This is a genomic window from Massilia eburnea (assembly GCF_009720745.1).
GTDB lineage: Bacteria > Pseudomonadota > Gammaproteobacteria > Burkholderiales > Burkholderiaceae_D > Rugamonas > Rugamonas eburnea.
Map to the genome: position 1 here is coordinate 56485 of NZ_WNKX01000012.1, position 56384 is coordinate 112868.

General features: G+C 61.9%; 57 protein-coding genes (2 of these 57 only partly in view). 20 read left to right on the forward strand and 37 right to left on the reverse strand.

Annotated features, from left to right (window positions below; all coding sequences use genetic code 11):
- Both GM658_RS16465 and GM658_RS16470 read left to right on the forward strand, forming a co-directional pair.
- Positions 1-350, forward strand: partial view of a hypothetical protein gene (locus GM658_RS16465; protein WP_155455142.1) — the final stretch only. It extends 391 nt beyond the left edge of the window; 350 of the gene's 741 nt are visible here — the last part of the coding sequence; the start codon falls outside the window, past its left edge; the stop codon is at positions 348-350.
- Positions 351-440: 90 nt separating this feature from the next.
- The gene (locus GM658_RS16470) at positions 441-689 is read left to right on the forward strand and encodes a hypothetical protein (protein ID WP_155455143.1); all 249 of its coding nucleotides are present in this window, start codon (positions 441-443) and stop codon (positions 687-689) included.
- Here the strand turns inward: GM658_RS16470 and GM658_RS16475 are convergent.
- From GM658_RS16475 to GM658_RS16490, 4 genes are all read right to left on the reverse strand, one after another.
- Complete coding sequence (locus GM658_RS16475) at positions 681-1214, reverse strand: hypothetical protein (protein ID WP_170298843.1); 534 nt, start codon at positions 1212-1214, stop codon at positions 681-683. The genes GM658_RS16470 and GM658_RS16475 overlap by 9 nt on opposite strands.
- 5 nt (positions 1215-1219) lie before the next feature.
- Entirely contained in the window at positions 1220-1858 is a 639-nt protein-coding gene (gene coq7 / locus GM658_RS16480) for a 2-polyprenyl-3-methyl-6-methoxy-1,4-benzoquinone monooxygenase (RefSeq protein WP_155455145.1), read from the reverse strand.
- A gap of 63 nt (positions 1859-1921) precedes the next feature.
- A complete protein-coding gene (locus tag GM658_RS16485) occupies positions 1922-2272 on the reverse strand; it encodes a hypothetical protein (RefSeq protein ID WP_170298844.1) in 351 nt (116 codons plus the stop codon).
- 29 nt (positions 2273-2301) lie between these two features.
- Positions 2302-2748 (reverse strand): hypothetical protein, encoded by a 447-nt coding sequence (locus GM658_RS16490; RefSeq protein ID WP_155455147.1) that lies wholly within the window; start codon positions 2746-2748, stop codon positions 2302-2304.
- Between the two features lie 224 nt (positions 2749-2972).
- Between GM658_RS16490 and GM658_RS16495 the strand changes: the two genes are divergently transcribed.
- From GM658_RS16495 to GM658_RS16505, 3 genes are all read left to right on the forward strand, one after another.
- Positions 2973-3866 (forward strand): ABC transporter ATP-binding protein, encoded by an 894-nt coding sequence (locus GM658_RS16495; protein WP_155455148.1) that lies wholly within the window; start codon positions 2973-2975, stop codon positions 3864-3866.
- Positions 3867-3877: 11 nt separating this feature from the next.
- Complete coding sequence (locus GM658_RS16500; RefSeq protein ID WP_155455149.1) at positions 3878-7453, forward strand: ABC transporter permease/M1 family aminopeptidase; 3576 nt, start codon at positions 3878-3880, stop codon at positions 7451-7453.
- Between the two features lie 70 nt (positions 7454-7523).
- Positions 7524-7937, forward strand: a complete 414-nt coding sequence (locus GM658_RS16505) for a DUF3597 domain-containing protein (protein WP_155455150.1) — start codon at positions 7524-7526, stop codon at positions 7935-7937.
- A 9-nt stretch (positions 7938-7946) separates the two neighbouring features.
- Here the strand turns inward: GM658_RS16505 and GM658_RS16510 are convergent, their stop codons facing one another.
- Positions 7947-8876 (reverse strand): LysR family transcriptional regulator, encoded by a 930-nt coding sequence (locus tag GM658_RS16510; RefSeq protein ID WP_155455151.1) that lies wholly within the window; start codon positions 8874-8876, stop codon positions 7947-7949.
- Positions 8877-8949: 73 nt separating this feature from the next.
- On the opposite strand from GM658_RS16510, the gene GM658_RS16515 reads away from it, so the two are divergent.
- The 3 genes from GM658_RS16515 to GM658_RS16525 are packed head-to-tail and all read left to right on the forward strand — an operon-like array spanning position 8950 to position 11185.
- On the forward strand, positions 8950-9975 hold the full coding sequence (locus tag GM658_RS16515) for an NADP-dependent oxidoreductase (protein ID WP_155455152.1): 1026 nt from the start codon (positions 8950-8952) through the stop codon (positions 9973-9975).
- Entirely contained in the window at positions 9972-10655 is a 684-nt protein-coding gene (locus GM658_RS16520) for a hypothetical protein (RefSeq protein WP_211841882.1), read from the forward strand. Before GM658_RS16515 ends, GM658_RS16520 begins: the two co-directional genes overlap by 4 nt.
- Positions 10652-11185, forward strand: coding sequence for a hypothetical protein (locus tag GM658_RS16525; protein ID WP_155455153.1), 534 nt, complete (start codon positions 10652-10654; stop codon positions 11183-11185). Before GM658_RS16520 ends, GM658_RS16525 begins: the two co-directional genes overlap by 4 nt.
- On the opposite strand, the gene GM658_RS16530 is transcribed toward GM658_RS16525, so the two are convergent.
- Genes GM658_RS16530 through GM658_RS16540 form a run of 3 tightly spaced genes read right to left on the reverse strand, consistent with a single transcriptional unit; the run spans position 11182 to position 14286 of the window.
- A complete protein-coding gene (locus GM658_RS16530; RefSeq protein ID WP_155455154.1) occupies positions 11182-12297 on the reverse strand; it encodes a succinylglutamate desuccinylase/aspartoacylase family protein in 1116 nt (371 codons plus the stop codon). The two genes, GM658_RS16525 and GM658_RS16530, sit on opposite strands and share 4 nt — an antisense overlap.
- A gap of 10 nt (positions 12298-12307) precedes the next feature.
- Positions 12308-13693, reverse strand: coding sequence for a YfcC family protein (locus tag GM658_RS16535; protein ID WP_155455155.1), 1386 nt, complete (start codon positions 13691-13693; stop codon positions 12308-12310).
- A 23-nt stretch (positions 13694-13716) separates the two neighbouring features.
- Positions 13717-14286, reverse strand: a complete 570-nt coding sequence (locus GM658_RS16540; RefSeq protein ID WP_155455156.1) for a hypothetical protein — start codon at positions 14284-14286, stop codon at positions 13717-13719.
- Positions 14287-14890: 604 nt separating this feature from the next.
- On the opposite strand from GM658_RS16540, the gene GM658_RS16545 reads away from it, so the two are divergent.
- Positions 14891-15487, forward strand: a complete 597-nt coding sequence (locus GM658_RS16545; RefSeq protein WP_155455157.1) for a hypothetical protein — start codon at positions 14891-14893, stop codon at positions 15485-15487.
- Positions 15488-15690: 203 nt separating this feature from the next.
- Here GM658_RS16545 and GM658_RS16550 read toward each other — a convergent pair whose 3' ends face one another.
- The 6 genes from GM658_RS16550 to GM658_RS16575 form a co-directional block, all read right to left on the reverse strand.
- Positions 15691-15876 (reverse strand): DUF1737 domain-containing protein, encoded by a 186-nt coding sequence (locus GM658_RS16550; RefSeq protein WP_155455158.1) that lies wholly within the window; start codon positions 15874-15876, stop codon positions 15691-15693.
- A gap of 134 nt (positions 15877-16010) precedes the next feature.
- Positions 16011-16556: a hypothetical protein gene (locus GM658_RS16555; RefSeq protein ID WP_155455159.1), complete on the reverse strand. Its 546-nt coding sequence runs from the start codon at positions 16554-16556 to the stop codon at positions 16011-16013.
- Positions 16557-16606: 50 nt separating this feature from the next.
- Positions 16607-19291: a DNA topoisomerase III gene (locus tag GM658_RS16560; RefSeq protein ID WP_155455160.1), complete on the reverse strand. Its 2685-nt coding sequence runs from the start codon at positions 19289-19291 to the stop codon at positions 16607-16609.
- Between the two features lie 147 nt (positions 19292-19438).
- Positions 19439-19903 (reverse strand): Smg family protein, encoded by a 465-nt coding sequence (locus tag GM658_RS16565; protein WP_155455161.1) that lies wholly within the window; start codon positions 19901-19903, stop codon positions 19439-19441.
- Positions 19904-19952: 49 nt separating this feature from the next.
- Positions 19953-21188 carry a DNA-processing protein DprA gene (gene dprA / locus GM658_RS16570; RefSeq protein WP_155455162.1) on the reverse strand — a complete coding sequence of 412 codons (1236 nt, stop codon included), beginning with the start codon at positions 21186-21188 and terminating at the stop codon, positions 19953-19955.
- 5 nt (positions 21189-21193) lie between these two features.
- Positions 21194-22291, reverse strand: coding sequence for a LysM peptidoglycan-binding domain-containing protein (locus tag GM658_RS16575; RefSeq protein ID WP_155455163.1), 1098 nt, complete (start codon positions 22289-22291; stop codon positions 21194-21196).
- Between the two features lie 176 nt (positions 22292-22467).
- Here GM658_RS16575 and def point away from each other — a divergent pair, with 176 nt between their 5' ends.
- From def to GM658_RS16590, 3 genes are read left to right on the forward strand one after another with little or no spacing between them, the layout of a single operon-like run.
- Complete coding sequence (gene def, locus GM658_RS16580; RefSeq protein WP_170298845.1) at positions 22468-23007, forward strand: peptide deformylase; 540 nt, start codon at positions 22468-22470, stop codon at positions 23005-23007.
- A 19-nt stretch (positions 23008-23026) separates the two neighbouring features.
- Positions 23027-23983 carry a methionyl-tRNA formyltransferase gene (gene fmt, locus GM658_RS16585; RefSeq protein WP_155455165.1) on the forward strand — a complete coding sequence of 319 codons (957 nt, stop codon included), beginning with the start codon at positions 23027-23029 and terminating at the stop codon, positions 23981-23983.
- On the forward strand, positions 23984-24880 hold the full coding sequence (locus GM658_RS16590; protein ID WP_155455166.1) for a LysR family transcriptional regulator: 897 nt from the start codon (positions 23984-23986) through the stop codon (positions 24878-24880).
- Here GM658_RS16590 and GM658_RS16595 read toward each other — a convergent pair.
- The gene (locus GM658_RS16595) at positions 24862-25263 is read right to left on the reverse strand and encodes a tautomerase family protein (RefSeq protein ID WP_155455167.1); all 402 of its coding nucleotides are present in this window, start codon (positions 25261-25263) and stop codon (positions 24862-24864) included. The two genes, GM658_RS16590 and GM658_RS16595, sit on opposite strands and share 19 nt — an antisense overlap.
- Positions 25264-25575: 312 nt before the next feature.
- On the opposite strand from GM658_RS16595, the gene metH reads away from it, so the two are divergent.
- Complete coding sequence (metH, locus tag GM658_RS16600; protein WP_155455168.1) at positions 25576-29343, forward strand: methionine synthase; 3768 nt, start codon at positions 25576-25578, stop codon at positions 29341-29343.
- 97 nt (positions 29344-29440) lie between these two features.
- Here the strand turns inward: metH and GM658_RS16605 are convergent, their stop codons facing one another.
- The 16 genes from GM658_RS16605 to rsmB all read right to left on the reverse strand — a co-directional run bounded on the left by GM658_RS16605 (position 29441) and on the right by rsmB (position 43479).
- Positions 29441-30727, reverse strand: a complete 1287-nt coding sequence (locus GM658_RS16605) for an ABC transporter permease (protein ID WP_155455169.1) — start codon at positions 30725-30727, stop codon at positions 29441-29443.
- Positions 30728-30736: 9 nt separating this feature from the next.
- On the reverse strand, positions 30737-31675 hold the full coding sequence (locus GM658_RS16610; protein ID WP_170298846.1) for an ABC transporter ATP-binding protein: 939 nt from the start codon (positions 31673-31675) through the stop codon (positions 30737-30739).
- A gap of 60 nt (positions 31676-31735) precedes the next feature.
- The gene (locus tag GM658_RS16615; RefSeq protein WP_155455170.1) at positions 31736-33019 is read right to left on the reverse strand and encodes an EAL and HDOD domain-containing protein; all 1284 of its coding nucleotides are present in this window, start codon (positions 33017-33019) and stop codon (positions 31736-31738) included.
- A 54-nt stretch (positions 33020-33073) separates the two neighbouring features.
- Positions 33074-33859: a class II glutamine amidotransferase gene (locus GM658_RS16620; protein WP_155455171.1), complete on the reverse strand. Its 786-nt coding sequence runs from the start codon at positions 33857-33859 to the stop codon at positions 33074-33076.
- Positions 33860-33888: 29 nt separating this feature from the next.
- Positions 33889-34284, reverse strand: a complete 396-nt coding sequence (locus GM658_RS16625; RefSeq protein WP_155455172.1) for an MAPEG family protein — start codon at positions 34282-34284, stop codon at positions 33889-33891.
- Positions 34269-34658, reverse strand: a complete 390-nt coding sequence (locus GM658_RS16630; RefSeq protein WP_155455173.1) for a VOC family protein — start codon at positions 34656-34658, stop codon at positions 34269-34271. The genes GM658_RS16625 and GM658_RS16630 overlap by 16 nt, the downstream gene beginning before the upstream one ends.
- A complete protein-coding gene (locus tag GM658_RS16635) occupies positions 34655-35812 on the reverse strand; it encodes a M23 family metallopeptidase (RefSeq protein ID WP_155455174.1) in 1158 nt (385 codons plus the stop codon). The genes GM658_RS16630 and GM658_RS16635 overlap by 4 nt, the downstream gene beginning before the upstream one ends.
- A 106-nt stretch (positions 35813-35918) precedes the next feature.
- Positions 35919-36305 carry a VOC family protein gene (locus tag GM658_RS16640; protein ID WP_155455175.1) on the reverse strand — a complete coding sequence of 129 codons (387 nt, stop codon included), beginning with the start codon at positions 36303-36305 and terminating at the stop codon, positions 35919-35921.
- Positions 36306-36335: 30 nt separating this feature from the next.
- Positions 36336-36800 carry a hypothetical protein gene (locus GM658_RS16645; protein WP_155455176.1) on the reverse strand — a complete coding sequence of 155 codons (465 nt, stop codon included), beginning with the start codon at positions 36798-36800 and terminating at the stop codon, positions 36336-36338.
- 25 nt (positions 36801-36825) lie between these two features.
- Entirely contained in the window at positions 36826-37530 is a 705-nt protein-coding gene (locus tag GM658_RS16650; protein ID WP_155455177.1) for a hypothetical protein, read from the reverse strand.
- Between the two features lie 223 nt (positions 37531-37753).
- Positions 37754-38011 carry a BTH_I0359 family protein gene (locus tag GM658_RS16655; protein ID WP_155455178.1) on the reverse strand — a complete coding sequence of 86 codons (258 nt, stop codon included), beginning with the start codon at positions 38009-38011 and terminating at the stop codon, positions 37754-37756.
- Between the two features lie 55 nt (positions 38012-38066).
- Positions 38067-38435 (reverse strand): GTPase, encoded by a 369-nt coding sequence (locus tag GM658_RS16660; RefSeq protein ID WP_155455179.1) that lies wholly within the window; start codon positions 38433-38435, stop codon positions 38067-38069.
- Positions 38432-39145, reverse strand: a complete 714-nt coding sequence (locus GM658_RS16665) for a response regulator (protein WP_155455180.1) — start codon at positions 39143-39145, stop codon at positions 38432-38434. Before GM658_RS16665 ends, GM658_RS16660 begins: the two co-directional genes overlap by 4 nt.
- A gap of 100 nt (positions 39146-39245) precedes the next feature.
- On the reverse strand, positions 39246-41531 hold the full coding sequence (locus GM658_RS16670) for a sensor histidine kinase (protein ID WP_170298847.1): 2286 nt from the start codon (positions 41529-41531) through the stop codon (positions 39246-39248).
- The gene (locus tag GM658_RS16675; protein WP_229416943.1) at positions 41532-42065 is read right to left on the reverse strand and encodes a DUF4390 domain-containing protein; all 534 of its coding nucleotides are present in this window, start codon (positions 42063-42065) and stop codon (positions 41532-41534) included.
- 64 nt (positions 42066-42129) lie between these two features.
- Positions 42130-43479 carry a 16S rRNA (cytosine(967)-C(5))-methyltransferase RsmB gene (gene rsmB / locus GM658_RS16680; protein WP_371865135.1) on the reverse strand — a complete coding sequence of 450 codons (1350 nt, stop codon included), beginning with the start codon at positions 43477-43479 and terminating at the stop codon, positions 42130-42132.
- 658 nt (positions 43480-44137) lie between these two features.
- On the opposite strand from rsmB, the gene argS reads away from it, so the two are divergent.
- The 7 genes from argS to GM658_RS16715 are packed head-to-tail and all read left to right on the forward strand — an operon-like array spanning position 44138 to position 50309.
- Positions 44138-45847: an arginine--tRNA ligase gene (gene argS, locus GM658_RS16685; protein WP_155455183.1), complete on the forward strand. Its 1710-nt coding sequence runs from the start codon at positions 44138-44140 to the stop codon at positions 45845-45847.
- 7 nt (positions 45848-45854) lie between these two features.
- The gene (locus tag GM658_RS16690) at positions 45855-46556 is read left to right on the forward strand and encodes an SPOR domain-containing protein (RefSeq protein ID WP_155455184.1); all 702 of its coding nucleotides are present in this window, start codon (positions 45855-45857) and stop codon (positions 46554-46556) included.
- Between the two features lie 12 nt (positions 46557-46568).
- Positions 46569-47228, forward strand: a complete 660-nt coding sequence (locus tag GM658_RS16695; RefSeq protein WP_155455185.1) for a thiol:disulfide interchange protein DsbA/DsbL — start codon at positions 46569-46571, stop codon at positions 47226-47228.
- A 4-nt stretch (positions 47229-47232) separates the two neighbouring features.
- On the forward strand, positions 47233-48006 hold the full coding sequence (locus GM658_RS16700) for an SDR family oxidoreductase (RefSeq protein WP_155455186.1): 774 nt from the start codon (positions 47233-47235) through the stop codon (positions 48004-48006).
- Complete coding sequence (locus tag GM658_RS16705) at positions 48003-48818, forward strand: biotin--[acetyl-CoA-carboxylase] ligase (protein WP_155455187.1); 816 nt, start codon at positions 48003-48005, stop codon at positions 48816-48818. The genes GM658_RS16700 and GM658_RS16705 overlap by 4 nt, the downstream gene beginning before the upstream one ends.
- On the forward strand, positions 48815-49600 hold the full coding sequence (locus tag GM658_RS16710; protein WP_155455188.1) for a type III pantothenate kinase: 786 nt from the start codon (positions 48815-48817) through the stop codon (positions 49598-49600). The genes GM658_RS16705 and GM658_RS16710 overlap by 4 nt, the downstream gene beginning before the upstream one ends.
- A gap of 16 nt (positions 49601-49616) precedes the next feature.
- Positions 49617-50309: an SPOR domain-containing protein gene (locus tag GM658_RS16715; protein ID WP_170298848.1), complete on the forward strand. Its 693-nt coding sequence runs from the start codon at positions 49617-49619 to the stop codon at positions 50307-50309.
- Here the strand turns inward: GM658_RS16715 and GM658_RS16720 are convergent.
- The 6 genes in view from GM658_RS16720 to GM658_RS16745 are tightly spaced (at most 47 nt apart) and all read right to left on the reverse strand, a layout consistent with a single transcriptional unit that may run on beyond the window.
- A complete protein-coding gene (locus tag GM658_RS16720; RefSeq protein ID WP_155455189.1) occupies positions 50296-51279 on the reverse strand; it encodes a septal ring lytic transglycosylase RlpA family protein in 984 nt (327 codons plus the stop codon). The genes GM658_RS16715 and GM658_RS16720 overlap by 14 nt on opposite strands.
- Positions 51276-52391: a rod shape-determining protein RodA gene (gene rodA / locus GM658_RS16725; protein ID WP_155455190.1), complete on the reverse strand. Its 1116-nt coding sequence runs from the start codon at positions 52389-52391 to the stop codon at positions 51276-51278. The genes GM658_RS16720 and rodA overlap by 4 nt, the downstream gene beginning before the upstream one ends.
- Positions 52392-52400: 9 nt before the next feature.
- Complete coding sequence (mrdA, locus tag GM658_RS16730) at positions 52401-54464, reverse strand: penicillin-binding protein 2 (protein WP_155455191.1); 2064 nt, start codon at positions 54462-54464, stop codon at positions 52401-52403.
- 2 nt (positions 54465-54466) lie between these two features.
- Positions 54467-54979 carry a rod shape-determining protein MreD gene (gene mreD / locus GM658_RS16735; protein WP_155455192.1) on the reverse strand — a complete coding sequence of 171 codons (513 nt, stop codon included), beginning with the start codon at positions 54977-54979 and terminating at the stop codon, positions 54467-54469.
- Positions 54976-56013 carry a rod shape-determining protein MreC gene (gene mreC / locus GM658_RS16740; RefSeq protein WP_155455193.1) on the reverse strand — a complete coding sequence of 346 codons (1038 nt, stop codon included), beginning with the start codon at positions 56011-56013 and terminating at the stop codon, positions 54976-54978. The genes mreD and mreC overlap by 4 nt, the downstream gene beginning before the upstream one ends.
- A 47-nt stretch (positions 56014-56060) precedes the next feature.
- A protein-coding gene (locus GM658_RS16745) for a rod shape-determining protein (protein ID WP_028102363.1) crosses the window boundary here: on the reverse strand, positions 56061-56384 show its end. Its footprint extends 720 nt past the window's final position; only the last 324 of its 1044 coding nucleotides appear in the window; its start codon lies off the right edge, out of view — the gene reads right to left on this strand; the stop codon is at positions 56061-56063.

Genomic DNA, 56384 nt, shown 5'->3' on the forward strand with positions numbered 1-56384 from the left:
TCCTTCTGTTTTACGCGAGCGCCCTGCTTGCGCTGGCTGTTGTCTGGTTCAAGCGCCACGCTTTGCAGTTGAGCCCGCGCCAAGTCGGCGCTTTGGCATTCGAGTCACTCACCTGCCCACCGTTCGCACTGAACCTTATCCGCCATATCAGCTGGAACGTGCGCCCCACCGAAGACCTGGTGTCCGCCAGCCGCCGCCTGCTGCGTAAGGATAACTGGAGCGTTACCCTGCCGGCCGTCATCAAGCGCATTGACAACGCACTCGCCTACGAAGACGAAGGCACCCCGCGCGCTCAAACCCTGACCGAATTCCAGGCATCTCTCACCCGCGAATTAAATTCGCTCGCTTGAGCGGAACTTTCCGCATCCATTCCTGTCCAACTTCAAAGCTTCCCGCCGCAAACTGCGGCAGAGTCTAACCACTGCCGAGCGTGGGGAGTGATGGACTACGAACCGAGCATCGTAAAGCTAGAGGCAATGGTGGATACTTTAAAGGAAGAGCTGGCTCTTCTTCGTGGCACAGTCGCCGCACTTGATCGCAAAGTCGACGAAGGATTCCGAGAAATGCGCGCCGAACAACTTCAGCTGCGTCGAGACTTTGAAAAGCTAATTGATTGGGTCGCCGGGTTGACCGTAACGAACGTGCTGACCATCGTCGGGTTGACGCTGAAGATTGCTGGCTTATTTTGATCTTGCAGTCTCGACGAGCTTCACCCAGTCGCGCTTGGGCGGGAAGCCAACGCTGTTGACGAAGTTGTCGAGGCTCTTGATCATTGCATCCGGCTCGGCCTCGCCGATTGCGGACTGCCATTGAATGTCGCCGCATTGAAAGCAGATCTCAACCTGGTTCACACGTTTGCCAGCGATATAGAATTCCAGCCGGTGGTGCGCTTCAAATGTGCAGGCAGATGCAATGCCCGAAGACTTCGGGTCTGTCGACGCGACAGTGCCGATCAGCTGCTGCTTTTGCTGGGTATTTAGCTCTAGGCTCCGGTACACAATCTCCGGCAAGGCGCTGAGTTCCGCATCGTGTTGGGACCAATACCCGACGTCTGAATACAAGTCGTCGTACCAATGGGAATGCTCGACCAGCACTACCCGGTAGGCGCGCGCTACCAAGCTCGCAAAGGCGGTTTGATAAGGCCCGGGTGACGGCTTGCATCCCGCTGCCAGCATGAGCAGGCAGCCAAGGGCAAGCTTCTTCCAGGACAGCACTGGCGTCAAATGTAGTAAGTGCTCGAGGTCATGACCTTCGACATGGCCTTCATCGCCAGCTGGATCGGCAGCGGCGTTTTCTCCGCGCCCATGTCTTCAGCCGCTTTGCCGTGCGCGATTTCGTCGACGCGCATCTGTTCGACGATGGCGCGGGACTTGGCATCTTGCGGCGGCAAGCGGTCCAGGTGGCTGGCCAGGTGGGCTTCAACCTGGCGTTCGGTCTCCACCACGAAACCCAGGCTTTGCTTATCGCCCGCCAGTGCGGCGGCCGTGCCCAGCGCATAAGCACCGGCATAGAACAAAGGATTCAAGAAGCTCGGTTGCGAGCCCAGTTCCGACAGGCGCTGCGCACACCAGGCCAGGTGGTCCTCTTCTTCGCGGCTGGCCTTATCGAAAGCCGCACGCGCCTGATCGCTCTTGGCAAAGCGCGCCTGCGAGTTGTACAACGCCTGCGCCATCACTTCCCCCACATGGTTCACGCGCATCAAGCCAGCACTGTGGCGATATTCCTGCTCCGTCATCTCCGCATCCGCCGCATGCGCCGCCGGATTCGGGCGCGACGCCGAATGCACGCCAGCCAGCACGCGCAGCGCCTTGTCGGCGCCAGTGATGAAACGGTCGAGGGGATTGTGGAAACGGTTCATGACGGTTCGTCCAGCTTGTTCGGAAAACCACATTATAGGCCCGCTGCCGCAGCCCCTGCATCCTCAATGCATAGTGATCGGGGTTATTCCGGTCAGCAGTAAGGCAATCTCGCCAACGAACATAAGACCAATGCCAATGGCCAGCTGGACCAATGCCAGGAAAAGGCCTGCCGGGAATCCGATTGCACCGCCACGCTCTTCGCGGACCAGCATCCCCAGCAGCACTGCACACAGGAATGTTACCGCGCTAAGCGTCACCCAGCCCGCTCCACCGGACAGGAAAGCTAACGCCGTCAGCAGCGCAAACATGCCAGCGCATACATAGGAATCAAATCTGAAAAACTTCCAACTGGGGTGCAAGCCCGCGAGTCCCCGCATCACACCGGCCATGATGGCGATCCCGAATGGGATCATGAACAAGTTAGCAACGGCTTGTTTATCCTTCAGGCGCCTTCACGCAGGATGCGTTGTTTCTCCAGCCAGTCAGCCACCGGCCCGCGCACATCGATCTTGGAGATATCTTTCGCCACACCCAGGTTCAGTCCAAGCAGGAAGGGAATCGAGTCGACCGGCACTTCGGGCAGGTAATCCGCCATGGCCCGCATGAAGCGCGGCGATTCCAGCGTTTCCACCACCTTGGCCCCGCTCATGAACTGCAGAATGCTGGTCATGCTGTGCCCCGAGCCGATACTGCGATAGACGAAACGGTTGAACGCCTTGTCCAGCACCTTGAAATCCAGCTGCTCCTTGGTCATCAGGCAGGCCAGGTAATACAGCCCGATCGCGGTGCGGAAAAAGCCGGTGGACTCTTTGACGTCCAGCCCGCAACGGGTTACGGTCAGGATCTTTTCCTGCACTTCTGCGCCGAGTTTTGGATGATGTACTTGCATGGCAGGGACTATATAGCAGTTTTGTCCAGATTTGTTCCTTGCGCCGGGGTATCAACCTTGTTACCCTTGAAACTTTAGTGCTAAACCAACACAGGCGGCGCACTTTCCGTTCCCCGGAAAGCGCATCCTGGGGCGCAAAATGCGCGGGCTATCGCATTCGAGCAAGCGATATGTCGCACATTCAATACAATGCCATCATGTGAAAAAGGGTTAGCGGAGCCGTTATGGAATTGCGCATCAAGAATTTATCGAAGACCTATGCCAACGGGGTAGTCGCGCTCGACAATGTGTCGCTGACCATTCCCGCCGGCATGTTCGGCTTGCTGGGCCCGAACGGCGCCGGCAAGTCGACCCTGATGCGCACCCTGGCCACCTTGCAGGAGTGCGATTCGGGCTCGGTCTTCTTCGGCGACCTCGACGTGCTCGATGACAAGGATGAAATCCGTCGCCTGCTGGGCTATCTGCCGCAGGACTTTGGTGTCTATCCGAAGGTGACCGCTTACGAAATGCTGGACCACTTCGCGGTACTGAAAGGCCTGTCCAACCGCGCCCGCCGCCGCGAGGTGGTGGACGGCCTGCTGCAGCAAACCAACCTGTTCGACGTACGCAATCAACGCCTTGGCGGCTTTTCCGGCGGCATGCGCCAGCGTTTCGGCATCGCGCAAGCCCTGCTGGGCGATCCGAAACTGATCATCGTCGACGAGCCAACGGCTGGCCTGGACCCGCAGGAACGCGTGCGCTTCCACAACCTGCTGTCGGACATCGGCGAAGACCGCACCGTGATCCTGTCCACCCACATCGTGTCCGACGTGGCCGACCTGTGCGCCAATATGGCTATCATCAACAAGGGCAAGCTGATGGTGGCGGGCGCCACCCAGCAATTGATCGATGACGTGAGCTGCAAGATCTGGGCGCGCTTCATCGACAAGAAGGAACTGGCCTACTTCCAGCAGCGCCACGCCGTGATTTCGACCCGCCTGATGTCCGGCCGCACCCTGATCCACGTCTACAACGACGATGACCCGGGCGACGGTTTCGAGGAAGCCCTGGGCGACCTGGAGGACCTCTATTTTGCGACCATCCTCGGCCGCCACGACGTCAGCAACGCCTGCGACTGACCGGGGCCGCCATGTTTGCCATCGCCCTCTTTGAAGCGAAGCAGCGCCTGAAGCTGTTCTCGACCTGGGTCTATTTCGGCATGTTCATGCTGCTGGCCATGCTGTGGATGGCGGCCGCCGGCGGCGTATTCAAGGAAGCCTTCGTCACCTTCGGTGGGCGCGTGTTCATCAACGCGCCGCGCTCGATCATGCTGACGTCCTCCTTCCTCGGCTCGATGGCCGTGATCATCATCGCCGCCATGATGGGGCGCTCGGTGCAGCAGGACTTTGAGTACGAAACGCAACATTTCTTCTTTTCCGCCCCGATCCGCAAGTACCAGTACATGCTGGGCCGCTTCCTCGGCGCCTGGATGGTGCTGTGCGTGGTGTTCTTCTCGATCCCGCTGGGGATATGGCTTGGCACCCAATTGCCGGGCATCGATCCGGAACGCCTTGGCCCCTTCAACCTGATTCATTACCTGCTGCCTTATGCAGTGTCGCTGCTGCCGAACCTGTTCATTTTCGGCGCCATCTTCTTCGTACTGGCGGCGCTGACGCGGCGCATGTTGCCGGTGTATGTCTCCAGCGTAGTCATGCTGGTCGGCTATATCGTGGCGCCCGGACTGGCGCGCGATCTCGATTACAAGACGCTGGCCGCCCTGATCGACCCGTTCGGCACTACCGCCGTGATCCGCCTCACCGAGTACTGGCCGATCGCCGAACGCAATGTGCGCCTGGTGCTGCCGGAAGGCGTCTTCCTGCTGAACCGCGCGATCTGGTCCTCCTTCGCCCTGGTGGCGCTGCTGCTTGGCTATTGGCGCTTCCACTTCGTCAGCACGGTCGATAGCGGCGCCGCGGCACGCAATGACAGCGACATGCCGGCCAGCCTGACCCAGGCCGCCATCTCCACCAACGAAAAGCCCGACTTCAAGGCACGCAGCCTTGGCTTGCTGTTGCTGCGTTTTAGCTACCTGAACCTGCGGGAAACCACCAAGAACATCTACTTCTTCGTGATCGTGCTGGCCGGTGTGCTGACCATCTATGCCGGCGCGCTCGACATGGGTTCGATATTCGGCACCGGCACCTACCCGGTCACTTACCAGGTGCTGGAACTGGTGACCAACACCTTTGCGCTGTTCATGATGGTGGTGACCACTTTCTATGCCGGCGAAATGGTATGGCGTGAACGCGAGCACCGCATGTCGCAGATGCTGGACGCGCTGCCTGTGCCAAGCTGGCTGCCGATCCTGTCCAAGCTGTTCGGCCTGATCGGCGTGCAGGTGCTGCTGCTGTTGATCGTCATGCTGGTCGGTATGTCTATCCAGCTGTTCCACGGCTACTTCAACCTGCAGCCTGGCCTGTACTTCCAATGGCTGTTCACCGTGCAGCTGCCCGCCTGCATCCTGATCGCCGTGCTGTCGATCACCACGCAGGTGCTGGTGAATAACAAATACGTCGCCTATTTCGTGATGATCGTCTACTACGTGGCGACCATCACCTTCTCTTCGCTGGGCCTCGACCACCCGATGGTGCTGTACGGGGTCACGCCGGAACTGCCCTATTCCGACATGAACGGCTTCGGCCACTTCATGGTGCGCGAGCGCTGGTTTGAGCTGTACTGGGCCGGCGCCGCCGTGATGCTGATGGTGCTGACCGTCGTGTTCTGGCCGCGCGGCACCAACGACGAATGGCGCCAGCGTGTCAGCCTGGCGCGCCACGCGCTGACGCTGCCGGTGCTGGCCAGCTTCGCCCTTGGCCTGGCTATCTTCCTCGGCGCCGGCGGCGTGCTGTATTACAACCTGCACGTCAATCACTTCAAGACCCACTTCGGCCGTGACGCGCTGCGTGCAGACTACGAACGCAAATACAGGCAAGTGCTGGACGTCGCGCAACCGCGCATCACGGACGTGCGCCTGGGCCTGGACATGTATCCCGACCAGCGCACGCTGAAGGTAAAAGGCTGGTACCAGCTCGAAAACAAGACGCAGCAAGCCATCAACACCATTTACGTGCAGCAGGATCCTGAAGCCGACCTGCAGCCCTTGCAGTTCGGCCGCAAGGCATTCCGCGTGCTGAACGACACGGAGCTGGGCTTCTACAGCTACCGCCTGGAACGGCCGCTGCAACCGGGCGAAATGATCACGCTGGACTTTACCCTGAGCTATGAACCGAAAGGCTTCTTCAACCTGGGCAAGACCACGCCGGTAATGAACAATGGCACCTTCTTCAACAACACGGTGCTGCCGCATATTGGCTACCAGCGCCATGCCGAACTGACCGATCCGCGCGATCGGAAGAAGCACGGCCTGCCGGCGCGTGAGCCGGCACTGCCGCGCGACGATCCGAAAGGCCTGGCCAGCAATTACCTGGGCGCGGATGCGGACTGGGTCACCTTTGAAGCGACCCTGGGCACCGCAGGCGACCAGACCGCCGTGGCGCCGGGCACGCTGGTGAAGGAATGGCGCAAGAACGGCCGCCGCTACTTCCACTACAAGATGGACCAGCGCATCCTGAACTTCTATGCCTTCCAGTCGGCGCGCTACGCGGTCAAGCATGACTGGTGGCAGGACGTGGGCATCGAAATCTACTACCAGCCCGGCCACGAGTACAACCTGGACCGCATGGTCAAAGGCGTCAAGGATTCGCTCGACTACTACACGCGCAACTTCAGTCCTTACCAGCACAAGATCGTGCGCATCGTGGAGTTCCCGCGCTACGAGCAGTTTGCGCAGTCGTTCCCCAACACCATTCCGTACTCGGAGGGCGTCGGCTTTATCGCCAAGGTGGATGACAAGAACCCGAAAGATATCGATTACCCGACCTACATCACCGCACACGAAGTGGCGCACCAGTGGTGGGCGCACCAGCTGGTAGGCGGCAATACGCGCGGCGCCACGGTGCTGAGCGAAACCCTGGCCGAGTACTCGGCGCTGATGGTGATGAAGAAGAGCTTCGGCCCGCAGCGCATGCGCCGCTTCCTGCGCTACGACTTGATGAAATACCTGTTCGGCCGCGCCACCGAAAACCGCAAGGAACTGCCGCTGGCGGACAACGAAGACCAGGGCTATATCCATTACAACAAGGGCAGCCTGGCCATGTACCAGCTGGCCGATATCGTTGGCGAAGCCAAGGTCAACGAACTGCTGGCTTCCCTGCTGCGCAAGTATGCCTACCACGGCGATCCGTATCCGAGCGTGTCGGTGCTGGTGGACGGCCTGCGCCGCATCGTGCCGCCCGATCAGGCCTACCTGGTGGATGACCTGTTCAACTCCATCATCCTGTTCGACAACCGCGTCGTCGAAGCCACCGCCAAAAAGCGTGCTGACGGCAAATACGATGTGACCCTGATCGTACACGCAGCCAAAATGCGCTCCGACGAACTGGGCGCGGAAAAGGAAGTGCCGCTGCATGACCTGATCGACATCGGCGTCGATGACAAGGACGGCAATGCACTGCTGCGTGAACGCAAGCTGATCGACCGCAACGAGTCGACCTTCAAGCTGGTGGTGCCCGGCCGTCCCGCCAAAGCCGGCATTGACCCGGACAACAAATTGATCGACCGCAAGCCGGATGACAATATGGGCAGCGTGGAGATCACGTCGCGCTAAAGGTTAGGCAACGCACTTTACGCGCCGCCCATGCTTGTTAAGCTTTCACGCAATCGAAAGCGAGGCAATCATGGGCATCCTGAGCAATATTTTCCACAAGATTTTCCCGTCGTCGCACCAAGAGGCCGCCCCATCCCCGGCCTCTGGTGCGCCTGCAACCGCGCCTGCCGCCGCTCCCGCCGCGCCAGCGCCTGCACCAGCACCAGCCGCCGCGCCGGCCGGCAAGCCGGAAGTCGATGTCGAGGCCATCCTCAACGAAAAGGCCGCCAAGGCCGGCCAGCCATTGAACTGGCGCACCTCAATCGTTGACTTGCTGAAGCTGCTCGACCTCGACTCCAGCCTGGCCGCGCGCAAGGAACTGGCGCATGAACTGCACTACACCGGCGACACCAGCGACTCCGCCACGATGAACATCTGGCTGCACAAGCAGGTCATGTTCAAGCTGGAAGAGAACGGCGGCAAAGTGCCTGCGGAGTTGAAATAGCGCCAGCCGCTAGGCCAGTGCTCCGGCCAGCTGGTGCAGCCACCCGGCGGCATGCGCTTTGTTCCACACCAGTGCCACTTGCTCGACGCATTGGTAAGCGCAGTCGCTGACGTGGATACGCACCAGCTCTTCATCCTCCAGCGCGAAGTCCGGCAAATAGGCCAGCGCCGCGCCGGATTTGACGAAGCCAAGCAGAAGGTGGATATCATCGGTCCAATAACGGATCTTGCGCGGCAACCGGTCGTCGCGCCAGCCATCGGAACGCGCGCCACGCTGCACGCCGCAGAACATGGAACGCGGTGGGCAGGCAAAATCGTGCGCCAGCACCTGCTCTGTGGTCGCCTGCAGTAGCGCACCGGCCGCCTTGCGCCGGCTGCCCGCCGCAGCAGCCAATTGCTCCACCAGCGGATGCCGCTTACCGCCCACCAGGTGCTGCACAACACTTCCCAGCGGCGTGATGGCCCACTCCTCCGACAAGTCCTCGCCACGTCCCTCGATCGCCTCTTGCGTCACGATCGCTGCGTTCAGGTCGCCGCGCAGCAGCGCCGCCAATGCCTCATCTTCAAACATGGCTTGCATGCGCAAGCTGGCATGGGACCAGTCCTGCAAAGCTTCTCCCACCGCCCGCCCGTGGCGCCACAAGAGCACGGCCGGCCCGCCGATACGGCACTCGATGGATGCGCGTCCACCCAGCAAATCCGCCTTCGCCTGGTCCGCCAGCGCCAGCAAATTCTGCGCGCGCGCCAGCAGGAAAGTGCCGGACTGGTTCAGCACCAGTGCCTTGGCGCTGCGGTCGAACAGCGGCATGCCCACGTTTTCCTCAAGCCGTTTCAGGGCCTTGGAGACTGCGGAAGGCGTAAGATGAGTCTCCAGCGCAGCCGCCGCCAGGGACGGACTGCGCGCCACGCTGACAAAGATGCGCAGATCGGTAAGGTTCATTGTTTCCAATTACGACACAAACAGTGAAATTAAGTTGCTTTACGGGACACAAAACCAAGCATACCATGCCGCCATGACGACCATCACCCAACGCCAATGGATCTACCGCCAGCAGCCGGTAGGCGCCATCACGCCCGAACATTACGAACTTGTCGAACGCACGCTCGACACCGCCCTTGCCGAAGGCGAGGTACTGCTTGAATCGCGCTGGTTCAGCGTGGACCCGTACATGCGCATCGGCCAATCCAGCAAGCCGACCTATGACCCGGACCCGCATCCGCTGAACACCGTGCAGGAAGGCGGCGTCGTAGCGCAAATACTGGCCTCCCGCTCGCCGAACTTCGCGCCTGGCGACTGGGTCCAAAGCTACACCGGCTGGCAGACACACGCCAAGGCGCACTCCAGCACCTTGAAAAAGCTCGATCCGCAAGCCGCACCGGTCACCACGGCGCTCGGCGTGCTCGGGATGCCTGGCCGCACCGCATGGTTCGGCCTGACCGAATCCGGCAAGCCGCATGCGGGCGAAGTGGTGGTGGTTTCCGGCGCCGCCGGCGCCGTCGGCTCGCTGGTCGTGCAGTTCGCCAAACGCCACGGTGCACGCGTGCTTGGCATCGCCGGCGGCCCCGCCAAATGCGCCTGGCTGAAAGAGAAACTGGGCGCCGATTGGGCCCTCGACTACAAGGCCTTCACCAGCGCCGACGCGCTCAGCGCCGAAATCAAGGCCCTGACCGGCGGCGTTGACGTCTATTTCGATAACGTCGGCGGCATGGTCACCGACGCCATCATCCCTATCATCAACCGCCGCGCGCGCATCGTCATCTGCGGCCAGATCAGCCAATACAGCGGCGGCCTGGAAACGGCGGAAATGGGCCCGCGCCTGCTGCAGCATATGTTGTATCAACGCGCCACCATCCAGGGCATGCTGGCGCGCGATTACCTGCACCGCATGGATGAAATGATCCGCATCGTCGGACCTTGGGTAAAATCGGGAGACATCGTGTTTGAGGAAACCGTGGTCGAGGGATTCGAGCAGCTACCCGCTGCACTGAATTCGCTCTTCACCGGCGAACACCGAGGCAAACTCCTGGTGAAGGCATGAAACCAATACGTCACATCATCGCCGCCGCATCGCTTGCGCTTTGCACGCTTCCGCTCCATGCAGCCGACGCCACCTACGGCAGCCATGGCATGGCCTTGTTCGGCGGGCAGGAAGGCCTGTACGCCTCGCACCTGCCGATGTTCCATGCGCCGCATGATTACCAGGTGATCCTGCAGATCCGCATCGCCGACCCGGCCACCGATGCCGCGCTGCGCAAGCGGCTCGATGGCAAGGATAAGTTGTGGACCATCGACCCTGAAAAATTCGAGCTGAGCGCCCTCGCCCCGAAAGCCAAGGCTCCCCGTAAGGAGTTCACGGCGGACCTGGTGCAAGGGCACTTCGAGCGCGGCGGCACTTCCCAGTACAAGGCCGCCAAAGTGGTGATCGACAAGGTACTGCTGTTCCGCCAGCTGGACGACAAGCCGCGCGACGCCAGGATCTCGCGCTATATGCAAATCGGCAGCGGCGCCCAGCGCTTCCTCGTCAAGCAAATCGACACCCGGCCCGACTTCGACCACATCGTGGCCTACCATGCCGCAGCAGGCGCCCCGACCGCGCCGGTCCAGGTGCGCAAGTGGGGCGTCAAGGCCGCCGGCAACGACGCGCTGGCGCAGGCGCTGAAAGCCAATCAATCGGCAATCGGCGGCACAATCTACTTTGAAACCGACGACCTGAAATGAGCGTACCGCAAGCATATGAAGGCCTGTGGCGCCGCAAGGGTATCTGGCGCGCCGACGGCAGCAGCGACCTGGTGACACCGGTCTGGTGGTTCCAGGCTGCCGATTTCCACATCGATTTACGCATCCCCATCGACCGCAGAGCCATGACCGGCTTCGCAGGCACCACCGTCGTTGAAGGTGAACGCTGCGAATGGCGCCCCGAGATCGCCTACCCGTTCGTCAGCCCCGAACTGGACGCAGGCTTCATGCGCTTCGACAGCGCAGAAGCGCTGCACGAAGCCGGCGTGGACGGCAGCTACAAGGAAGACTGGTGGCGCGAAGCGGAAGGCCCTGTCGCGAGCAGCCGCACGGTACTCGACGACGACCGCATTCAGTACGAAATTACCTGCGGCGACTTCCTGGCACGCGCCGTGGGCAAGCCGCTCAAGGCTGCCGATATTACGGTTTTCCGGCGCGTACCGAATGGCTTGTGGCGAGTGGTCGCCGCCACCACGGCGGCGCGCGAAAACGTGATTGTGGAGACGCCTTAAAGGCTCAGCAAACTACCGCTGCGGAATGGCTTGGCGCCGGCAATCTTTGCCACGTTCATGCCGCGGATGATGTAGCGGTGCGACAGGCGCGTGAACAACACCCCTTCCACTTCCGACTTCAGGTGCGTGGTGTCGCCGCTGACCGGGTCGACCAGGTCGGCAACCACCTCGCCAATGCGCACCGCATCGCCAACTTCCTTCAGGTAGACCAGCAGGCCAGCATGCGGCGCATCCAGGCGCTGCACGCCTTCCAGCGGCGTTGGCGTGCAGCCTTGCACAGGCACGTCCACGTGCCCAGCATCAAGCATGCCGCGCACGTGCAGGTAGCCGATGATGGCTTCTGCATCGCGCGCCGCCAGTTCGTAGCTGACCGACGTTTCGCCGCGCAATTCAACCGTCGCCGCCATGCAGGCGGACGGGATCGGATAAGCGGGACCGAAATGGTCCGCCAAGTCCCACCACAGACGGCTGCAGGCTTCATCGAACGGCTCGCCGCCGGCGCCGGTGGTATGCAGCACCGCACAGGCATCCATCAGGTTGGCCAGCGGCTGGGCGATCTCGCACAATGAGGTGCCGACGTACAGGTGCAGCTCGCCCTCGTTCTCGCAGTGCAGGTCGAGCACCACGTCGGCATCGATGGCCATTGCCAGCAGGTTTTGCTTGAGCGTGGTCGCATCCGAAGCTGGCCGCCACTGCGCCACCAGTTCGCGCAGGTGCCGGCGGATCGTGCGCACATTCTCTTCCGCATCGCTGCCCAACTGGCCGTCAAGGCGGGACTTCAGCTGATCGAAATAATGCGGGTAGCCGCGGTTGAAATTGATGCCGTTACTCAGGTCAAAGCGGCCGAATGGACGCTCATTGATGACCTGCGCCAGCCCGATCGGATTAGCCGCCGGTACCAGGATCACTTCCCCGCTCACCTTGCCCCCCGCGTCCAGCGCTTGCAGGCGCTTGCGCAATTCCTGCGCCACCAGCATGGCCGGCACCTCATCGGCATGCAGCGCGGCCTGGATATAGGCCTTCGGTCCACCCGGCTTGCCGAAATGGTAGCTGGTCAGTTCGTAGTGTGCCGTGCCGTGCGGCGCGGAGAGCGGGTGCTTGACGGTTTCCATACCTGCCATCCTACCAGTTCATGAGGCAAGGCGGCACTAGCAAGGCGAGCGCCAGGACGAGATAAATCAGCTGCAGCGGCACCATCCAGCGCGCCCAGGTCAGCCACGGGATGCGCGCCAGCGCCAGCACGCCTACCGTAATGCCCGAAGTCGGGATCATCGGCGTGGTGAATTCGCCGAACTGGAAGGCCAGGATCGCGGTCTGGCGCGACACTCCCACCAGGTCGGCCAGCGGCGCCATGATCGGCATGGTCAGCGCTGCCTGCCCGCTGCCCGAGTGGATGAAGAAGTTGATCACCGACTGGATCAGGAACATCTTCTGCGCCGAAAATACCGGCGAGGACGACGCCACCAGCGGCATCAGTCCGTGCAGCATGGTGTCGATGATGTGCGCGTCGCGCGCCAGCACCATCGTGCCGCGCGCCAGCGCGATCACCAGTCCCGTGCCGACCAGGTCCTTCGAGCCCTGCACAAAAGCCGCCACGGCCTCGTCGGAATTCAGACGTCCGATCAGCGCCACCACGATGGTCATGGCCAGGAACAGCGCGCCAATTTCTTCGATGAACCAGCCGAACTTCACCACGCCGAACACCATGCCGCCCAGCGTAGCGACAAAGATCCACAGTACCAGGCGGTGCCGCATGGTCATGCCTTCGAAACCGTTGAAATCGACCACGCCTTCTGCGCGCTTCTCGAGGTCCAGCAAATACGTCGGACTCTTCTCCGGATGGCGCTTGATGCGCGCCGCCCACCACATCAGGAACGCAATGGTGACGCCGGTCGCGATGAACCACACGATCACGCGATAGCCGATACCCGAGAACATCGGCACGCCGGCAATGCCCTGCGCAATGCCGACGTTGAACGGATTCAGGAACGCCGCACAGAAGCCCACTTGCGAGCCGAGGAAGGGAATCGACACGCCGGTGATCGTGTCATAACCAAGCGCCAGCGCCAGCGGCACGAAAATCAGGATGAACGGTATCGCCTCCTCATTCATCCCGAAGGTCGCGCCGCCGATCGAGAACAAGGTCACGAACACCGGTATCAGCGCTACCCGCACCACGCGCGAACGCGAATGCGCCTTGGCGATGGATTTGATCATCGCATCGATGGCCTGCGTCTTGTGCAGTACGTTGAACGTACCGCCCGTCAGCATCACGAAGCCGATGATCAGCCCCGCCTCCGCAAAGCCCTTGATCGGCGCCATCAGCAACTGCGCGATGCCCTGCGGCTTGCTCTCAATGTAGTGAAAGGTGTCCGGATCGACCAGCTGCTTGCCGTTGACCAGGTGCGTCTCGTATTTCCCGCCCGGGACCAGCCAGGTCGCCAGCGCAATCAGCGCCAGGATGATGAACAGCAGGACGAAGGTATTGGGGAGTTTGAGTTTTCTCATCCACACATCTTATGCGGCCCGGATCAGATGCGCAATCGCGGGAACGGTGGCGCAGCGCCCCAATGTTTGCGCAGCCATTTGGCGGCATACACGATAACGGCGCCCAGTCCGAGGCCGAACAATGCCAGCAGGGCGTTCGCTTTGGCCAGCAAGTCGGGGATGCGCTGCCACCAGGGCGCCAACTCCACTTCGACATATTCCTCGATGCTGGGGAAGGCATCCTGGTCAGCGCCGCGGTCGATCGACGCTTCCAGCAGCAGCATCAGCTTGCCGCCACCTGGGTCCCGCTGCGGCGTAACGGACCAGTTCCAGCGCGCCCGTCCTTCCGCAGCGAGCGACTTTCCACGAGCGCCCTCGGGCTCGATCTTGAAACCCTCGCCTCGCAGCGACGCCGTCATATGCTGGCCGACCCAGACCTTCTCCTCGCCCACCACGTCCTTCGGATCCAAAGCGGTATCTGCACCTTGTTTGACGCGGGTGCCAATCTGGTCCTGCTCCAATTTCAGCTTTTCCGACAAGGCTGCGCGCAAGCGCTCGGCGGTGCCGGACAAGTCGATCCACAACTCGACTTGCGAAGCCTCGTTCAGCTTCATCTTGCGGGGGATATGGTAGGCGGCACTGCCCGTCTGGGCGATTTCCTGAGCTGCCCCGGCGGAGGTCGGTTCGGATCGCGACGCCGGTGCCGACGGCTTGTCCCGCCTCGCAGCTCTTGCAATCTTCGGGCTTGGTATTCGCTCTGCCGCCGTTCCGACAGCGGCAGGCTTGGGCTCCGCCCTGGCCGCCCCTATAGCACTCATTGCGCCGGAACTCTCCACAGCCAAAGCCGCTAGCGCGCCTGCCCATCGGCTTTCTGTGCGCGCCTCGCCACTCGTTGCTGCGGCTGGGCGCGACGATTTCGCAAAGCCGCCGACGAACGAGCCAAAGTGCAGGTGACTGATACTGGAGGCGTTCGCCATCGCCGCAAGGGAAGGCCGGGCCGGATGCAGCGGGAGTAGCTCATCAGGCCGCGCACGCAATAATTCATGCAGTTCCAGGCGCTCCACGATGAAGTTGTCCGGCGATGCGGAATGATTTTCCGGAGTAGTAGCGCAAGAGCAGAGCAAGGCCGCCAACGGCAGCCAAAACTGCGCGCGATTCCGAACAGCCATGGAGCACCTCCCGGACGGCACTCTGTTGCATTGCGCTAGTTAGCGTGTAATGCGCCAACCCAATTTGATACGCTATCGCCGTCGCGATACGATGTCAAATCAGTATTCAGCTGAGCCCGTTGCCGTCGTGGCGCCGGCATCAATGGCCGAATCGTGGATCACCACTGGAAAAAATGGGCATTTCCTGGCTTTTCCGCTTGAGAGTACCGTCGGCAAAAACATTGTGTCCAAACTCACAACCGCCTTCATCGCCCGACTGATTCAACGTCACATCCCGGGAAGTGAACCGGAAAGCGATCTCGCACAGGCCGCCATCGGTATGTGCTCGAAACATGCCAGCGTTCTCTCTCAGCTCAAACTCCCCTTCAATCCAGCCGCTATTGTAGGACGGGGCGCCTCTTGCTATCTCAAGCTGAAAATGGACTTGCTGAGCGCTCTGGACGGTCATCAGCCACGCTCCCGATTCTGCCGGGCCGCGATGCTCCCAGCTCCCCGTCACGCCCGCCGCCCTTGCGGCAATGCTTCCTCGTTTTACAGCGTCTATCCGGTGAGCATATGCATCAATGAGACATTGCACATTTCCGCACTTGTCCCTCACTTCTTTCAACCAAATTTTCTGCTGCGCGATCACTCACGCCTTGGTTGACTCATTCTGCAGCGCGTCGTGAAATGCCTGGTTCAATTCTTCGTCCAGGCGAGAGAGCCCAGGTTCAGCACAAATAGACTTCTCTACCGGCGTGACGGCCTTTCCACAATCGAAGCTTGCCGGGTAAGTGAATGTCGAAACTGCGGCCAAGGCCATTGCCAATAGGGAGCGCATGTCCGGGCATTCCACAATATCGCGGCTCGCTATTGGATCACAGGCCAAATTACCGCCTGGGCCACGATTACCGTTTCACCGTTAAACGTCACAGACGGAGATCCGTGAAGTACATATCCCAGCGCCAGCGCTTCGCTGACGCGATGGCAAAATCTTGCGTCGTCTGGACCTGTCAAGACGCGGTAGATCGGCAAACCTTCTGGAGGTGTTTTCATCGTTTTCTTTCAATACATATCCGGACGAACAAGCCTGTTCCACTAAACACATCAATGAGCAGCGAGCCAGTTCCAAGAAAAACCAGCATCGCATCAGTGTGTTTCCCCCGAAAAAATCCTGCGGTAGAACTTCGTCACCGCAAATCAAGTTCCTCGACAAGGTCAAAGAAATTTTTTGTATCCGCGGCCCCTGCGCAGAGGATTCTGGCATCAGGGTATTGCTCCCTGTGTTTTCCGGACCGCTCCATGCCAAAGCTCTTTGGGTCACCCACCGTCACGCCTTGATGCAGTTCTCCTTCTGCGCTGGCGACGGACTCGACGCTGTAGCCAATCCCTCCGCTCACGAACACCACTGCATCAATATGGGCAAGCCCGCCTTGTGCACGAATTTTCTCGGTCTTGAAGACGTCGATGGAATTTGCCTTCGAGCGCGGGAAAGTCAACTCAACCGAGGCTGGCGTGCCGAACCGGTATTGAAGCCAGGGATCGCTGGCGCCAACGCGCTCTCCGCGTTGATCTGTTTCGAACACCTTGCCGCACAAAGAGATGACTTTGCCGGCCTTGGTGGTGCACGCAAAATAAGTCGTTTCGTTCTTCGAACAAAGCGATCCAGCAGCATATGCAAATTGATTCAGGCAGAGAAGTAGGCTTCCCGCAACGATTACCGACTTAGTCTTCACAGAGTTCAAGTCCACACAAATGAAAACGGGACCGCGTGGGTCCCGTTGGCTTACTCTGCTGCCGCGGTTTTCTTGGCGGCGGGTTTTTTCGCTGCCGGCTTTTTGGCCGCAGCTTTTTTGGCGCTCGGCTTGGCAGCCTCGCCCTTTTTCGCGGCGGCTTTCTTGGCTGCTGGCTTGACGGCGGCTGCTGCCGGTTCCGCCGCGCCCTCCGCGCCATCCGACTTGGCTGCCGTTTTCTTCGCGGCGGCCGGCTTGCCCTTGCGCTCTTCGAACTCGAAGCTGATCTTGCCGTCTTTGCCGCGCACCAGGAAGGCCTTGAACGGCCGGCGGGTACGCTGCGAGATGAAGCCTGGCAGCAGGTCGGTCTTGCCTTCGTTGAGCAGCTTGGCCATCTGTTCCGGCAGGATCTCCTGTTGCAGGATGATGCGTCCGGAGCGGAAGTCGCAAGTCTTCGGCTTGGCTACCTGGTGTTCGCAGACATAGGCCAGGCCCATCTCGTACACGCCGCCGCCGCATTTCGGGCAAGGGCCGAGCGGTGTCTGGCCGGTGAAGTCGACGCCTTCGCCGTCTTCCCCTTCCTCGTCGTTCTGGCCGAAGTCGAATTCGAGCTTGAAGTTCTTGATTTCTTCGTCACGCACGATACGCAGGATCGCGGCGAACGGACGTCCCATCTTGGAGCGGAAGCCTTGCAGCGGGCCGATGGTGCGGTCGCGCAGCAGCTGTTCCACTTCTTCGATTTCGAACTGGCGGCCGCCCGGCACCTTGGTCATCGAGAACTCGCACTTGGTGCAGGCAAAGCGGCGGTAGTTTTCCTTGACCACGCTGCCGCAATTCGGGCATGGCGCCTTCAGCGTCGCGTAGTCGCCCGGAATGGTGTCGTTGTCGTATTCCTTGGCGCGCTTGACGATGATCTGGGTCATCTGGGCGATTTCGCGCATGAATTCTTCACGCGAGATCTTGCCCTTCTCCATCTGCGACAGCTTGTATTCCCATTCCCCGGTCAGTTCCGGCGCGGTCAGTTCGTTGACGCCCAGGCCGCGCAGCAGCGTCATGAGCTGGAACGCCTGCGCCGTTGGCATCAGTTCGCGCCCTTCGCGCAGCAGGTATTTCTGGGTCAACAGGCCTTCAATGATGGCCGCACGGGTAGCCGGCGTGCCCAGGCCCTTGCCGGCCATGGCATCGCGCAGTTCGTCGGAGTCGACCAGCTTGCCCGCGCCTTCCATTGCCGACAGCAGCGTCGCTTCAGTGTAGCGTGCGGGCGGTTTGGTCACCAGGCCGTTCGGCGTGACCTTGTCGGTCTGCACTTTCTCGCCCTTGGCTACCGGCACCAGGTTGCCGCCGCCGCCTTCTTTCTCGTCGTCGCCGGCGGCGTCCTTGCCGTAGATGGCCATCCAGCCTGGATTGGTCATCACCTTGCCCTCAGTCTTGAACTGGTGGCCGGAAACTTCGGTGAAGCGGGTGGTGACCAGGAATTCCGCAGCCGGGAAGAACACGGCCATGAAGCGGCGGGTGACCAGGTCGTACAGCTTCTGTTCCGGTTCGCTCAGGTTCTTCGGCACGATGCCGGTCGGGATGATCGCGAAGTGGTCGCTGATCTTCGTATTGTCGAAGATGCGCTTGTTCGGCTTGACCCAGCCCTTGTCCAGGATCTGCTTGGCGAACTGGTTGTAGTTGTGGTTCTCTTTCAGGACTTCCAGCGTGTCCTTGACGGTCGGCAGGTAGTCTTCCGGCAGGTGGCGGGAATCGGTACGAGGGTAGGTCAGCACCTTGTGCTTTTCGTACAGCGCCTGCGCCAGGCCCAGGGTGTTTTTGGCGGAGAAGCCGAAACGCGAGTTGGCCTCGCGCTGCAGCGAGGTCAGGTCGAACAGGCCCGGCGACATCGAGGTGGTCGGCTTGGACTCCTCGGTAACGTTGCCTTGCTTGCCCTTGCACGCCATCGCGATCGAATCGGCGGCGGCCTTGCTCCACAGGCGCTCGGCACGCTTCTCCGGATCGTGTTCGTCTTTCTTGAAGTTGGTGTCGAGCCAGCGGCCTTCGTACACGCCGGCGGCGCATACGAACTCGGCGCGCACTTCCCAGTAATCGCGCGACACGAAATTCTTGATCTTCTCTTCGCGCTCAACCACGATCGACAGGGTCGGCGTCTGCACGCGGCCCACGGTGGTCAGGTAGAAGCCGCCTTCTTTCGAGTTGAACGCGGTCATGGCGCGGGTGCCGTTGATGCCGATCAGCCAGTCGGCTTCCGAGCGGCAGCGCGCGGCGTCGGCCAGCGGCAGCATTTCTTCGTCGCTGCGCAGGTGGGTGAAGCCGTCGCGGATCGCGTTCGGCGTCATCGACTGCAGCCACAGGCGCTTGACCGGCTGTTTCGCTTTTGCATTCTGCGCGATCAGGCGGAAGATCAGTTCACCTTCGCGGCCCGCGTCGCATGCGTTAATCAGGGTGGTGACGTCCTTGCGCTTGATCAGCTTGTTCAGCACCTTGAGGCGCGATTCAGTCTTGGCGATCGGGTTCAGGGCAAAGTACGGGGGAATCATCGGCAAATGGGTGAAGGTCCATTTGCCGCGCTTGACATCGTGCTCTTCCGGCACGGCGATTTCCAGCAGGTGGCCCACTGCCGAGGACAGCACGTAGTCGTCGGATTCGAAATACTCATCGTGCTTGCTGAAGCCGCCAAGGGCTTTCGCGATGTCGTTCGCGACAGAAGGTTTCTCAGCGATGATGAGGGCTTTACTCATATTTATAGTTCTCGTCGGTGTATGCGGCAGCGCGCATAATACAACATTCGCAAGTGAACTCAGGCAGGTGGCTTCATAGTGAAGTCACAATGCTGCGAATATTATTACGGAATTGGCCGGCGTAGGGCAACGCCGGCAAGAGTGTGCTTAGTGCAACAGACGTGGCGCCTGGTCTTCTTCGGCGCCAAACAGGTCGTCAAACATCAGGGCATCCGGCTCCTTGCCCTGGCTCCACAAAAGCATCAGTACGATAATTTTCAGCTTGCCTAGCGAAACGGGGGCCTCGTCCAGCGCCAGGGCGCGTTCGATGACGATTTCACGCTGCAGCGGGGAGAGCAGGCCGGCGCTTTCCAGGAACTGGATGAAACCGACTGCGGGGGCGCCCAATACGTCCAGCTCCTGGCGCACGTAGAAACGCGTGCCAGTCGAGGCGGCCGTCAGCGATTGCTCGACGCCAGCCATGGCGGCAAGATCGTTCAGCCAGACCAGCGCCTCGGAAATCTCTACGTCGTCGAAACCGACAGCGGAAAGTTTCTTTGCCAATGCTGCGGGTTCAGGGCAGGCATCAGGGCGGTAATAGGTCTCGTACAGGTAAACCAGGATGTCAAACATGGCGCTACTTTAGCAGGATTGGCGAGGCGGGCACAAGCATTGTGGCGCTTCAGGGACCTTTCAGGCGCTGGAAAACCCCGCCAGGCAGCCTTTCCACCACACCCGCAAGCTCCAGCGACAGCAAGCTTGCGATCATGTCACTTGGTGCAAGTTGCAACCTTGTAGCGAGTTCATCGGCGCCGATCGGGTCGTGGCCGATGGCGGCCAGCAGCCAGCTTGCAGCCTCGTCGACCGGGGCTGCCGGCCCGCCTGGCTTGCGCAGGCCAAGGTCGTCCAGCAAGTCTTCCGGCGACGCCACCAGCCTGCCGCCTTCGCGGATCAGCGCGTGGCAGCCCACCGATTGGGGCGCGCGCAGCGAACCGGGAAGGACGTAGACCTCGCGCCCCGCATCCAGGGCCGCGTGCGCGGTGATCAGGGAGCCGGATTTGGCTGCCGCCTCGATCACCAGGGTGGCGCGTGTCATGCCAGCGATGATGCGGTTGCGGATCGGGAAGTGTTCGGCGCGGGCGTGCATGGAGAGCGGGAACTCGCTGATCACGCAGCCCTCTTCTGCAATGCGGCGCGCCAGGACGGCGTTGCGGCTCGGGTAAATACGGTCGATGCCAGTGCCGATCACGGCCACTGTGCCGCCCTGCCCTTCCAGTCCGCCTTCGTGCGCAGCCGCGTCGATGCCCAGCGCCAGGCCCGAGACCACCAGCTGGCCGGCCTCGCTCAGGGCGCGCGCGAATTGGCGCGCATTGGCCTGGCCTTGCTGGGTGGCGCGGCGAGCGCCCACTACCGCCACAGCTTCGCGCTGCAGCAGTTCCACCTTGCCTTTGGCATAGAGCAGCAGCGGCGGATCGGCAATGTGCTGCAAGGTCGGCGGATACCCGGGGTCGCCGAACAGGACCAGGTGGTTGCCATCGTGCGCAGCCCATTCCAGCGAGGCTTGCGCCAAGGCGAGTATCCGCTCCGGCATCGGGCCTGCCAGGCAGCGGGCGGCCGCCAGCGTCATTTCGTCCTCGTTGAAGGGAATGCGGGCGAAGCGCCGGTCGGGCCGCACGCTGTCGGCATCCGCAGCCGCCATCGCGCCTAACGGCAGCGGCGCAGCATCATCCTGCGCGGGCGGTGCTGCGAGGCGGGCATTGGCGGCGGAAAAGAGTGCTTGGGGAGAGTGGTAATACTGGAGCAGCCTGAACGCTCCGTGGCGGCCGACGCCCGGCGTATTCGCCAGGCGCAGCCACAGCGCCAGGCTGTGAAGGTCCTGGCGCTCGGGGGTGGGGGCAACCGTGTCCTGCACGGCCATGGGATTTACTCCGCGCTGTTGGCGACGTCCCCTACGACGATTGGTTCGGTCACCTGCATGATCAAGCCGTACGAAACGTGCTTGAACACACGGAAGATAAACAAGCTGCCCACTTGTTCATCCGGCAGCTTGACCTTGGGGTCTCCCATGCCGAGGAAGCCTTTATTGCCGCCCGGGTCGGAAACCGTGTCACCTCGATGGTACAGCTGCAGCACGGATCCGATATCGAGTCCGTCAACCTTTCCGCGATTAATGCTCACAACCTGGTTCTGGCCGGCGTGGGTCACGCCGCCATACACTGCCAGCACGTGCGCATTGACTTGCACTTCCGGAGGGTGAGGCACGTAGTTTTGCATCGGCATTGGCGGCATTGCCATCAGCAAGTCGCCCTTGCCCATTTCTTCCTTGGCGCCGGCAACGGTGAAGGTATGCACGTCGCTGCCCGGTTGCGCTGCAGCCTGCAGCTTCAGCGTGCCGAGGTAGAAGGCTTCCGTCGCCACCACTTGCTTGGTGATCGGATCGCGCAGCGGCTTGCCAGGGCGGAAGACCTGGAAGGACTCGCCGCCCTTCAGGTCGCCCCGCACATAAGCTTTGTCGCCCTTGCCCAGGAAAACGCGGGCGCCGCGGGTCGCAATGATGCGCGGGGCGTTTTTCAGTTCATCTTCTTCGATGATCAGGGGCTGGCTCAGGAAAGGCTCGATCACGCCGGACGGGATCGACTGCACGGCTTCCTTGCCCAGGCCCTCGGTGCGCACCTGCGGCGACAGGCTCATGTCGCCGGCGGTGCCATCGCCGCCCACCTTGTTGCCAAGGCGCAGGCGGCCAGCCTCGCGGTCGAACCAGACGATCTGGCCCGGATAGATCCAGTGAGGATTGGCGATTTCCTCTTTGTTCATACCCCAAACCTGCGGCCAGCACCATGGCTTGTCGAGGAAGGTGCCAGAAATACCCCACAGGGTGTCGCCTTTCACCACGGTGTGGCTATCAGGCGCGTTGGGCTTAAATTCACAGACGATCGTCTTGGCATGGGCCGAAACGGCCGTCACACCGCAAAACAGGGCGGCGGCCACAAGGCGGCTGCTGCATGTGCTAAAATTTTTCATTGATATATCCGTTAGGTGCGGCAATGACGGAAGGCCAAAAAAGGCTTGCCTCACTGAAATCAAATTCTGCCCATATTACCCCGATCAAGCAAGGAATTCGTGTCACAGAAGCAATCGTGCACATGTAATATGCCTCGTTTACCGCACATTTATTGTCGTTTGACCAAGATCTTACCGTGAAACTGAATATTCTCCGCTATCCTGACCCCCGCCTGCACAAAGTCGCCAAGCCTGTCGCAGTATTTGACGAGCGCCTGGCCAAACTGGTGGAAGACATGGCGGAAACCATGTACGACGCTCCTGGCATCGGCCTGGCCGCCACCCAGGTGGACGTGCATGAGCAAGTCGTGATCATCGACGTAACTGAAGACAAAACCGGTCTTACTGCCTTCATCAACCCGGAAATCCTGTGGTCGAGCGAAGACAAACAGGTGTATGACGAGGGCTGCCTGTCCGTGCCCGGCATTTATGACGGCGTGGAACGCCCGTCCCAGGTCAAGGTGCGCGCCTTTAACGTCAAGGGTGAGCCGTTCGAAATCGACGCCGACGGTCTGCTGGCAGTCTGTATCCAGCATGAAATGGACCACCTGAAAGGCAAAGTATTCGTCGAATACCTGTCTCCCTTGAAACGCAATCGTATCAAGACCAAACTGCAAAAAGAAGAACGTGGCATCCAGCGCGAAGAAGCGCTGCGCGCCTCCGGTCGCCGTTACTGATAGCAGCGGGGGAAGAAGCATGAAAGTGATCTTCGCGGGCACGCCTGAATTTGCGGCCGTCGCCCTCCAGGCTTTGCACGAAGCAGGTTTCGACATTCCCCTGGTACTGACCCAGCCCGACCGCCCGGCCGGCCGCGGCATGCAGCTGCAGCCGTCAGCGGTCAAGCAATACGCCGTCAAGCACGGCATTGAGGTGCTGCAGCCGCTGTCGCTGCGCATGGACGCGAAAGACCCGCAGCGCGCGGCGGAAGCCAAGGCCGCCCACGAGCGCCTCCTGGCCACCGATTACGATGTGATGGTCGTCGCTGCGTACGGTTTGATCCTGCCGCGCAGCACCCTCGACATCAAACCTTGCCTGAACATCCACGGCTCGCTGCTGCCGCGCTGGCGCGGCGCCGCGCCGATCCACCGCGCGATCGAATCGGGCGATGCCGAAACCGGCGTCACCATCATGGAAATGGAAGAAGGCCTGGACACCGGCCCGATGCTGCTGATCGAGCGCACCCCGATCACGCCGCAGGACACGACCGCCACCCTGCACGACAAATTGGCCGCCATGGGCGCCGAAATGATGGTCAAGGTGCTGCGCAAGATGGAAAAAGGCGTCGTGGAGGCGGTGCCGCAGCCGGAACAAGGCGTCACCTACGCCAACAAGATCCTGAAGGAAGAAGCGGTGCTGGACTTCGCCCAGTCCGCGCGCGACATCAGCCGCAAGATCCGCGCCTTCAACCCCTTCCCGGGCGCACATGGCGAAGTCAATGGCACGGTGATCAAGCTGTGGGGCGCAGAAGTGCTGGATGGCGGCAGCAATGCCGCTCCCGGCCAGGTGATCGCAGCCGATGCGCATCACGGCATCGTGGTCGCCTGTGGCGAAGGCGCCCTGCGCCTGACGCAGCTGCAAAAGCCCGGCGGCAAGCGCCTGCCGGCCGCTGAATTCATCAAAGGCTTCCCGCTCGACGGGCAGCGTTTCGAATAAATGGACCAACTCGCGGCGCTGCGCGCGCTCCGCCGCGTTGTTGAACTGGGCAGCTTTACGGCTGCCGCCGACGCCCTCGGCATCTCCCACACCATCGTCTCACGCCAGGTGCGCCAGCTTGAAGAGCATCTCGGCGCCCAGCTCCTCAACCGCACCACACGCCGCTTCGCCCTGACTGACGCCGGCCGCGATTACGTTGCATCCACGCGCCAGGTGCTCGACCTGCTGGACGATGCCGACCGCAACGTCGGCCGCCACCAGGCCGACCCCACCGGCATCCTGCGCATCAACGCGCCCATGGCCTTCGGCACGATCGAGGTAGCGCAATGGCTGCCGGGCTTCATGGCGAAATACCCTGGCCTGCAAGTGGACCTGGTCTGCAATGACCGCATGGTGGATCTGATCGAGGATGGTTTCGACGTGGCCTTGCGCCTGGCGCGCGAGCTGCCCGATTCCACGCTGGTTGCCCGCCGCCTGGCCACCAGCAAGGTGCTGCTGGCCGCCAGTCCAGGCTACCTGCGCGCAAACGGCGCACCTGCCGCGCCGGCCGACCTGGCCCGGCACAACTGCCTGGTGTACACGGCCGCCACGCGTGCCAACGAATGGACGCTGGCCGGTCCGGACGGCGAAGAACACACCATCGCCGTGCGCGGCACGCTGCAGGCCAACACCAACGTCGCCCTGCGCGCGGCAGCGGTGGCGGGCCTGGGCATCGCCAACGCCGCCGCCTTCATCGTGCGCGAAGAACTGGAGCGCGGCACGCTGGTGGAAGTCCTGCCAGGCTACACGCCCAAGCCCCGCGAGCTGTATGCGCTTTACCCGCAGAACCGCCACCTGTCGCCCAAGGTACGCGCCTTTGTCGACTACGCCGCCAGCGTTTACATCAACATCTTCTGAACCGCGCGGAATTGCTGCGTAAGTCCGCCCCAGCCCCAGGCTGCCGGGCGCGCGTCGTCGATGTGGATGTAGCTCACCTCATGCAGTTCACCGAGAAGGTCCTGCAAATCCTTGTAGACGGCCGCGATGTAGGCTGATTTTTCGTTAGCGGTATTGGTCTCGTCGCTCACCTTGATGTCGAGGAAGAAGCTCGCCTTACCGAGCTCCACCAGCGTCTCGCCGCCGACAAACCATTGCTCGCGCGGCGTGTAGTGCACGGCAATCGCGGTCAAGGCAGGCGCCTTATGCAGGATTTCGCCGGTGTGTTTCATCAGGATGTTGCTGACTTTTTTGGCAGGCACTTGTTCCGGGGTGCCGCTGACGGTGATGTTCAGGATGGGCATTTGAAGCTCCTTCAAAGTGGTTGGTTGATGGAGCCATCTTAGGCAGCCAGCCGGCCGATTGGTAGCCGTCTGACAACACATGATTTGTGCAAATCCAGCACAAATCACGCAAGCGGAAAAAGGGGACGTAACACTTATTCGCAAGCGATAAATGTGTTACGTCCCCTTTTTTTGCTCCTCTTTTCCCAAGTGCGCAGAATTTTCGCATAAGCAAATGCCGAATTTGTATCGGCGGCAGGGGGCGGCGGCCGGGGGAAAATGCTGCTTTGCCGTATAATTTCAGGTCCACGTTGCCCAACCCGCGATATCAAAATGACCAACACGACCCGTCCAACCGCCAAGACCGAAGCCCAGCTGCGCGAGCTCCTCGCGAAGCGCATCATGTTCCTGGACGGTGCGATGGGCACCATCATCCAGCAGTACAAACTGGATGAGAAAGCATATCGCGGCGAGCGCTTCGCCGATTTCGCCGCGCCGGAAGGCAGCGGACACCGCGAGCTTTTCGTCAAAGGCAATAACGAGCTGCTGACGCTGACCCAGCCCCAGGTGATCCAGGAGATCCATGAGCGCTACCTGGCTGCCGGCGCGGACCTGATCGAAACCAATACCTTCGGCGCCACCTCCATCGCGCAGGACGACTATTTCATGGCCCACCTGGCCTACGAAATGAACGTGGAAGCGGCCAAGCTGGCGAAAGCCGCCACCGCCAAATATTCGACCGCCGACAAGCCGCGCTTCGTCTGCGGCGCGCTCGGCCCGACCCCGAAGACCGCGTCCATTTCGCCTGACGTGAACGACCCGGCCGCCCGCAACGTCACTTTCGACCAGCTGGTTGCGGCCTACTACGAGCAGGTACGCGGCCTGGTGGATGGCGGCGTCGACGTGCTGCTGGTGGAAACCATCTTCGATACCCTGAACTGCAAGGCTGCACTGTTTGCGATCGACCAGTACTTCGACGAGCGCCCTGGCATCGAGCGCCTGCCGCTGATGATTTCCGGCACCGTGACCGACGCCTCCGGCCGTATCCTGTCCGGCCAGACGGTGCCGGCCTTCTGGAACTCGGTGCGCCACGCCAAGCCGCTGACCATTGGCCTGAACTGCGCGCTCGGTGCGACCCTGATGCGCCCTTATGCCGAAGAGCTGTCGCAGATCGCCGATGCCTTCGTCTGTATCTACCCGAACGCCGGCCTGCCCAACCCAATGAGCGACACTGGCTTCGACGAACTGCCGGAAGATACTTCGCGCCTGCTGCGCGAGTTCGCCGACGCGGGGTTCATCAACGTGGCCGGCGGCTGCTGCGGCACCACGCCTGATCACATCGCCGCTGTCGCCAAGCTGCTGTCGACCGCCACGCCGCGCGCACTGCCGCACGTGCCGGTGGCGCAGCGCCTGTCCGGCCTGGAACCGTTCACCATCGATGACGACTCGCTGTTCGTCAACGTGGGCGAGCGCACCAACGTGACCGGCTCCAAGGCCTTCGCGCGCATGATCCTCAACGAGCAGTACGACGAAGCACTGTCCGTGGCCCGCCAGCAGGTGGAAAACGGCGCCCAGATCATCGACATCAACATGGACGAGGCGATGCTGGACTCCCAGGCCGCCATGACCCGCTTCCTGAACCTGATCGCTTCCGAGCCCGATATTTCGCGCGTGCCGATCATGATCGACTCTTCCAAGTGGTCGGTTATCGAAGCTGGCCTGAAGTGCGTTCAGGGCAAGGCCGTGGTGAACTCGATCTCGCTGAAGGAAGGCGAAGAGGAATTCATCCGCCAGGCAAAACTGTGCCGCCGCTACGGCGCCGCGGTGATCGTGATGGCCTTCGACGAAACCGGCCAGGCCGACACCTATGCGCGCAAGATCGAGATCTGCGCCCGTGCCTACAAGGTGCTGACCGAGAAAGTCGGCTTCCCTCCGGAAGACATCATCTTCGACCCGAACATCTTCGCGGTGGCTACCGGCATCGAAGAACACAACAACTACGCGGTGGACTTCATTGAAGCCACGCGCTGGATCAAGAACAACCTGCCGCACGCGAAGATTTCCGGCGGCGTATCGAACGTGTCCTTCTCCTTCCGCGGCAACGACCCGGCGCGTGAAGCGATCCACACCGTATTCCTGTACCACGCCATCAAGGCCGGCATGACCATGGGTATCGTCAACGCCGGCATGATAGGTGTTTACGACGACCTGCCGGCCGAGCTGCGCGAACGCGTGGAAGACGTGGTGCTGAACCGCCGCGAAGACGCCACCGAGCGCATGATCGAATTCGCGGCGACGCTGAAAGGCGGCGCCAAGCAGGAAGCCGCCAACCTCGAATGGCGCAACGCGCCGGTCGAGAAGCGCCTGGCGCACGCGCTGGTGCACGGCATCACCCAGTTCATCACTGAAGACACGGAAGAAATGCGCCAGCAGGTGTTCGCCTCCGGCGGCCGTCCGATCAATGTGATCGAAGGCCCGCTGATGGACGGCATGAATATCGTCGGCGACCTCTTCGGCCAGGGCAAGATGTTCCTGCCGCAGGTGGTGAAATCGGCGCGCGTGATGAAGCAGGCCGTGGCCCACCTGATTCCATATATTGAGGAAGAGAAGAAGGCGGAAGAAGCGCGCACCGGTATCGTGGCTAAACCGAAGGGCAAGATCGTCATCGCGACCGTGAAGGGCGACGTGCACGACATCGGCAAGAACATCGTGTCGGTGGTCCTGCAGTGTAATAACTTTGAAGTTGTGAACATGGGCGTGATGGTGCCGGCCTCCGAGATCCTGGCAAAAGCCAAGGCGGAGAATGCGGACATCATCGGCCTGTCCGGCCTGATCACCCCTTCGCTGGAAGAAATGGCGCACGTGGCGAAAGAGATGCAGCGCGACGAGCACTTCCGCATGCTGAAGATCCCGCTGCTGATCGGGGGTGCGACCACCAGCCGTGCCCACACTGCGGTGAAGATCGCCCACAACTACGAAGGCCCGGTGGTGTACGTACCGGATGCTTCGCGCTCGGTGTCGGTCGCGCAATCGCTGCTGACCGACGAACAGCGCAGCAAGTTCGTGGAAGAACTGGACCACGACTACGCCCGTATCCGCGAGCAGCACGCCAACAAGAAGGCGCTGCCGACCGTATCGCTGGAAGCGGCGCGCGCCAATAAGGCGAAGCTGTCGTTCGCGCCAGTGCGTCCGAAATTCGTTGGCCGCCGCGTGTTCAAGAACGTCGACCTGGCGGCCATCGCCGAGTACATCGACTGGGGCCCGTTCTTCCAGACCTGGGACCTGGCCGGCCCCTTCCCTGCCATCCTGACCGATTCGGTGGTGGGCGAGGCGGCGTCCAAGGTATTCGAGGAAGGCAAGGCGCTGCTGAAGAAGATCATCGAAGGCCGTTGGCTGACCGCCAATGGCGTCATCGCGTTGCTGCCTGCGAATACCGTCAATGAGGACGATATCGAGGTGTACACAGATGAATCGCGCTCCGAAGTGGCGTTTACTTACTACGGCCTGCGCCAGCAGGGCTTGAAGCCGGTGATCGATGGCGTACAGCGCCCGAACCAGTGTCTGTCGGACTTTATTGCGCCTAAGGATTCGGGCAAGCAGGACTACATCGGCATGTTTGCGGTGACGGCGGGACTCGGCATCGAGAAGTATGAGAAGCGCTTTGAAGATGCGCATGATGATTATTCGTCGATCATGCTGAAGGCGCTGGCGGATCGTCTGGCGGAAGCGTTTGCGGAATACCTGCACGAGCGTGTGCGTAAGGATCTGTGGGGCTATGCTTCCGAGGAATCGCTGTCGAATGAGCAGCTGATCAAGGAAGAGTATCGCGGCATTCGTCCGGCGCCGGGATATCCGGCATGCCCTGAGCATACCGTGAAGGCGGATGTGTTCAAGGTGCTGAATGCGAATGAAATCGGGATGGAGCTGACGGAATCGTTTGCGATGTTCCCGGGTGCGGCGGTGAGCGGGTTCTATTTTGCGCACCCGGAGTCGAAGTACTTCACCGTTGGGAAGATCAACGAGGACCAGCTTGTCGATATGGCTGCACGTCGTGGCGTGGCCAAGGACCAGTTGGAGCGCTGGCTGGCGCCGAACCTCTGAACCGGAAAACCAGGGTCTGACCCAAGGTTCAGCCCCATATGTTCCGAAGTCGTAGGCCGTTGATCAGGCGGGTCAGACCCTTGGGTCTGACCCTGATTTACCGGTTTTGAGCGCGGAAGCGCCAAATCGCCAGCGCCCCAAACAACGCCGCAAACGCCAGCTGCACCGCCGTAGTCTGCAACGCCACATCCATCCCTAAGCCACGCCAGGTCATGGCATCCAGCCCGTCCACCGCCCAGCGCGTCGGCACGATCAACGTCAACTGCTGCATCCACGCCGGGAACACAAACGTCGGCACCCAAGCCCCGCCCAGCATCACCAGGATCAAGGTCGCAAACACCGCCAGTCCGCGCGCTGCCTCCGGCGTCTTTCCAAACGCCGCAATCAGCAGACCGAACGAAGCCGTCATCAGCGCAAATCCAATCACCACCAGCGCAAAGCCAGCCGCATTGGTGACCTCCACCTTAAAGATCAGCATCGCACAAGCGAAAATCGCCACCATCAGCCCTGCCGCGATCATCGCACCTGACAACGCGCGCGACACCAGCACCTGCGACATGGTGATCGGCGCCGCCAGCAAGCGGTTCCAGATCCCCATGCGGCGCGCCAGCAGGATGCCGATACCCAGGTCAATCCCCATGAACAGGATGAACTGCACGCCCATGCCCGCAAACGCGTGCGCGTAAGCGTTGTACTTCGGGCCCGAGCTGAGCGCCTCGTCCTTCGTCGTGAACGGCACGCTCAGGTTGCCTCCTCCCGTCGCCACCGTGCGCTGGCTGTCAACCTTGCTCGCTTCATGATCCTGGTATTTCTTCAATCCGCCCAGCAAGGTAAGCAGCGCCTGCTTGTCCTCGCTGTCCGGCACCTGTTCCAGCTGTTTCAGGTTCGCCTCGGTGAATTTGCTGCCAGATGCGCCGCCCATGACCTCACCCGTCACGCCCTGCATCACATGCTGCGTCAGCAAACCCTTCACCATTGCGAGCACGGTCGATTGAGAAGGATCGTAATACAGCGGCAAGGCCGGCTTGCTGCCGGGCTGGAACAGGGACTGGCCGGAAGCATCGCCAAAGCCGGCCGGGATCACCACGGCCACCATCAGCTTGCCCGCGCGGACCTTGTCCTTTGCTTCCTGCTCGCTCAGTTCATGGACGGTCAGCGAAGAGTCGCCCTTCAACGCATCGCCGATCTTGCGGCCGATGACGCTCGTATCCTGCTGCACCAGGCCGATCTCGATCTTGCTGTTATTGCCGCCGCCGGCGCCGCCGAACAGGGAGCCGAAGAAGGCCGCCAGTACGATCGGCATCAGCAGGTTAAGCATCAGCGCGCGCTTGTCGTTCAGGTAGAGGATCAGATCCTTGCGGATCATCGCAATCATTGCTGTCATCGGGAGTCCTTAATCTCGCAGGGTGCGGCCGGTCAGGGAAAGGAAGATGTCTTCCAGCTTGGTGCGGGCAGTCGAGAAATGGGCCAGCGCGTGGCCTTGCTCATCCAGCCAGCGCAGTACCGGCGCGGCATGAATGGTCGCATGCAGGCTGATGTCGATCTGCGCGCCTTCGTGGCGTACGGCCGCTACACCAGGCAAGCCGGCCAGCGCGGCGACCACCGTTTCCGCAGGCATGCGCGCGGTGTCCGCCAGCTCCACCTGCAGCGCGGCTTGCGCCGGCAAGCGGCGATACAGCTCCGCCGGCTCCGCGTCCGCCAGCACCTTGCCGTGGTCGATGATGACGATGTGGTCCGCCAGGCGCTCCACTTCTTCCATGTAATGGCTGGTGTAGATCAGCGAGCGGCCCTGCGCCTTCAACGCCTCCAGCGTATCGAAGATCGCGTTGCGGCTTTGCGGGTCGACGCCGACAGTCGGTTCGTCGAGGATCAGCAGCTGCGGGTCATGCAGCAGCGCTGCTGCGATGTTCAGGCGGCGCTTCATGCCGCCCGAGAAGGTGGATGGCTTATCCTTGGCGCGGTCCGAGAGGCCCACCAGCGCCAGCACTTCTTCAGCGCGCTTTTTCAGCGTCGCGCCCTTCAAGCCATACAGCGCGCCGAACAGTTTGAGGTTTTCGATGGCCGGCAGCTCTTCGTACAAAGCCAGGTCCTGCGGCACCAGCCCCAGTTTCTGCTTGGCGGCACTGGCGCCCTGCCCTACCGGTTCGCCGTCCAGCGTAACGGTTCCGCCATCGGCCTTGATCAAGCCGCAAATCATGCTGACGGTGGTGGATTTGCCGGCGCCGTTTGGCCCCAGCAGGCCAACCGTCTGCCCGCGCTGCACCTGGAACGAAACGCCGTCGACCGCGCGCCGCTCACCATAAGATTTGCTCAGTCCACTTACGCTTAGCACTGCTCCTCCTCCGCAAAAAAAAACGGCGCCAAGGCGGCGCCGCTGCCGATGCGCATGCCTCTATAGGGCGTAACGCACCACGTTGTCACTCCATTCGAATGCCGACATTTCCAGCTCCACCAGCTCCTCGGTAGAAATCGCGAGATCGGCCAGCGCGGGCAGGATACGGGTGTCCATGTCTTCCAGGCGCTCGATGCATTCGGCCAGCTTAAGCAGGTCGCCGAAGAAGCCGCCTCGGAACACCAGCGCTTCCGACACTTCGTCGCCCATCGGGATCTGGGCCAGGATTTCCATCATCGGGATGCCGAACAGGGTATCCATCAGCGACATGATGCCGACGGTGAAAGCGATATCGGCTACATGGCGGTGCGCTGGACGCAATTTGGTGGCCAGCAGTTCAAGCAAACGGCCGCGCGTGGTGGCCAGCATCAGCAAAGGCGTCATCGAATGACCGCGCTTGCCCGGTTCCGCGTAAAGCATGATCTGCAGCCAGCGCTGCAACTGGCGGCGGCCCAGGATATGCACCGCCTGGCTCAGCGAATCGATGCGCTGGCGTGCACCGACAGCCGGGGTGTTCACAAGGCGCAGCAGGTTCAGTGCCAGAGACACGTCCTTCTTGATGGCGCGCTCGATCTCGATATTGTCGGCGTCCGACGTAACGAGCGTCATCAGCTCCATCACCGCCAACTGCGACGGCGACAGCTTTTTGCCGCTCATGATGACCGGCTTGGCGAAGTAATAGCCCTGGAAGTAATCGCAGCCCAGGTCCAGGCAGTTCTTGAATTCGTCGCGGTTCTCGACCTTGCAGGCCATGAGCTTCTTGCCGTCCTGCTTGAAGCGCGGCGCCAGCTTGACCATGCCGTCGAGCGAGATATCGCGCATCGACAGCTTCACGTATTCCACCATCGGCATCAGCGCCGGCAACTGCGGCGAATCGGGATTGATGTCGTCCAGCGAGAAGCGGAAACCGTGGCTCACCAGCTCCGACATGCGCGACAGCACAGCCGGCGCCAGGCTATTGGCAGCGCTAACTTCGAGCACCAGTTTCTCCCTCGGCAGGAAGCCGAAGATGTCACTCAGGATGGCATCCGCATCAACGTTGACGAAGCCGATAGCGTCGCCAATCGTACGCTCCATGCCCAGCTGCGCAGCGTGCGCAAGCACGGCTGCCGTAGCCGAAAGCTGGGAAGTATTGATGTTTGCTGGCCCAACCGGAGCGTTGCGAAAAAGCAACTCGTAACCGAACAGGGCCTGGTTGCGGTCCAAGATCGGCTGCCGGCCCAGATAGAATTCGCGAACTTTCAGGCTCTGGGAGGCCGCATCGTTGCTGGAAAGGTCGATCATAGGGAGATTCCTGAGGTGTCCTGCCATTTTGGCATCAAAACTTGCCCGTGTCTTCTAAATTTGCTCGAAGTCCCTTTTCTGCGGCAGGCCGTCCACAAAGCATTTCATCTCGCCCGGAACAAAGGCAGTCCATTGCTCATTGGTAGTCAATGGCTGGGTGACGATCACTGCCACACGGTCGTTTGGCGTGGTGACCTGGGAAAAGTCCACGCTCACGTCCTCGTCCGACAGCTTGGCAGTGTCGAACGGATACTGGCGCACGATGTAATGCAAATGGGTCGAGCAATGCGCGAACAGCGCGCGGCCGTCCGACAGCATCATGTTGAAGGTGCCGTGGGCTGCGATGCTGCGCACTGTCTTTTCCACCTGGGCACGCAGCATGGGCAACGGTGGGCAGGTATCGCCAAAGCGCTCGCTCAACTCCTGCAGGATCAGGCAGAAAGCGCGCTCGCTGTCCGTGGTGCCGACCGGACGGTACGGGCCATGCAGCACCGGCTCGAATTCCTTCAGGTCGCCGTTATGGGCGAATACCCAGTAACGGCCCCACAGCTCACGCACGAAGGGATGGCAGTTCTCCAGCATGACCTCGCCCTGCGTGGCCTTGCGAATATGGGCGATCACGTTCTTTGATTTGATCGGATAGTTCTTGATCAGCTCCGCGATCGGCGAATGGATCGCGGCCTGGTGGTCGACGAAATGGCGCACGCCGGCGCCTTCGAAAAAGGCGATGCCCCAGCCGTCATGGTGAGTATCGGTCTGCCCGCCGCGCAGGGCGAAGCCGGTGAAACTGAAGACAATGTCGGTCGGGACATTGCAGTTCATTGCGAGAAGTTGGCACATCCCTCAACTTTAACAGGTTGCGTGGCCTCTTACGACCGGATCAGCAAACAAAGCCACAGCCCGAAAACGGCGAGGAAATTGATGGTGAAGACGAGGCCGCGCAGCCGGATATTCGTGGTGCAGATTTGAACCCAGCTATGCACCACGCGCCCGCCGACGAAAACCCAGGCCAGCACCAACGGTGGGGTATCGACACCTTGCTGAATCAACATCAGCAGGCAGGCGGCGTAAAAAAACAGGGGCCACTCGAACTGATTCGAAAGGTTGGCGCTGATTCGCGGCTCGAAGTCTGCCCAGGGATTCGAGCCGTCAGCGTGGCGGCCAATGCCCCAGACCGAAGGCGCGCGAGCGGCTGTCAGCATCACATAAAGTAATCCTGTCAGCGCAACGTGCGCTGCCATTGGGTAGATCAGTGCTTTGTCCATGCACTCACCATGACGTAATAGCCGTCCGGATCGCGAAGCGCGAACTCCATCGTGCCGGTGCCAGGGTTCAATGCAGGTTCTTCCGCCAATGCGCCGACCAGGCTGCGCGCCCTGGCCAGCGAAGCGTCGAAGTCGTCCACGCGAAAGAACAGCAGGAGCCCGTTGCCAGGCTGCGCTTGCGCAGGACTCGTCAGGGTTGGATGGTCATGTGAACCCCATTGATGGAGGCAAAGGAGGACCGTCCCATCGTCATCCACGATCTGCCCGAAATATTCGTGGGCCGGCCCGGTGAGAGGCTGGCCAAACAGGGTCTGGTACCAGCTGAAACTGCGCGCGACATCGGCCACGCCGACGATGGCCCAGGTACGTTTCATGGGAACCCCGCAATCGTATTTTCGGTTGGCATTTCAAGCAGCCGCTTTTCGGCCTTGGTCAATATCCAGGCCTTCCACCCGCCTTCTGCGAGAAGTCTTTTGGACGGCAGCTCACCTTTCGACTCAAACGCATCGAAAACGTACGGCAGGCCTTCCGCGCCCAGAGGCGAATTGCTGTCGCTGACGTGGAAGTGCAAATGCGGCGCATCTGAATTGCCTGAGTTGCCAAGCAATGCCAGGGTTTGGCCACGCTTCACGTGGTCGCCGACTTTGACGCGGATCGTGTTCGGCTGCAAATGCGCGTAAAACGCAAAATTGCCCCCGCCCAGATCAAGAATCACATAATTGCCGCCGACCGTTTCAAGGTTGATCGGGACTGCCTTCTTGTCGGCGGTTGGATCATTGTCTGGAATCCCATCTTTCACGTCGACCACGACGGCATTGGCAACTGCGAGAACTTCGGCGCCGTATGCCGCCCAGTTCGCGTTCTTCGCCGGGTCCCCGCTGAACGCCAATCCCTCTTTACCTATCTTCGTCCAGTCCGCAGCAAAGCGCTGCGCGATCCGCGCTTTGCCATCGACTGCCACAATGGTTCTGCGATGCACGGAGTCATTGGACATGCCGCTCAACGCGACCCAACCCAGTCCACGCAACGGTGGACTGATCGTCACCGGAGCAACCTGGCGGACCGTCACCTCCGCCCCGTCAACATAAACGTCTTCACCTTTCTCATCCGCCTTGAAGAACAGGCGATGCATCAGGACACGCGGAACATCCGTTGGCCGCTCGAAATCAAGTTCAAGAAAAGCCACCGCCTGCATGCCACCGCCAATCACCCGTTTATCGCCCAAGTCCGCTGGCGCGCCGGGACGCCCCAGCCGCTCCGTCAGCGCCGGCGCCTCATAGCTCGCCAGGAACGACCTCTCCGTGGCGCCTTTGGCCACGATGATGCGCGACAGCTGAAGGCTCTTTGCGCGCAGGTTGGTGATGTGCAGTTCGTAGAGCAGGCGGATCTTGCCATTCGCCTTGACCGGAGTGGGCGCAACCGGGATGTGAAGGTCAACGGGAATTCCCGGCGAAAGTTTTTCCGCCGAGGCCAGGCTTGAACATAAGGTCAAGCAAACGATCAGCAGCCTGAATATATTTCGCCTCATAAATCGAGCTTTCTAAAGGGTAGCGTTGAGGTACTGCTTATTGTGTCGAGCCTTTTCGCACAGAGGTTCCACCAATGCCAGCGAGGCCCATATCCGATATTAACCCTCACGAGTCCGCTCCAAAGTTAAGTTCAACGCCATTGCCTGCGGGGTCCGTGAGAAAGATCTGAACTTGCTGTGTAGCAGGAACGGTCGCAACCCTGTATTGGATGCCGCGGCGACTGAGTTCTTCTTCAAACTGCGCACGGCCCGTGCAGCGGAAAGCCGCATGATCGAACGTTCCTAGCGGAGGGACCGGACGGGTCTCTCCAGGTCCCGCTTCGGACAAGTGCAAAATAGGATGCCCACTAGCGTAAAGCCAGTAACCAAAACTGCGAAATGGCGGCCGCGCTCCGAGTTCAAGGCCAACTACATCGCAATAGAATTCACGAAGCTCGTCGAGCAGCGCACGAGAGGCGCGCAGGTTGTAATGACTAAAACCGATCGCCGGCATTTGATCCTCGGGTGATGTAGGAAATATGCATTAACGCTTGAGCATACCTTGGGAAAGAATGAGATCGTCGCCCGGTGGATCTCCGACTTTGACCTCTTCTTCGGCTTCCCAGTAGAGAGTGCCGTTCTTTAAAGTTGCAACACCTTTGACGACTGCGCCATTCCGATTGCTGGTAACAAGCAGCACCGCCTGATTGCCGGATACAGATCCCTGTACCGTTCCAGCGCCACCTTCATTGACTTGGCCGCAGTCGACCGTCGCCATGTAATGGGATCCTGTCACTCGGTTGCCGTTCTGCCTTAACTCGAATCCCGCCGAACCGCATTCTGCTTTCCGTGCCTTTTCTTCGGGTTTGCGCAAATCAATTGTCCAGGACCCCGAGAAATCTGTCGCTTTGGCCTGAGCATTGATTGCAGCAAAAAGCAGAATGGCAATCGGCGTAAGTCGACCTGAAGTAGTCATAAATTTAGATGTATCGCAGTTCACCCGGATCATCGAAGCGTACTAGAGCCAGACATTGTTATACCAGCTTAGTATTAGCAACAAATGCGTGTGAGAGTTTATCGAGACCTTGAATTGCTCGCATCCCTTCGGCCGCAGTGACTCGGCCAGACGAGGAAACGACCAAATGCTCCAGATGGGGAAATTTTTCGTTTAGCTTGCCCAGATCCGTTAAGTTGCGGCACCGGTGAATCTCAAGTCGCCGCAGATGCGGCAATGGTGGAAGTGATTCCAGGCTTTCGGGGCTGGCCCAATTGATCTGGAACTCGACCAGTGACACCGGAAGATTTAAAGCCGAAAATGTTTTGTCGGCAGGACGGAAGTGCCAGAGATGGAGCAGTTCAAGTTCACTGAGTTCATCGAGGCCACGATCTTTCGCTTTTGGTTCGATCACTGCCTTTTTGAGCCTTGGAAAACGACCAAAGTCAATCGGTGGGCGTTTTGGGTGCATGCCAAAATACCGCAAGTTCTCAAGCGAGTACAGACCATCGATATCGTCCAGGCAAATGTCCCAGAACCATACCGCCTCAACCCACGGCATCTCTCGCAAGAAATCGACCTTCTTGCAGTGAAAGCCAAATCCAGGCGAACCAAAAACCCCGCGCGTTCGTGTTTCTCGAATTCTCTCGACGCATGCAGCGATGCGTTCTGACTCAATTCCCAGGCACGTTGTATGTGCCAAATCGTGGGTTTGAAAAAAACCATCTTCTTTGGCGATCGGCATTAGCTGCAGCTTCCCAGATCAGCAATCGGTGAGTCCATCGAGTGGTGGTCGCACAGCATACATCCCTCGACTCTTTATCAAAACGTCAATATGCCAGCTAAATTCCCTTTCGGCAATCTACGGCGGAGGAAATCAAGCGAGTGGGTATGAAGGAAAAACGGGCAGCGCTGACGTGGCTGCCCATTGCGAGGCAAGAAATGCCCCACGGAAGGATGCTTGGAACTTAGTGCAGCAGCACCGGCTGACTCATCAGTACTTCGTAATTGCCCAGGAAATCGTCGATTTCCTCGATGGTGGGCTCGCTGGCAATCAATTCGTTAACGTCGCGGCGGAAGTTCTGCGCCATGACCCCGGCAATGAAGATTTCGCGTTTGCCGCCCTTGTCCACGATTTCGTAACCGCCAAAGCGCAACGCCTCCAGGCTACGGTCCGCGCCGAATTCGACAACGCTGTATTGCTCGCTGTTATAAATGAGGTTCATATGGCTTCCTTCACAGTTCCGTTTCCAAACCGAGATGGGGCTGTCCTAGCCATTTTCAAGCGTTCAGTACCGGCTCCAGGCGCAGCAGGGCGTCATAAGGTGCCGTTTCAAGCATGGCGCGCAGGCTTTCCACGTGGGTGGCATCAGCCAGGCTGATAAAGAGCTGCGCCGGGGGACGGCGCAAGAGACGATTCAATGTAACACGCAAGACAAGATTACCGGCGCAGCATAGGCAGCCGGGGGCGATGCGATGAACCTGCGGCTGCCATGCCGGCGGGTCACTTTCATCATATACCAAACTGGAATTCGCGTCGGCAAGACCTTCGAGGATGATGGCCGTTGCTACGCCAGGCGACAAAACGGCCGCAATCGCGCTCTCGCGCGCTGCGGCCGTCGGGCCGATGACCAGGGTTGTCGGTGTCAAGCCTGGTTCTTTTTCGACAGCTTGCCCGGCTCCACGCCCAGCTGCTTCAGCTTGCGGTACAGGTGGGTGCGTTCCAGTCCGGTCTTCTCGGCCACGCGGGTCATGCTGCCGCCTTCGCGGCCCAGGTGGTGTTCGAAGTACATGCGCTCGAACGCGTCGCGTGCTTCACGCAGCGGCAGGTCGAACGACAGGTTGAAGATCGGGTTGTCGCCGTTGACGGCGCGCGCCATGCCCAGGTTATGGGTCACCGGCTGCTGCACTGCCTGCGATTGGCCAAAGCTGGTTTCTTCCACCGGCGCCGGCATGACCGGTCGCGATGCCATCACCGGCGCTCGCACGGCTTCCTGCGCGCGGCTCAGGCCAGCCTGCACGGCCTTCAGCAGCTTTTGCATCGCAATCGGCTTTTCCAGGAAATTCATGGCGCCGATGCGCGTCGCCTCCACCGCGGTATCGATGGTTGCGTGGCCGGACATCATGATCACCGGCATGGTCAGCAAGCCGTCGCGCTGCCATTCCTTGAGCAGCGTAACGCCGTCCGTGTCGGGCATCCAGATGTCGAGCAGGACCAGGTCGGGCGCCCCGGCGGCACGCGCGGTACGTGCCTGCTGGGCGTTCTCCGCCAGCGTGACCGCGTGGCCTTCATCACCCAGGATTTCCGAGAGCAACTCCCGGATGCCCATTTCATCATCAACTACGAGAATGTTTGCCATGTATCCCTTGCCCCTTCCCTTCATTTTGTCGCCTTCTACGCAGGCATTCTATACCTGTCTGAGCGACAATGATTTTATTAGTCCAACAATATTATGCCAACTACACCGACGCCAACTTTAACAGCAAAATCAGCACCGACGCACCACTTCTATCGTCACGGTTCTGGATATCGATCCTGCCCCCGTGTTCCTCGATAATCTTCTTCACCATTGCCAGCCCCAATCCTGTGCCTTTGGCCTTCGACGTCACGTACGGTTCGAAGGCATTGGCCAGGATCTTCGGCATGAAGCCGGGGCCATTGTCCGAGATTGAGAGGCGCACTGCAATACGTGTGCCGCCGTCTGCGCTCTGGTAGATGATGCCCTCAGTGACCACGTCGATGCGCGGCTCGGCATCCAATGGAGGATGCTCTTGCAGCGCGTCCTGCGCATTTTGCAGCAGGTTGTGGATTACCTGGCGCAATTGGGTTTCGTCGCCCATGATCATGGGCAGCACGGGCGCCAGGTTGGCGTGGATGATGTCGTTGCCCTCGCCGCTCACATACAGGTGCAGGATCTCCTCCACCAGGGAGTTCAGGTCCAGCGGCTGCAGCACGGCAGGCGGGGTGCGGGCGTAATCGCGGAAGTCGTCGACCATGCGTTTCATGGCGGAGACCTGGTTGACGATGGTGGTGGAGGCTTTGTTGAGCAATTCCACATCGGGGCCTGAGAGCTTGGATTCAAGCTTCATTTGCAGGCGTTCGGCCGACAGCTGGATAGGCGTCAGCGGGTTCTTGATTTCGTGGGCCAGGCGGCGCGCCACTTCGCCCCAGGCGATCGAGCGCTGGGCGGAGATCACATCGGTGATATCGTCGAACACGACGATGTAGCCGGTGCCCGTTTCCAGCGGCAGGCGCGAGCCGCGCGTCAGCAGGATCTGTTCATTGTCCTCAGGGCTGCCTGGCTGGCGCGGGATCTCGATCTGGCGCTGCCAGTGCAGGCGAGCCACGTTGCGTCCGGCCGCGGTCTGCGCGCTCTGCGCCGAGAAGGCGTTGATGATGGCGGCGGCAAATTCCTGCATGCCTTCCACTTCGGCCAGCGGCTGGCCGATCAGGGTCACGCCGGCGTGCTGCAGGATGCGTTCAACCGAGTCGTTGCAGGTGACCAGGCGGAATTCGGAATCGAGCACCATCACGCCCGCCGACATATTGGCCAGCACCGATTCCAGGTGGGCCTTGGCGTTTTGCAGGGCGATACGGTTTCGTTCAACGGCGCTGCGTGCTTCGGACAGCTGGCGCGTCATGGTGTTGAAAGACTGGGTCAGGGTGCCAAGTTCGTCCGAGCTGGCGACGATAGGACGCGGCGACAGGTCGCCTTCGGCCACGGCGCGGGTACCTTCGGCCAGCAGCAGCAGCGGCTGCGCCAGGTCGTTCGCGATCAGGAAGGCCGCCGCGATGGCGCCGAAGACTGCCAGCAGCAGGGTCAGGGTCAGCGTCTCGGTGTACATCTTGCGCAGGCCCTGCCGGGCGACCGAGCGCTCCTTGTATTCGGAGAAGGCGGTACGCAGCATTTCGCCGTTGCTGGCCAGCTTTTGCGGCACGGCCTGGATGATCTGCAGGTAGCGCGGCGCCAGGTGGGCGCCGGACGGCTGCACCGGGTCGGGGATGGCCATCAGCACGCGCAGGCGCAGCACGCTGTTGGCGTCCAGCGGCGCCGGCTGCGGCGCGCCGACGCGGTCGTCGCGCAGTTCCCCGCCGCCCTCGTAGGCCGCGTAAGCCGGGTCATCCTTGGCTTTGGCCAGCATGACGGCGCTGGGCAAGTCGGCCGACAGGTTGACGCGGCGCTCGCCCATGGCCGAAACAATCAGGCCGCCGTCGGCATCGACGATGATGGCGCTCTGGGTGCCGGGGTGGCGGCGCACGAAGCGCGCCAGCGTGGCAGGTGCGGAGTAGAACGGGTCTTCCGCCAGCTGGCGCACGGTGCCGCGCGCCTGGGCTTCCAGTTCGGCCAGCGATTCGTCCAGCGCCGAGCGTCCCAGGTCAAGGCCTGCATCCAGCGCCTCCTCGATCCGCACGTTGAACCAGGAGTCGATGGAGTGCGACACAAACTGCACCGACACCAGGAAGATGACCAGGCCAGGCAGCACGCCGATGGCGGCAAACAGCACCACCAGCCGTGTCATCAGCTTGGAGCCGAACTTGCCGCTCTTGTAGCGCGAATAAAGCCGGAACAGCGAAACGCCGACCAGCACCACCAGCGATACCGCAACGGCTGCATTCAGGCCGAGCAGCCAGCCGTAATAGCGGTCGAAGAAGCCGGAATTGTCGGAAGCCGACGCGAGCAGGAACAGCAAAATGCTGCAGGTCGCTCCCGCGACGACAAACAGATACCGAAGGGCCGATTTCACTTACTCAGCCCTGTACTGGAAGGTTTTCTGTTTGGACGAGAGTCGCCACTCGCTGTTGTTGAAGGCATTGACCTGGATTGGCTTGGGCAGGAAATCCTTGTCCATGCCCATCTTCAAGGTCACATTATAAGTTTCGCCTACCTTCAGGGCGCCGCGCGGCGCCACGACCCAGCGGGTTGGCCGGCGGATGAAAAACAGGGCTTCGTCCAGCGTCTGGAAGGGTTGGGCTACCGAACCGATGACTTTGACGTAGTACTGGCGTATCAGCACGTCGTACCACAGCTTGTGGGTACGCTTGGCGGTGACGGCTTTTTCGTCGAACCAGTACCAGCGCGGGCGGGTAAAGCTGATTTCGGTCGTGAAGTGCAGCGACACGCCCGATTGCACGGCCACTTCCAGGTCGTGGCTCAACTCGAAGGAATAGGCGGAGGACAGGCGATAGCCCTCTTCCGCCGCCTCGATATAGGCGCGCGTGATCTCCACCCCGTCATCGGAGGCGTGGGCGGCGTGCGGCAACGCACACGCAAGCGTCAACAGCAACTGCCAGCAAAGGAGTCGAAAAAATCTTTGGATCACTTGCCTGGTGCTCTTCAAAGGGTTACGCATCTTTCCGGAACAATGCGTAGAACAAACCATCGTGATCCTGCTCGGCGCCGCCTAATGGCAGCAATTGGCCGGGTGCATCGAGGCGGGTGGCGCGGTTGCGCACCGCGAAAGCGGCCGCCTGCGCCTCGGACTCCTGCGGCCACAACGAACATGTCACGAACAGCAATTTACCATTCGGGGCGAGCATTCGCCAAAGGTTGTCGAGAATTTGCGACGAAAGTGTTGCAAGTTGACGGGTGTCGCTCTTGCGGCGCAGCCAGCGGATGTCCGGGTGGCGGCGCACGATGCCGGAGGCGGTACAGGGCACGTCGGCCAGGATGCGGTCGAACTGCTGGCCGTCCCACCATGCGTCGGTCTGGGCTTCGGCCGGCTGCAGGTTTGCCTGCAGTTGCAGGCGGTCGAGGTTTTCCTGCACGCGCTGCAGGCGCTTCGGATCTGCATCCAGTGCTGTCAAATTGACATCAGCCAGTTCGAGGATGTGGCAGGTTTTGCCGCCGGGGGCGGCGCAGGCGTCCAGCACGCGCATGCCCGGCTGGACGTCCAGCAGCGGCGCCGCCAGCTGGGCGCCGGCGTCCTGCACCGAAACGTCGCCCTCCGCGAAGCCCGGAATCTGGCTGACCGGCACCGGCTTGGCCAGGCGCACTGCGTAAGGACCGATCTGGGCGGCGTCCATGCCTTGCTCGGCCAAACGGGCCAGGTAGGCGGCTACGCTGGTGCGGCGGCTGTTCACGCGCAGGGTCAATGGCGGGGCCTCGTTACCGGCGGCCAGCAGCTTTTCCCAGTCTTTCGGGTAGGCGGTGATGACGGCGTCGATCCACCATTGCGGGTAGTTGTATCTGGCTTCCGGCTGCTGCATGGCTTTGTCCAGCAGTTCTTCTTTCTCGCGCAGGAAGCGGCGCAGCAGCGCATTGACCATGTTTTTGGCGCGCGCGGTGTCCGGGTGGGCGCCGGCGGCCGTGACGGCCTGGTCGACCACGGTGAACGCTTCGTAAGGGGCCGGGCTGGCGTCGGCCGGGTACATCAGCGGCAAGGCTGCGGACAGCAGGGCCTGGACCATCGGATCCGGTGCTTTGGGCGCCATCAGGCCGATCAGGACTTCGCTCAGTGCCAGCTGGCGCATGCTGCGGTAGGCGATGTCCTGGATCGCGCCGCGCGCTTGCGGTGTTGCGTCATTGGCGGCAAACACAGAGGCCAGCGCCTGAGGCAGGGCCGTGCCCTGCTGTACCTGGACAGCGGCCGTCGCGGCGCCCAGCAATGCAAAAGCGAGCGAGTCCTGCTTCAATTCGGACTGGAATTCGGTCTGTACGCGCGGTTTCAGGTCGCGGTGGTGACTTTCGCGGATGGCTGGCTTGCTTGGCGCGCGTGGCGCCGCAGGCGCCTCCGCCCCGCGGGCTGCTGGTTTGCGGGCTGCCCAAGGCGAGCCAGAACCGGCCTCCTGGCCGCCCGCCGAGCGTCCGAAGCCGCGCTGTCCACTGTCCGAACGTGAGTCATTGCGGAAATCGGCGCCTTCGCGCTTGCCAAAGCCACGCTGGCCTGCATCGCTACGGCCTTCGCCACGATTTCCCCGGTCAGGACGCGGGGCGAAGGCGCGCTGTTCGAGTTCGCTGCGCCCCTCGCTGCGGCCTTCACCGCGGTTTTCGCGGTCCGAGCGGGCGCCAACGCCGCGCTGCGTGCCCTCGCCGCCAGGGCGGGGACCGGCTGGACGCGGGCCTGCCGAGCGCTGAGCACCCTCGCCCTGCGCACGAGGCGCCTTGGCCGCCGGTTTCGCCGGTTTAGCCTTGGGTTTGAGGGATAAAGTTGGGCGCTCTTTCTTAATCATTGCAATCCTGTCATCGCGCCCGCCGCCGGCGGGGCGGCCCGGGAGGCCACCTGTTCGCGGTAAATCTGTGAAAACCAAGATTGTACCCGGGATAGACCCCTAAGCCTTTGTTTTTGCCCCGATTTACCCGCTCTGGCAAACAAGTATAATGTTCCACTTTCAGACGTTCCCAGCTATTCACATGCTCGCCCAACAAAAGCAAGAGATCATTTCCCTGTTCCAGGCCGCCCTCGCGCCGATCCTGGAAGGTTCCGACGTTAAAGCCAACGTGGTGCTGGAGCGCCCGCGCGATGCTTCGCACGGCGACGTCGCCTGCAATATCGCCATGCAGCTGGCCAAACAGCTGAAAATGAACCCGCGCGAACTGGCGCAGAAGATCGTCACCGCCCTGCTGGACAACCCGGCCGGCAAGCAGCTGGTCGCCGCCGCCGACATCGCCGGCCCGGGCTTCATCAACTTGCGCGTGACCGACGCTGCAAAGCAGTCCGTGGTCAAGAGCGTGCTGCAGCAGGGGGCCACCTTCGGCCAGAGCGAATCGCTGGCCGGCAAGAACGTGATCATCGAATTCGTGTCCGCCAACCCGACCGGCCCGCTGCACGTGGGCCACGGCCGCCAGGCAGCACTGGGCGACGCCCTGTCCTCGCTGTTCGAAGCGCAAGGCGCCAAGGTCACCCGCGAGTTCTATTACAACGACGCCGGCGTGCAGATCCAGACCCTGGCCAATTCGGTCCAGTGCCGCGCCAAGGGCTTCAAGCCGGGCGACGCCGAATGGCCTGAATCGGCCTACAACGGCGACTACATCGCCGACATCGCCGCCGACTTCCTGGCCAAAAAGACCGTATCGGCTTCCGACGGCCAGCCGGTCACCGCTACCGGCAACGTGGAAGACATCGAAAACATCCGCGCCTTCGCAGTGACCTACCTGCGCAACGAGCAGGACATCGACCTGCAAGCGTTTGGCGTGAAGTTCGACAACTACTACCTGGAATCCTCGCTGTACTCCGACGGCAAAGTGGAAAAGGCGGTGGAAGCGCTGGTCGCCAACGGCCACACCTACGAAGACGGCGGCGCGCTGTGGCTGCGCACCACCGACTACGGCGACGACAAGGACCGCGTCATGCGCAAGACCGACGGCGGCTACACCTACTTCGTGCCGGACGTCGCCTACCACATCGTCAAATTCCAGCGCGGCTTTACCCAGGCCATCAACATCCAAGGTTCCGACCACCACGGCACCATCGCCCGCGTGCGCGCCGGCTTGCAAGCCGTCGGCCTGGGCATCCCGCAAGGCTTCCCCGACTACGTGCTGCACAAGATGGTCACCGTGATGAAGGATGGCGCGGAGGTGAAGATCTCCAAGCGCGCCGGTTCCTACGTGACCGTGCGCGACCTGATCGAATGGTCCGGCGGCGGCGACATCACCAAAGGCCGCGATGCCGTGCGCTTCTTCCTGATCTCGCGCAAAGCCGACACGGAATTCGTGTTCGACGTCGACGTCGCGCTGAAAACTTCGGACGAAAACCCGGTCTACTACGTGCAGTACGCCCACGCACGTATCTGCCGCATGCTGGCAAACTGGGGCGGCGACGAAGCCTCCGTTGCCAACGTCGACCTGTCGCCGCTGACTGCACCGACCGAAGCAACCTTGCTGGCCACCCTGGCCCAGTATCCTGAAGTACTGGCCCGCGCCCAGGCCGAACTGGGCCCGCACCAGGTGGCCTTCTACCTGCGCGACCTGGCTGCCGCCCTGCATTCCTTCTACTTCGCCGAAAAAGTGCTGGTGGAAGACGAGGCCACCAAGCTGGCCCGCGTGGCACTGATGGTCGCCACCCGCCAGGTGCTGCGCAATGGCCTGGCGCTGATCGGCGTTTCCGCTCCTAACCAAATGTAAGGTCCACATGGCTTTTCGCAATCTGCGTTCTCAGCAAGGTAATACTTTAGTTGGCATCGTTATCGGCCTGGTGATTGGCCTGGTCATCGCCGTCGTCGTGGCGCTGATGATTACCAAGGGCCAGTCGCCGTTCACCGAGAAGGCGTCGAAGAATGGCAAGCCGACCGACGAAGCGTCCGGCCAGATCGCCGATCCGAACAAGCCAATGTACGGCAGCAAGGATGCGGTAAAAAAGGCCAACAGCGAGTTCGAGCGTGAAGCTGCCAAACCGACCGCTTCGGACGAACTGCAGAAGGTAGTGGACTCCATCCAGGCCAAGGGCCAGGCTGGCGCGCCGGCGCCTGCACCGGCTGCCAAGCCGCCGGTCGCCCCGGCTCCCGCCGTCACTTCGCCGGGCGCGCCGCCGCCGGTCAACAGCGCAGCCCCGCCTGCGCAGGCTGCGGCTCCGGCCCCAGCCCTGCCGGGTGAAGACAAGTTCGTGTACTACCTGCAGGCCGGCGCCTTCCGCGAAGTCGGCGATGCGGAAAACACCCGCGCAAAACTGGCTTTGCTGGGCTTTGAAGCCACCGTCTCCGACCGCGAGACCGATTCCGGCGTACTGCACCGCGTGCGCATGGGCCCTTTCACGCAGGTGGAAGCCATGAACAAGGTGCGCGCCAAGCTGTCTGAAAACGGCGTTGATGTGGCGGTAGTGCGTAACCAGAAATAAGGAATGACCGCGATGATCAAGAAATTCCTGGCCTTGGTACTGTTCGGCGTTTCCTTTGCTGCGGCAGCGGCGCCCGCGGCGCCGGTGCTCGGCACGGACTACGTGAGGCTGGTGGAACGCCAGCCGGTCGATACTGGCAAGAAGGTCGAAGTCATCGAGTTCTTTGCCTACTACTGCCCGCATTGCTATGCCTTTGCGCCGGACATCGAGGCCTGGGCCAGGAAACAGGGCGACAACATCGTCTTCAAGCGCGTGCACATCGGCTCCGGCCCTTCCGTGCTGCCGCAGCAGAAGCTGTTCTTCTCGCTCGAGTCGATGGGCCTGCTGGAGCAATATCACCTGAAAGTGTTCGACGCCATGCACGCGCAGCTGGGCGCATTGCGCGACGATGCTGCAGTGATGGACTGGGCTGCCAAGGAAGGCATCGACAAGAAAAGATTCGCGGAGACTTACAGCGGCCTCGGTGTGTCGGGCAAATTGCGCCACGCCGACCGCATGATGGGCGACTATCGTGTCGATTACTGGCCGATGGTGATCATCGATGGCAAGTACATGACGTCGCCTGCCCAGGTGAACAAGGGCGCTCCGGCGAAAACCGAAGAGCAAATGCACGCCAACGCCCTGAGCGTGATGGACTTCCTGGTCGCCAAGGCGAAGTCGGAAAAGCAGTAAGGCCTTGAAGCGCGTTTTCATCACCGGCGCGTCCAGCGGTATTGGCGCGGCACTGGCTGCGCATTACGCCGCCCAGGGCTGCACCCTCGGCTTGCTGGGCCGCCGCGCCGACGCGCTGCAGGCCCTGGCTGCTTCCTTGCCTGATGCTGCGCTCCACCGCTGCTATGCAGTCGACGTGACCGACCATGGGGCGCTGCGCGCTGCCGCCGAGTCCTTCCTCGGCTATGCCGGCGGCTGCGATATCGTCATCGCCAGCGCGGGTATTTCGCACGGCACCATCACGGAACTGGCGGAAGATTTACCGGTGTTCGAATCCATCATCGCCACCAACGTTACAGCCACTGTTGCGACGTTTTCTCCCTTTGTTGCCGCCATGCGCGCGCAGGGAACGCCGGCGCGGCTGGTCGGCATCGGCAGCGTGGCCGGCGTGCGCGGGCTGCCGGGCGGCGGCGCCTACAGCGCATCCAAAGCCGCGGTGCGCGTGTATTGCGAGTCGCTGCGGGTTGAATTGCGCGGCAGCGGCATCGAGGTTGTGACCATTGCGCCGGGCTATATCGATACGCCGATGACGAAGAAGAACAAATATGCGATGCCCTTTTTGATGCAGCCGGAGGCTTTCGCCGCAGCGGCGGCGCGCAGCATCGCGCAAGGTGTCAGCTACCGCGTGATTCCGTGGCAGGCCGGCATGATCGCGCGCACCCTGCGCCTGCTGCCGAACTGGCTGTACGACCGGGCTTTCGCCAAGGCGCCGCATAAGGCGCGCAAGGGCACAACATGAACGCAACTCCCCTCTCCTGTGACGCCATCCACGCGCTGGTTGCCGGCAGCGCTTCACATGTCGCCATCGAAGTGGTGGACGAAACCGGGTCCACCAATGCCGACTTGCTCGCGCGCGTGCCGTCCGCCGGCGCCGCAGGGGCAGATGCGGCCCTTCGCGGCCCGGTGCTGCGCGTGGCCGAGCGCCAGACCGCAGGACGAGGCCGCGCCGGCCGCAGCTGGCTGTCGGCGCCGGGGGCATCGCTGACTTTTTCGGTGGCGTGGCCGTTCCGCGCGCCGCTGCACCGCATGGTGGGCCTGCCGCTGGCGGTCGGCGTGGCGCTGGCCGAAACGGTGAACGGACTGGGCGTGCCCGTGCAGCTCAAATGGCCGAACGATATGCTGAAAGACGGCGCCAAGCTGGCCGGCATCCTGGTGGAAACCCAGGCCGCGCAGGACGGCGTCATCTGGGCAGTCATAGGTTGCGGCATGAACCTGCTGATGCCGGACGAGATGGAGGCAGCCATCGGCCGCGAGGTCTCCTCGGCGCCATGGCTGGCGCAGATGGACCGCAATGCCCTGCTGGCGCAACTCCTGAGCCGCTTGTGCGCCGTGCTGGCGGAGTTCGACGATACCGGCTTTGCCGCCTTCACCGAGCGCTGGAATGCACTGCAGGCATGGCGCGGACAGCCGGTACGCCTGCTCGACCACGGTATCGTCCAGCAGGAAGGCCTGGCCGCCGGCGTGGACGACCAGGGCCGCCTCCTGCTCGACACACCGGCCGGCCGCGTGGCGCTGCTGTCGGGCGACGTTTCGCTGAGGCTCGCGTCATGACTTACGACCTGTTGATCGACGCCGGCAATACCCGCATCAAATGGGCCCTCGCCGCCCCAGGCGCCGTCCTCGGCGACTGGGACGCCCACGGCGCCCACATGCACGCCGATGCCGCCGATTTCCCGAGCGCCCTTGCCGCCGCCCTCGCCTCGTGCACCGGTCCGGGCACCGGCGCGCCGGCTGTTGGCCGCGTGCTGATTGCTAATGTGGCGGGCCAGGCCGTGCGCGACATGCTGACTGCCTGGCTGGCCGCGCCGCAGTTGGGCATCGCGCAGCCAGCCATCGAATGGTTCGCCTCCCTGCCGCAACGCGCAGGCGTGCGCAACGCCTATCGCAACCCGTCGCAACTGGGCTGCGACCGTTTCGCCGCCGCGATCGGCGCGCATGCGCTGTGCCCGGACAAGGACATCGTGGTCGCCAACTGCGGCACTGCCACCACCATCGACGCCATCACCAAGGACGGCACCTTCCTGGGCGGCATGATCCTGCCCGGCCTCGGGTTGATGGCAAGCAGCCTGGCAAAAAACACCGCCCAGCTGCCGCAGGTCAAACCCGGCAAGCTGCCGGAAGGCTTCGCCAACAACACCGACGACGCCATCCTGAGCGGCTGCCTGGCCGCGCAAGCCGGCGCGATCGAACGCGCATTTGAGCTGCACCAGGCCACAGAGTGTATTATTTCGGGCGGCGCCGCGCCTTATATCGCGCCTGCGGTCCCGGTACCGCACCGCCATGTCGACAATATTGTGATGATAGGCCTGCACGCTGCCCTGCGCAGCGCCTGACCTGTATGGAGTGCCCGTGCTGAAACTGATCTTCGCCCTGCTGCTTGCCGCCAATGCCGCGCTGTTCGCGTACGGCAAAGGCTATCTCGGCCAGTTCAGCGGCAACGAGCACGAGCCGGCGCGCCTGCAGAAGCAGCTGAACACCGACAAGCTGCAGCTGGTCAGCGCCAGCAAGGCGGAAGCCGCTGCCGCCGCCGTCGCTCCGCCGCCGCCGGTGCCGCGCGAGGAACCGGCCACCGTCGCCTGCTTCGAAGTCGGCAACTTCCAGCTGGCCGAAGCCCGCAAGTTCGAAGACCGGTTGGCGCCGCTGGAACTGGGCGACCGCCAGCAGCGCCACAATGCGCCGGGACAGGAAATCTCCAGCTACATCGTGCATATCCCGCCGCAGGCGAGCCGCGCCGCCGCCGAAAAGAAAGCCGACGAACTGCGCGCCCTCGGCATCACCAATTTCTTCGTCTTGAATGAAAGCTCGCCGCTGAAGTGGGGCATTTCGCTGGGCGTCTTCCGCACGGAAGCGGCAGCCCAGGCGCAACTGGCCGCCCTCAACAAGCAAGGCGTGCAGAGCGCGCGCGTGGCGCCGCGCTATACCAGCAACCGTGAGCTGTACTTCCAGTTCCGCGACATCAGCGAAGATACCAAGGCCCGTATCGCCAAGATCGCCGCCAGGTTCCCCGAGCAGGAAACCCGCGCCTGCACTAGCGCTCGATAACGATCGGCTTCAGCTTGAAGTTCGAAGACAGCGCCTTGCCTGCCGCCTGGGCATCTTCACGGCTGGTATAAGGACCGGCGAACAGTCGATAGAACTTGCCCGCCTGCTCCACGTCCAGCTTCAAGCCCGCATCGCTGGCTTCCAGGCGCTTGCGCAAGCCATCCGCGCCGTCCTCGCGCGAATACGAACCCAGTTGCAGGTAGTAGCCCGGTTCGGTCGACCCGCCCAATACCGCAGCCCTGGCCTCGTCGCCGCTGGACGACACCAGCATCGGCGCCGCTTTCGGCATCGGCGCGGCCTGTTGCGTCGGCGCGGGAGCCGGCGCCGAACCGCGCGCGGCAATCATGCGTTCGATCTCGGCCGGCGGGATGTGTTCCACTTCCAGCTGGCTGCTGCCATTGACCAGCAGGCCAAGCTTCAGCGCCGCCGTGTAGGAAACGTCGATGATGCGCGTCGAATGGAACGGCCCGCGGTCGTTGATGCGCACCACGACCGAATTGCCATTGCTGATATTGGTCACTCGCGCATAGGACGGAATCGGCAGCGTCGGATGCGCCGCCGTCATCTTGTACATATCGTAGATTTCGCCCGACGAAGTACGCTGGCCGTGGAATTTCTTGCCGTACCAGGTACCCGGACCGCGCTGCTTGAACTCAGCGCCAAGGGCGGTCGGCTTGTAGGTCTTGCCGAATACGGTATAAGGACGGTTCGAGTACGGCAGCAGCGGATCGACGCGTACTTCCGCATCGGGCGTTTCGAGCAGGCCGGCCGGGGGATTCACACCGGGACCGTCATCCTGGTAATAGGCGCCGCGCCCCGAACCTGCAGCAGGCAGTGCGGGAATGCCCGGCGGCGGCTTGGCCGTGACCGGCGCGGGCGGCTTGCGCGACGAAGTTTCCGTCGGCGTGGTGCCGCAGGCGGCCAGCAGTGCCGCTGCCGCCAGGGGCAAGAGCCGGAACGCGCGCTTCATGTCTGCACCAGCTTTCTATGCCGCTGGATCGACATCAGGATGCCCGAGCCCAGGCCCAGCGTGAGCAGCGCCGTGCCGCCATAGCTGATGAACGGCAGCGGCACGCCCACTACCGGCAGGATGCCGCTCACCATGCCCATGTTGACGAAGGCGTAGGTAAAGAAGATCATCGTGATCGCACCGGCCAGCAAGCGCGTGAACAGGTTCGGCGCATTGGACGCGATCATCAGCCCGCGCCCGATCAGCAGCAGATAGAGGAACATCAGGAAAAGGTTACCCACCAGGCCAAACTCCTCGGAAAAGACCGCGAAAATAAAGTCGGTTGTGCGTTCCGGGATGAATTCCAGGTGCGCCTGCGTGCCCTGGGTCCAGCCCTTGCCGGTAATGCCGCCCGAGCCGATTGCAATGGTCGACTGGATGATGTGAAAGCCCTTGCCCAGCGGATCGGAGGTCGGATCGATCAGGGTCATGATGCGTTCGCGCTGGTAGTCGTGCATCATCGACCAGGCGATCGGCAGGCAGGCAGCGCCCATCAGCACCAGCGCCAGGATGGCCTTCCATGCCAGACCGGCCAGGAAAATCACGCAAGCGCCGGCCGCCACCACCAGCAGCGCCGTGCCCAGGTCGGGCTGGCGCGCAATCAGGGCCACCGGCACCAGCAAAAGCAGCGCCCCCAGCGCGTAGGCGTGCCAGCGCAACTGGCCGTGGCGCTGCTGGAAATACCAGGCCAACATCAACGGCACCGCGATCTTGGCGAATTCGGAAGGCTGGATCTGCGCAAACCCCAGGTTCAGCCAGCGCCGCGCACCAAGCTTGATGGTGCCGAACAGGGCGACGGCCAGCAGCAGCGACAAGGTCACGACATAGGCGGGCAGCGCAATGCGCATCATGTTCTGCGGCGAGATATTGGCCACGAACCACATCACCAGGAAGGACATGGCGATATTGCGCAACTGGTCCTCGATCTTGCCGGGAATGCCGATGCTGGCCGAGTACAGCGCCACCAGGCTGGTCCCCAGCAGGAACACGATGACCAGCATCAGCGGGCCATCGAACACCGTCACATAGGGGCGCATGCGCCGCCATAGTGATCGCCTTTCATTGATCGGCATGCTGCCTCCTTATTCTTTCTTGCGCGGCGGGCCGACGGGCGGCTTCTCCGCTGCAGGGGCCGGAGCCGGGGCTGGCGGCGGCGCAGGCTGGTTCGTTTGCTGCTGGGCCGCGGCACGGCGCTCGGTGGCCGCCTCCACGTCCGCCTCAGGCAAGTCTTCCACCGGCACGTTGACCGCATCTTCTTTCGGCACCGGCGTCGTGTCCTTGCCTTCCGGACGCTTGCCAAGCAGCCAGTAGTCCAGCACCTTGCGCGCAATCGGCGCCGCTTCCGCACCGCCGAAGCCCGCGTTTTCCACGATCAGCGCCAGCACAATCTTCGGCTTGTCGGCCGGAGCAAAGGCGGTGAACCATGCGTTGTCGCGCAGGCGTTCGTCGATCTTGGAAGCGTTGTATTTTTCGTTGGCCTTGATCGCCACCACCTGCGCGGTACCGGTCTTGCCGCCCACGCTATAGCCGGCATTCAGGAAGGCGCGGTAGCCCGTCGCACCAGGCTCGGTCGTCACGCCCACCATCGCATTCTTGATGAAATCGACGTTTTCTTTCTTGAGCGGGATGCGGTAGCTCTCCTTCGGCACGGTCAGCGAGCGCTTGCGCGTGCCGCCGTCTTCGATGATCTTCACCAGGTGGGGCTTCATCACCACGCCATCATTGGCCAGGTTGGCCACCGCGTGCGCCACCTGCAGCGGCGTATAGGAGTTGAAGCCGGAGCCGTTGGACACCGAAATCGTATCGCCGCCCACCCACTTGCCGGCTTGCGGGTTGCGCCTGAAACGGGCGCGCTTCCATTCCTGCGACGGCAGCACGCCGGTCTTTTCGTTTTCCAGGTCGATGCCGGTCTTTTCACCGAAACCGAAGGGCTTCATGAAATCGTGGATCAAGTCGATCCCCATGTCGCGGCCCAGGATGTAGTAGTAGGTGTTGCAGGACACAACGATGGACTTGCGCATGTCGACCGTGCCGTGGCCGCCCGCCACGTCGTCGCGGAACTTGTGGTCGCCGAGGTAGAAGAAGCCCGGGTCGAAAATCGCCTGGCTTGGTGTACGCTTGCCGGTTTCAAGCGCCGCCAGCGCCATAAAAGGCTTGAAGGTCGAGCCGGGAGCGTAAGTGCCCGACAGCGGACGGTTCATCAGCGGTTTGTCGAGCGAGGTATTGAGTTCGTTCCAGCTTTGCGCATCGATGCCGTCAACGAACAGGTTGGGATCGTAGCCCGGGCGCGAGACATAGGCCAGCACGTCGCCGGTCGCAGGCTCGATAGCCACCAGGGCGCCGCGGCGCTCGCCGAAGGCCTCTTCCGCCACCTTCTGCAATTCGATGTCGACCGACAGGATGAGATTGGAGCCTGGCGTAGCCGGTGTGCGCGACAGGGTGCGGATGGCGCGGCCGCCGGCGGTCTTCTCGACTTCCTCGTAGCCGGTAATGCCGTGCAGCTGGCGTTCGTAGCTCTTTTCCAGCCCTTCCTTGCCGATGTATTCGGTGCCGTTGTAGTTCGCTTCGTACTCCGTGCCTTCCAGCGCCTTGGCTTCGGACTGGTTGATGCGGCCGATATAGCCCACCACGTGCGAAGCCACCTCGCCCAGCGGGTACTGGCGGAACAGGCGCGCCTGGATATCGACGCCGGGGAAGCGGAAACGGTTGGCGGCAAAGCGCGCTACTTCTTCGTCGGTGAGCCGGCTGCGCAGCGGAATGCTGGTGAAGCTCTTGGTGTCTTCCATGAGCTTCTTGAAGCGGCGGCGGTCCTTGGGCTGGATGTCGACCAGCTTGGCCAGTTCGTCGATCACGTCTTCCAGCGGCGCGGCCAGCTTGGACGGCGTGATTTCCAGCGTGATCGCGGAGTAATTGCGGGCCAGGACCACGCCGTTGCGGTCGAGGATCAGGCCGCGGTTAGGCACGATCGGCACCACCGCAATGCGGTTGTCCTCGGCCTTGGCGATGTAGTCGCTATGCTTGATCACCTGCAGCCAGATGAAGCGGGCCAGCAGCAGCGCGAAGCAAAAGAAGACCAGCCCGCCCAGAACGGACAGGCGCACCCGGAAGCGGTGCAGGTCTTGCTCTGTATTCTTAAACTCGGTCATGCTCAGATCGGACGCGTGTGGTCTTTATCGACGGCGCGGCGCTGCGGCGCCAGCAGCAGCATGGTCGCCAGTGGCCACAGCAAGGCGGCAACCACGCTTTCAACGAAGAAGAACCAGCCGGGGAATTTACCGGAGACCAGCAGGCGCACCACCATCTGCACCGTTTGCGCCAGCAGCAGCAGCGGCAGCACGTGCAGGATTTGCGTCGTCACCTTGAACCACAGGATCCGGCGGTGCAGCATGATGGCGAAGTAAGACAGCAGCGTGTAGGCCAGCGCATTCTCCCCCAGCAGCGAAGCGTCGTGAACGTCCATCAGCAAGCCAAGGCAGAAAGCGGTGCCGATACCGACCTTGCGCGGCTGGTGCACGCCCCAGAACACGAGCGTCAGCGCCACGAAGTCAGGCGCCGCGATAAAGCGCCCCCATGGCAGCATGTTGAGCAGCACTGCGCACAACATGCTGAACGCAATGAACAGCGGGCTGACCGGCAGCAGGATATATTGTGGACGGTTCATCGCTTGGCCTCCTTCGGCGCTGGTGCAGCCGGCGTACCGCCCGCGGCAGGCGCCGGGCCGGCTGCCTTGGCCGGCGTGGCCGGTGCCGCTGCGGCCGGCGCCGCGGCGCCTTTGGCCGCTGCCGCATCGGCGGCTTCCGCCTTGGCTTTCTTCTTGCCCGGTTTGGTGGCCGGCTCTTCCTCAGGGGGACGCGGCGGCATGTCCGGCAGCGACATCAGGATCAGCAGCGCGGTATTGCGCTGGATGCCCGCCAGCGGCGCGCACACCACGTGGCCGAAAGCGCCCGCCGCATTGCTTTCCACCTGCACCACGCGCGCCACGGCCAAGCCGGCCGGGTACACGCCGTCGATGCCGGAAGTGATCAGGATATCGCCCACCACCACGTCGGCAGTCGGCTCCATGAAGCGCAGGTCCAGGTTGCCCGACTGGCCACGGCCAACCGCCACCGAACGCAGGCCGTTGCGCAGCACCTGCACCGGAATCGCCTGCTCCTTGTCGGTCAGCAGCGTCACTTCGGAGGTGAACGGGAATACGCGCGTCACCTGCCCCACTACGCCCTGGTTGTCGATCACGGGCAAGCCGGTGGTCACCCCATCCTGGGTGCCGCGGTTCAGGACAACCTTGCGCGTGAATACATCGCGCGCTTCATACAGGATCTCGGCGAGCTGCGACTTGCCCGGCACGCGCTGCTGCGCGTCCAGCAGCTTGCGCAGCTGGTTGTTCTCGGCCTGGTAGAGCTGCGCCTGCTGCAAGGCTTGCGATGCGGCGATCTGCTGTTGCTGCAGCAGGCTGACCTGCTTTTCCAGCTTCGACAGCGTGGAGAAGTAGTCGCCCATGCCGTACATGGCATCGCGCGGCAGCAGGGCGATCTTCTGCAGGGGATAAAGGACGAAGCCGACGCCCTGCCGCAGCGCCGACAGCGCGTTGACGCGCGAGTCGGCCAGCAGCAGCGCGATCGAAATGCACGCGAACACCATCATCTTGAAACGGGCGGACGCGCCTTGCTTGAACAGTGGCGGTGGACTGTATTCCATGTCTTAGAATTAACAAGGGCAGCTTGCGCTGCCCCTTTTACTCACTCTTACTCGTAGGAGAAGATGGACCCCAGCTGGTCCATGCGCTCCAGCGCCAGGCCGGAGCCGCGCACCACGCAGGTCAGAGGGTCTTCCGCCACCAGCACCGGCAGGCCGGTTTCTTCCATCAGCAGGCGATCCAGGTCGCGCAGCAGGGCGCCGCCGCCGGTCAGCATCATGCCTTTTTCGGCGATGTCCGCGCCCAGTTCCGGCGGGGTCTGCTCCAGCGCGTTCTTCACGGCGGAGACGATGTTGTTCAGCGGGTCGGTCAACGCTTCCAGGATCTCGTTGGACGAGATGGTGAAGGAGCGCGGGATGCCTTCCGACAGGTT

What these genes read in the sequence shown, in the direction of transcription:
- metH (WP_155455168.1), top strand. Translation starts at nt 25,576, where the DNA reads ATGACCAACACGACCCGTCCAACCGCCAAGACCGAAGCCCAGCTGCGC.
- GM658_RS16665 (WP_155455180.1), bottom strand. Translation starts at nt 39,145, where the DNA reads ATGGCAAACATTCTCGTAGTTGATGATGAAATGGGCATCCGGGAGTTG.
- fmt (WP_155455165.1), top strand. Translation starts at nt 23,027, where the DNA reads ATGAAAGTGATCTTCGCGGGCACGCCTGAATTTGCGGCCGTCGCCCTC.
- GM658_RS16495 (WP_155455148.1), top strand. Translation starts at nt 2,973, where the DNA reads ATGGAATTGCGCATCAAGAATTTATCGAAGACCTATGCCAACGGGGTA.
- GM658_RS16520 (WP_211841882.1), top strand. Translation starts at nt 9,972, where the DNA reads ATGAAACCAATACGTCACATCATCGCCGCCGCATCGCTTGCGCTTTGC.
- GM658_RS16490 (WP_155455147.1), bottom strand. Translation starts at nt 2,748, where the DNA reads ATGCAAGTACATCATCCAAAACTCGGCGCAGAAGTGCAGGAAAAGATC.
- GM658_RS16645 (WP_155455176.1), bottom strand. Translation starts at nt 36,800, where the DNA reads ATGATCCGGGTGAACTGCGATACATCTAAATTTATGACTACTTCAGGT.
- GM658_RS16590 (WP_155455166.1), top strand. Translation starts at nt 23,984, where the DNA reads ATGGACCAACTCGCGGCGCTGCGCGCGCTCCGCCGCGTTGTTGAACTG.
- GM658_RS16575 (WP_155455163.1), bottom strand. Translation starts at nt 22,291, where the DNA reads ATGAAAAATTTTAGCACATGCAGCAGCCGCCTTGTGGCCGCCGCCCTG.
- GM658_RS16655 (WP_155455178.1), bottom strand. Translation starts at nt 38,011, where the DNA reads ATGAACCTCATTTATAACAGCGAGCAATACAGCGTTGTCGAATTCGGC.
- GM658_RS16705 (WP_155455187.1), top strand. Translation starts at nt 48,003, where the DNA reads ATGAACGCAACTCCCCTCTCCTGTGACGCCATCCACGCGCTGGTTGCC.
- GM658_RS16595 (WP_155455167.1), bottom strand. Translation starts at nt 25,263, where the DNA reads ATGCCCATCCTGAACATCACCGTCAGCGGCACCCCGGAACAAGTGCCT.
- GM658_RS16550 (WP_155455158.1), bottom strand. Translation starts at nt 15,876, where the DNA reads ATGAAAACACCTCCAGAAGGTTTGCCGATCTACCGCGTCTTGACAGGT.
- GM658_RS16540 (WP_155455156.1), bottom strand. Translation starts at nt 14,286, where the DNA reads ATGAAGCTGAACGAGGCTTCGCAAGTCGAGTTGTGGATCGACTTGTCC.
- GM658_RS16640 (WP_155455175.1), bottom strand. Translation starts at nt 36,305, where the DNA reads ATGCCGGCGATCGGTTTTAGTCATTACAACCTGCGCGCCTCTCGTGCG.
- GM658_RS16560 (WP_155455160.1), bottom strand. Translation starts at nt 19,291, where the DNA reads ATGAGTAAAGCCCTCATCATCGCTGAGAAACCTTCTGTCGCGAACGAC.
- GM658_RS16485 (WP_170298844.1), bottom strand. Translation starts at nt 2,272, where the DNA reads ATGATCCCATTCGGGATCGCCATCATGGCCGGTGTGATGCGGGGACTC.
- GM658_RS16470 (WP_155455143.1), top strand. Translation starts at nt 441, where the DNA reads ATGGACTACGAACCGAGCATCGTAAAGCTAGAGGCAATGGTGGATACT.
- GM658_RS16630 (WP_155455173.1), bottom strand. Translation starts at nt 34,658, where the DNA reads ATGAAACGTACCTGGGCCATCGTCGGCGTGGCCGATGTCGCGCGCAGT.
- mreC (WP_155455193.1), bottom strand. Translation starts at nt 56,013, where the DNA reads ATGGAATACAGTCCACCGCCACTGTTCAAGCAAGGCGCGTCCGCCCGT.
- GM658_RS16720 (WP_155455189.1), bottom strand. Translation starts at nt 51,279, where the DNA reads ATGAAGCGCGCGTTCCGGCTCTTGCCCCTGGCGGCAGCGGCACTGCTG.
- mreD (WP_155455192.1), bottom strand. Translation starts at nt 54,979, where the DNA reads ATGAACCGTCCACAATATATCCTGCTGCCGGTCAGCCCGCTGTTCATT.
- GM658_RS16535 (WP_155455155.1), bottom strand. Translation starts at nt 13,693, where the DNA reads ATGAGAAAACTCAAACTCCCCAATACCTTCGTCCTGCTGTTCATCATC.
- GM658_RS16505 (WP_155455150.1), top strand. Translation starts at nt 7,524, where the DNA reads ATGGGCATCCTGAGCAATATTTTCCACAAGATTTTCCCGTCGTCGCAC.
- GM658_RS16620 (WP_155455171.1), bottom strand. Translation starts at nt 33,859, where the DNA reads ATGTGCCAACTTCTCGCAATGAACTGCAATGTCCCGACCGACATTGTC.
- GM658_RS16530 (WP_155455154.1), bottom strand. Translation starts at nt 12,297, where the DNA reads ATGGAAACCGTCAAGCACCCGCTCTCCGCGCCGCACGGCACGGCACAC.
- GM658_RS16515 (WP_155455152.1), top strand. Translation starts at nt 8,950, where the DNA reads ATGACGACCATCACCCAACGCCAATGGATCTACCGCCAGCAGCCGGTA.
- GM658_RS16500 (WP_155455149.1), top strand. Translation starts at nt 3,878, where the DNA reads ATGTTTGCCATCGCCCTCTTTGAAGCGAAGCAGCGCCTGAAGCTGTTC.
- GM658_RS16545 (WP_155455157.1), top strand. Translation starts at nt 14,891, where the DNA reads ATGCGCCAACCCAATTTGATACGCTATCGCCGTCGCGATACGATGTCA.
- GM658_RS16710 (WP_155455188.1), top strand. Translation starts at nt 48,815, where the DNA reads ATGACTTACGACCTGTTGATCGACGCCGGCAATACCCGCATCAAATGG.
- mrdA (WP_155455191.1), bottom strand. Translation starts at nt 54,464, where the DNA reads ATGACCGAGTTTAAGAATACAGAGCAAGACCTGCACCGCTTCCGGGTG.
- GM658_RS16695 (WP_155455185.1), top strand. Translation starts at nt 46,569, where the DNA reads ATGATCAAGAAATTCCTGGCCTTGGTACTGTTCGGCGTTTCCTTTGCT.
- GM658_RS16650 (WP_155455177.1), bottom strand. Translation starts at nt 37,530, where the DNA reads ATGCCGATCGCCAAAGAAGATGGTTTTTTTCAAACCCACGATTTGGCA.
- GM658_RS16615 (WP_155455170.1), bottom strand. Translation starts at nt 33,019, where the DNA reads ATGATCGACCTTTCCAGCAACGATGCGGCCTCCCAGAGCCTGAAAGTT.
- GM658_RS16525 (WP_155455153.1), top strand. Translation starts at nt 10,652, where the DNA reads ATGAGCGTACCGCAAGCATATGAAGGCCTGTGGCGCCGCAAGGGTATC.
- dprA (WP_155455162.1), bottom strand. Translation starts at nt 21,188, where the DNA reads ATGGCCGTGCAGGACACGGTTGCCCCCACCCCCGAGCGCCAGGACCTT.
- coq7 (WP_155455145.1), bottom strand. Translation starts at nt 1,858, where the DNA reads ATGAACCGTTTCCACAATCCCCTCGACCGTTTCATCACTGGCGCCGAC.
- GM658_RS16635 (WP_155455174.1), bottom strand. Translation starts at nt 35,812, where the DNA reads ATGAGGCGAAATATATTCAGGCTGCTGATCGTTTGCTTGACCTTATGT.
- GM658_RS16690 (WP_155455184.1), top strand. Translation starts at nt 45,855, where the DNA reads ATGGCTTTTCGCAATCTGCGTTCTCAGCAAGGTAATACTTTAGTTGGC.
- rodA (WP_155455190.1), bottom strand. Translation starts at nt 52,391, where the DNA reads ATGCCGATCAATGAAAGGCGATCACTATGGCGGCGCATGCGCCCCTAT.
- GM658_RS16510 (WP_155455151.1), bottom strand. Translation starts at nt 8,876, where the DNA reads ATGAACCTTACCGATCTGCGCATCTTTGTCAGCGTGGCGCGCAGTCCG.
- GM658_RS16565 (WP_155455161.1), bottom strand. Translation starts at nt 19,903, where the DNA reads ATGTTTGACATCCTGGTTTACCTGTACGAGACCTATTACCGCCCTGAT.
- GM658_RS16605 (WP_155455169.1), bottom strand. Translation starts at nt 30,727, where the DNA reads ATGACAGCAATGATTGCGATGATCCGCAAGGATCTGATCCTCTACCTG.
- GM658_RS16625 (WP_155455172.1), bottom strand. Translation starts at nt 34,284, where the DNA reads ATGGACAAAGCACTGATCTACCCAATGGCAGCGCACGTTGCGCTGACA.
- argS (WP_155455183.1), top strand. Translation starts at nt 44,138, where the DNA reads ATGCTCGCCCAACAAAAGCAAGAGATCATTTCCCTGTTCCAGGCCGCC.